The 57671-nt window shown below is 70.3% G+C and carries 51 protein-coding genes and 1 tRNA gene (1 of these 52 running past the window's edge); 27 read left to right on the forward strand and 25 right to left on the reverse strand.

What is annotated here, in order from left to right:
- Positions 1-323: 323 nt before the first annotated feature.
- Together KVT44_RS47055 and KVT44_RS47060 are read left to right on the forward strand one after the other, a co-directional pair.
- Positions 324-968, forward strand: a complete 645-nt coding sequence (locus KVT44_RS47055; protein ID WP_099922177.1) for a TetR/AcrR family transcriptional regulator — start codon at positions 324-326, stop codon at positions 966-968.
- A gap of 168 nt (positions 969-1136) precedes the next feature.
- Entirely contained in the window at positions 1137-2687 is a 1551-nt protein-coding gene (locus KVT44_RS47060) for an MFS transporter (RefSeq protein WP_217574440.1), read from the forward strand.
- 247 nt (positions 2688-2934) lie between these two features.
- Here the strand turns inward: KVT44_RS47060 and KVT44_RS47065 are convergent, their stop codons facing one another.
- Positions 2935-3444 carry a MarR family winged helix-turn-helix transcriptional regulator gene (locus KVT44_RS47065; RefSeq protein ID WP_067376571.1) on the reverse strand — a complete coding sequence of 170 codons (510 nt, stop codon included), beginning with the start codon at positions 3442-3444 and terminating at the stop codon, positions 2935-2937.
- A 128-nt stretch (positions 3445-3572) separates the two neighbouring features.
- On the opposite strand from KVT44_RS47065, the gene KVT44_RS47070 reads away from it, so the two are divergent.
- Positions 3573-4385 carry a dioxygenase gene (locus KVT44_RS47070; protein ID WP_217574442.1) on the forward strand — a complete coding sequence of 271 codons (813 nt, stop codon included), beginning with the start codon at positions 3573-3575 and terminating at the stop codon, positions 4383-4385.
- Positions 4386-4431: 46 nt separating this feature from the next.
- On the opposite strand, the gene KVT44_RS47075 is transcribed toward KVT44_RS47070, so the two are convergent.
- Positions 4432-4971 (reverse strand): GNAT family N-acetyltransferase, encoded by a 540-nt coding sequence (locus tag KVT44_RS47075; RefSeq protein ID WP_217574444.1) that lies wholly within the window; start codon positions 4969-4971, stop codon positions 4432-4434.
- A gap of 169 nt (positions 4972-5140) precedes the next feature.
- Here KVT44_RS47075 and KVT44_RS47080 point away from each other — a divergent pair, with 169 nt between their 5' ends.
- Positions 5141-6142 carry an RNA polymerase sigma factor RpoD/SigA gene (locus tag KVT44_RS47080; RefSeq protein ID WP_054233096.1) on the forward strand — a complete coding sequence of 334 codons (1002 nt, stop codon included), beginning with the start codon at positions 5141-5143 and terminating at the stop codon, positions 6140-6142.
- A gap of 580 nt (positions 6143-6722) precedes the next feature.
- Positions 6723-7298 (forward strand): TetR family transcriptional regulator, encoded by a 576-nt coding sequence (locus KVT44_RS47085; RefSeq protein WP_217574515.1) that lies wholly within the window; start codon positions 6723-6725, stop codon positions 7296-7298.
- Between the two features lie 56 nt (positions 7299-7354).
- On the opposite strand, the gene KVT44_RS47090 is transcribed toward KVT44_RS47085, so the two are convergent.
- A complete protein-coding gene (locus KVT44_RS47090) occupies positions 7355-8410 on the reverse strand; it encodes a YafY family protein (RefSeq protein WP_217574446.1) in 1056 nt (351 codons plus the stop codon).
- 62 nt (positions 8411-8472) lie between these two features.
- On the opposite strand from KVT44_RS47090, the gene KVT44_RS47095 reads away from it, so the two are divergent.
- Positions 8473-10047, forward strand: coding sequence for an MFS transporter (locus tag KVT44_RS47095; protein ID WP_217574447.1), 1575 nt, complete (start codon positions 8473-8475; stop codon positions 10045-10047).
- A gap of 145 nt (positions 10048-10192) precedes the next feature.
- Here KVT44_RS47095 and KVT44_RS59105 read toward each other — a convergent pair whose 3' ends face one another.
- A complete protein-coding gene (locus KVT44_RS59105; protein WP_254650851.1) occupies positions 10193-11038 on the reverse strand; it encodes a tetratricopeptide repeat protein in 846 nt (281 codons plus the stop codon).
- A gap of 21 nt (positions 11039-11059) precedes the next feature.
- A complete protein-coding gene (fxsT, locus tag KVT44_RS47100; protein ID WP_308314310.1) occupies positions 11060-13111 on the reverse strand; it encodes an FxSxx-COOH system tetratricopeptide repeat protein in 2052 nt (683 codons plus the stop codon).
- Positions 13112-13334: 223 nt separating this feature from the next.
- Between fxsT and KVT44_RS47105 the strand changes: the two genes are divergently transcribed.
- The 4 genes from KVT44_RS47105 (at position 13335) to KVT44_RS47120 (ending at position 17745) form a co-directional block, all read left to right on the forward strand.
- Positions 13335-14096, forward strand: coding sequence for a DeoR/GlpR family DNA-binding transcription regulator (locus KVT44_RS47105; protein WP_054233089.1), 762 nt, complete (start codon positions 13335-13337; stop codon positions 14094-14096).
- Positions 14093-15046 carry a 1-phosphofructokinase gene (gene pfkB / locus KVT44_RS47110; RefSeq protein WP_067376394.1) on the forward strand — a complete coding sequence of 318 codons (954 nt, stop codon included), beginning with the start codon at positions 14093-14095 and terminating at the stop codon, positions 15044-15046. The genes KVT44_RS47105 and pfkB overlap by 4 nt, the downstream gene beginning before the upstream one ends.
- Before the next feature lie 259 nt (positions 15047-15305).
- Positions 15306-17399, forward strand: a complete 2094-nt coding sequence (locus KVT44_RS47115; protein ID WP_217574449.1) for a fructose-specific PTS transporter subunit EIIC — start codon at positions 15306-15308, stop codon at positions 17397-17399.
- Between the two features lie 88 nt (positions 17400-17487).
- Positions 17488-17745 (forward strand): hypothetical protein, encoded by a 258-nt coding sequence (locus tag KVT44_RS47120; protein WP_190171847.1) that lies wholly within the window; start codon positions 17488-17490, stop codon positions 17743-17745.
- A gap of 71 nt (positions 17746-17816) precedes the next feature.
- Here KVT44_RS47120 and KVT44_RS47125 read toward each other — a convergent pair whose 3' ends face one another.
- From KVT44_RS47125 to KVT44_RS47140, 4 genes are all read right to left on the reverse strand, one after another.
- The gene (locus tag KVT44_RS47125) at positions 17817-18566 is read right to left on the reverse strand and encodes a DUF6227 family protein (protein WP_099922183.1); all 750 of its coding nucleotides are present in this window, start codon (positions 18564-18566) and stop codon (positions 17817-17819) included.
- 157 nt (positions 18567-18723) lie between these two features.
- Positions 18724-19944 carry an Ig-like domain-containing protein gene (locus tag KVT44_RS47130; protein WP_217574451.1) on the reverse strand — a complete coding sequence of 407 codons (1221 nt, stop codon included), beginning with the start codon at positions 19942-19944 and terminating at the stop codon, positions 18724-18726.
- 220 nt (positions 19945-20164) lie between these two features.
- Positions 20165-21196, reverse strand: a complete 1032-nt coding sequence (locus tag KVT44_RS47135) for a P1 family peptidase (RefSeq protein WP_217574453.1) — start codon at positions 21194-21196, stop codon at positions 20165-20167.
- Complete coding sequence (locus KVT44_RS47140; protein ID WP_217574455.1) at positions 21193-22437, reverse strand: low temperature requirement protein A; 1245 nt, start codon at positions 22435-22437, stop codon at positions 21193-21195. Before KVT44_RS47140 ends, KVT44_RS47135 begins: the two co-directional genes overlap by 4 nt.
- 104 nt (positions 22438-22541) lie before the next feature.
- Between KVT44_RS47140 and KVT44_RS47145 the strand changes: the two genes are divergently transcribed.
- Positions 22542-22748, forward strand: a complete 207-nt coding sequence (locus tag KVT44_RS47145; RefSeq protein WP_060901778.1) for a hypothetical protein — start codon at positions 22542-22544, stop codon at positions 22746-22748.
- A gap of 589 nt (positions 22749-23337) precedes the next feature.
- Here KVT44_RS47145 and mscL read toward each other — a convergent pair.
- From mscL to KVT44_RS47175, 6 genes are all read right to left on the reverse strand, one after another.
- Positions 23338-23808, reverse strand: coding sequence for a large conductance mechanosensitive channel protein MscL (gene mscL, locus KVT44_RS47150; protein ID WP_190171851.1), 471 nt, complete (start codon positions 23806-23808; stop codon positions 23338-23340).
- 150 nt (positions 23809-23958) lie between these two features.
- The gene (locus KVT44_RS47155) at positions 23959-24627 is read right to left on the reverse strand and encodes a hypothetical protein (protein WP_254650853.1); all 669 of its coding nucleotides are present in this window, start codon (positions 24625-24627) and stop codon (positions 23959-23961) included.
- A 206-nt stretch (positions 24628-24833) separates the two neighbouring features.
- The gene (locus KVT44_RS47160; protein ID WP_190171852.1) at positions 24834-25667 is read right to left on the reverse strand and encodes an S-methyl-5'-thioadenosine phosphorylase; all 834 of its coding nucleotides are present in this window, start codon (positions 25665-25667) and stop codon (positions 24834-24836) included.
- A 188-nt stretch (positions 25668-25855) separates the two neighbouring features.
- Positions 25856-26167, reverse strand: coding sequence for an FmdB family zinc ribbon protein (locus KVT44_RS47165; RefSeq protein ID WP_099922188.1), 312 nt, complete (start codon positions 26165-26167; stop codon positions 25856-25858).
- Positions 26168-26235: 68 nt separating this feature from the next.
- Entirely contained in the window at positions 26236-27498 is a 1263-nt protein-coding gene (locus tag KVT44_RS47170) for an MFS transporter (protein WP_217574457.1), read from the reverse strand.
- A 388-nt stretch (positions 27499-27886) separates the two neighbouring features.
- The gene (locus KVT44_RS47175) at positions 27887-29434 is read right to left on the reverse strand and encodes a potassium/proton antiporter (RefSeq protein ID WP_254650854.1); all 1548 of its coding nucleotides are present in this window, start codon (positions 29432-29434) and stop codon (positions 27887-27889) included.
- A gap of 313 nt (positions 29435-29747) precedes the next feature.
- Between KVT44_RS47175 and KVT44_RS47180 the strand changes: the two genes are divergently transcribed.
- On the forward strand, positions 29748-32513 hold the full coding sequence (locus tag KVT44_RS47180; RefSeq protein ID WP_217574461.1) for a penicillin acylase family protein: 2766 nt from the start codon (positions 29748-29750) through the stop codon (positions 32511-32513).
- A 110-nt stretch (positions 32514-32623) separates the two neighbouring features.
- Here the strand turns inward: KVT44_RS47180 and KVT44_RS47185 are convergent, their stop codons facing one another.
- The gene (locus KVT44_RS47185; RefSeq protein ID WP_217574463.1) at positions 32624-33199 is read right to left on the reverse strand and encodes a 5-formyltetrahydrofolate cyclo-ligase; all 576 of its coding nucleotides are present in this window, start codon (positions 33197-33199) and stop codon (positions 32624-32626) included.
- Positions 33200-33331: 132 nt separating this feature from the next.
- Between KVT44_RS47185 and galU the strand changes: the two genes are divergently transcribed.
- The 7 genes from galU (at position 33332) to KVT44_RS47220 (ending at position 38860) form a co-directional block, all read left to right on the forward strand.
- Positions 33332-34234, forward strand: a complete 903-nt coding sequence (gene galU, locus KVT44_RS47190) for a UTP--glucose-1-phosphate uridylyltransferase GalU (RefSeq protein WP_075027238.1) — start codon at positions 33332-33334, stop codon at positions 34232-34234.
- A gap of 4 nt (positions 34235-34238) precedes the next feature.
- Positions 34239-35561 carry a gephyrin-like molybdotransferase Glp gene (gene glp, locus KVT44_RS47195; protein ID WP_217574465.1) on the forward strand — a complete coding sequence of 441 codons (1323 nt, stop codon included), beginning with the start codon at positions 34239-34241 and terminating at the stop codon, positions 35559-35561.
- Between the two features lie 61 nt (positions 35562-35622).
- Complete coding sequence (gene moaC, locus KVT44_RS47200; protein WP_053852462.1) at positions 35623-36102, forward strand: cyclic pyranopterin monophosphate synthase MoaC; 480 nt, start codon at positions 35623-35625, stop codon at positions 36100-36102.
- On the forward strand, positions 36099-36611 hold the full coding sequence (locus tag KVT44_RS47205) for a molybdenum cofactor biosynthesis protein B (protein WP_217574467.1): 513 nt from the start codon (positions 36099-36101) through the stop codon (positions 36609-36611). The genes moaC and KVT44_RS47205 overlap by 4 nt, the downstream gene beginning before the upstream one ends.
- A complete protein-coding gene (locus tag KVT44_RS47210) occupies positions 36608-37261 on the forward strand; it encodes a GNAT family N-acetyltransferase (RefSeq protein ID WP_054233071.1) in 654 nt (217 codons plus the stop codon). The genes KVT44_RS47205 and KVT44_RS47210 overlap by 4 nt, the downstream gene beginning before the upstream one ends.
- A 177-nt stretch (positions 37262-37438) precedes the next feature.
- Positions 37439-38701: a gephyrin-like molybdotransferase receptor GlpR gene (gene glpR / locus KVT44_RS47215; RefSeq protein WP_217574469.1), complete on the forward strand. Its 1263-nt coding sequence runs from the start codon at positions 37439-37441 to the stop codon at positions 38699-38701.
- Positions 38702-38786: 85 nt separating this feature from the next.
- Positions 38787-38860 (forward strand) — tRNA-Ala (locus KVT44_RS47220).
- A gap of 66 nt (positions 38861-38926) precedes the next feature.
- On the opposite strand, the gene KVT44_RS47225 is transcribed toward KVT44_RS47220, so the two are convergent.
- Entirely contained in the window at positions 38927-39412 is a 486-nt protein-coding gene (locus KVT44_RS47225) for a GNAT family N-acetyltransferase (RefSeq protein WP_217574471.1), read from the reverse strand.
- A 58-nt stretch (positions 39413-39470) separates the two neighbouring features.
- Between KVT44_RS47225 and KVT44_RS47230 the strand changes: the two genes are divergently transcribed.
- Positions 39471-40274, forward strand: a complete 804-nt coding sequence (locus tag KVT44_RS47230) for an exodeoxyribonuclease III (protein ID WP_095854168.1) — start codon at positions 39471-39473, stop codon at positions 40272-40274.
- On the opposite strand, the gene KVT44_RS47235 is transcribed toward KVT44_RS47230, so the two are convergent.
- Positions 40262-40888: a MerR family transcriptional regulator gene (locus KVT44_RS47235; RefSeq protein WP_217574518.1), complete on the reverse strand. Its 627-nt coding sequence runs from the start codon at positions 40886-40888 to the stop codon at positions 40262-40264. The genes KVT44_RS47230 and KVT44_RS47235 overlap by 13 nt on opposite strands.
- A 161-nt stretch (positions 40889-41049) precedes the next feature.
- Here KVT44_RS47235 and KVT44_RS47240 point away from each other — a divergent pair, with 161 nt between their 5' ends.
- The 4 genes from KVT44_RS47240 to KVT44_RS47255 all read left to right on the forward strand — a co-directional run bounded on the left by KVT44_RS47240 (position 41050) and on the right by KVT44_RS47255 (position 44763).
- Complete coding sequence (locus KVT44_RS47240) at positions 41050-42609, forward strand: NAD(P)/FAD-dependent oxidoreductase (RefSeq protein WP_190171861.1); 1560 nt, start codon at positions 41050-41052, stop codon at positions 42607-42609.
- A complete protein-coding gene (locus KVT44_RS47245) occupies positions 42606-43535 on the forward strand; it encodes an alpha/beta fold hydrolase (protein ID WP_099922198.1) in 930 nt (309 codons plus the stop codon). The genes KVT44_RS47240 and KVT44_RS47245 overlap by 4 nt, the downstream gene beginning before the upstream one ends.
- Complete coding sequence (locus KVT44_RS47250) at positions 43532-44416, forward strand: SDR family oxidoreductase (protein ID WP_217574473.1); 885 nt, start codon at positions 43532-43534, stop codon at positions 44414-44416. The genes KVT44_RS47245 and KVT44_RS47250 overlap by 4 nt, the downstream gene beginning before the upstream one ends.
- Positions 44417-44502: 86 nt before the next feature.
- A complete protein-coding gene (locus KVT44_RS47255) occupies positions 44503-44763 on the forward strand; it encodes a hypothetical protein (protein ID WP_099922200.1) in 261 nt (86 codons plus the stop codon).
- 160 nt (positions 44764-44923) lie between these two features.
- Here KVT44_RS47255 and KVT44_RS47260 read toward each other — a convergent pair whose 3' ends face one another.
- The gene (locus KVT44_RS47260; protein ID WP_217574475.1) at positions 44924-48433 is read right to left on the reverse strand and encodes a S41 family peptidase; all 3510 of its coding nucleotides are present in this window, start codon (positions 48431-48433) and stop codon (positions 44924-44926) included.
- 165 nt (positions 48434-48598) lie between these two features.
- Here KVT44_RS47260 and KVT44_RS47265 point away from each other — a divergent pair, with 165 nt between their 5' ends.
- The 3 genes from KVT44_RS47265 to KVT44_RS47275 all read left to right on the forward strand — a co-directional run bounded on the left by KVT44_RS47265 (position 48599) and on the right by KVT44_RS47275 (position 52683).
- A complete protein-coding gene (locus KVT44_RS47265; RefSeq protein WP_054233064.1) occupies positions 48599-49186 on the forward strand; it encodes a TetR/AcrR family transcriptional regulator in 588 nt (195 codons plus the stop codon).
- Between the two features lie 112 nt (positions 49187-49298).
- The gene (locus KVT44_RS47270) at positions 49299-51530 is read left to right on the forward strand and encodes an MMPL family transporter (protein WP_217574476.1); all 2232 of its coding nucleotides are present in this window, start codon (positions 49299-49301) and stop codon (positions 51528-51530) included.
- Between the two features lie 142 nt (positions 51531-51672).
- A complete protein-coding gene (locus KVT44_RS47275; protein WP_217574478.1) occupies positions 51673-52683 on the forward strand; it encodes a helix-turn-helix domain-containing protein in 1011 nt (336 codons plus the stop codon).
- 208 nt (positions 52684-52891) lie between these two features.
- On the opposite strand, the gene KVT44_RS47280 is transcribed toward KVT44_RS47275, so the two are convergent.
- From KVT44_RS47280 to KVT44_RS47305, 6 genes are all read right to left on the reverse strand, one after another.
- Complete coding sequence (locus KVT44_RS47280; protein ID WP_217574480.1) at positions 52892-54064, reverse strand: serine hydrolase domain-containing protein; 1173 nt, start codon at positions 54062-54064, stop codon at positions 52892-52894.
- A gap of 67 nt (positions 54065-54131) precedes the next feature.
- Positions 54132-54593, reverse strand: coding sequence for an organic hydroperoxide resistance protein (locus KVT44_RS47285; RefSeq protein WP_099922205.1), 462 nt, complete (start codon positions 54591-54593; stop codon positions 54132-54134).
- A 124-nt stretch (positions 54594-54717) separates the two neighbouring features.
- Positions 54718-55197: a MarR family winged helix-turn-helix transcriptional regulator gene (locus KVT44_RS47290; protein WP_217574481.1), complete on the reverse strand. Its 480-nt coding sequence runs from the start codon at positions 55195-55197 to the stop codon at positions 54718-54720.
- A 10-nt stretch (positions 55198-55207) separates the two neighbouring features.
- A complete protein-coding gene (locus KVT44_RS47295; RefSeq protein WP_217574482.1) occupies positions 55208-55969 on the reverse strand; it encodes an energy-coupling factor ABC transporter ATP-binding protein in 762 nt (253 codons plus the stop codon).
- Positions 55957-56718 carry a cobalt ECF transporter T component CbiQ gene (cbiQ, locus tag KVT44_RS47300; protein WP_217574483.1) on the reverse strand — a complete coding sequence of 254 codons (762 nt, stop codon included), beginning with the start codon at positions 56716-56718 and terminating at the stop codon, positions 55957-55959. The genes KVT44_RS47295 and cbiQ overlap by 13 nt, the downstream gene beginning before the upstream one ends.
- A 1-nt stretch (position 56719) precedes the next feature.
- A protein-coding gene (locus KVT44_RS47305) for an energy-coupling factor ABC transporter permease (protein ID WP_099922209.1) crosses the window boundary here: on the reverse strand, positions 56720-57671 show its 3' portion. Its footprint extends 92 nt past the window's final position; the window shows 952 of its 1044 coding nt (coding positions 93-1044); its start codon lies beyond the right edge, outside the window; the stop codon is at positions 56720-56722.

Raw genomic sequence — 57671 nt, forward strand, 5'->3', positions numbered from 1 at the left:
CCCGTTGCCAGGCCCGCCCGCCCCGCCCCACGCCAGCCCGCCCCCCACGCCCGCCGCCGCCCCCCCCCCCGCCGCCAGACCGCCCCCCCCCCCACCCCCGCCGCCAGGCCGTCCCTCACCCCCGCCGCCAGGCCGCCCCCGACCCCCAACACCGCGCCGCCCCCACCCCCGAACACCCAGTGACGCAGGTCACATCAGATCTCTGGGAATGCGGGAAATAACCGGGGACCGTTTCCCCGTTTAGCCATGTGTCCGAGCGAAACGGGGACGGATTCCCCGGATCGCGCCACAGTCTTCCTACACCTACGTCTGAGGAGTACGCCGTGGAGACCGCCACCCCCGTGAAGCGTCGCGTGCCCCGGCCCCGCGCCGATGCCCTGCGCAACCGGGAGCGGATCGTCGCCGCCGCGCGTGAGATGTTCGTCGAGTTCGGCCCCGACGTGCCGTTCGACGAGATCGCCCGCCGCGCCGGTGTCGGCAACGCCACGGTGTACCGCAACTTCCCGGACCGCGACGCGCTCGCGCGGGAAGTCGTCTGCTCGGTCATGGACCGCACGTCGGAGTGGATCGAGTCGGCTCTCATGGAGGGCGGCGACGCCTTCCAGGCGCTGAGCGACTTCGTGCACTTCGCGGCGGACGAGCGGATCGGCGCCCTGTGCCCCATGCTCTCCGAAGCCTTCGACCAGCACCACCCGGATCTGTTCGCCGCACGCGAGCGGACCATGGAGTTGGTCGACGCGCTGATGAGGCGTGCCCGCGAGGCCGGACAGTTGCGGCCCGACGTCGAGTCAGGTGACCTCATGGTCGCCGTCAGTCAGCTCACCCGGCCGCTGCCCGGCACCGCGTGCCAGGGCATCGACCGCTTCGTGCACCGTCATCTGCAGCTGTTCCTGGACGGTCTGCGGGCACCGGCCCGCTCCGTACTGCCCGGAGTGGCGGCCACCGTGGAGGATCTGCGAACAGCCTGACCAGCAGCCCGATCAGCCCGATCAGCCCGACCGATGAGATCGGCGCGCCGCGCCAGTCCTTAGTCCGACAAGCTTCCGGAGGCTTGCGGCCGTCGACGACGACGAGCCGTCGGCTCCCGTGACCTTCCCTCACCTTTTTCACTGCGAAGTACCGGAGTGGGTATCCCCATGTCTGAAACAGGCACCTCAGCCTCGGCGAAGTCGGCGGCCGAACTCGCCGACGCACACAGCAACCGCTGGAAAGCGCTCGCGTTCATCGCGCTCGCCCAGCTGATGGTCGTCCTCGACGCGACCATCGTGAACATCGCGCTGCCCTCCGCCCAGCAGGACCTGGGGATATCGGACGGCAACCGTCAGTGGGTCATCACGGCCTACGCCCTCGCCTTCGGTGGTCTGCTGCTCTTCGGCGGCCGTATCGCCGACCTGTGGGGCCGCAAGCGCACCTTCGTCACCGGTCTGATCGGCTTCGCGGGCGCCTCCGCCATCGGCGGCGCCGCGCAGAGCGAGGCGATGCTGCTCGGCGCCCGCGCCCTGCAGGGCGCCTTCGGTGCCCTCCTGGCCCCCGCCGCGCTCTCGCTGCTCGCGGTGATGTTCACCGACGCCAAGGAGCGCGCCAAGGCGTTCGGCATCTACGGTGCGATCGCCGGTGGCGGTGGCGCCGTCGGCCTGATCCTTGGCGGCTTCCTCACCGAGTACCTGAACTGGCGCTGGACGTTCTTCGTGAACATCCCGTTCGCGATCATCGCCGCCCTGGGCGCGTACTTCGTCATCCGTGAGCCGGCCGGCGGCCGCAACCGCTCGCCGCTCGACATCCCCGGTGTCGTCCTCTCCACCCTGGGTCTGGTCTCCCTGGTCTACGGCTTCACCCGTGCCGAGTCCAACGGCTGGAGCGACTCCACCACCATCGGTCTGTTCGTCGCCTCGGCGGTGCTGCTCGCGGCCTTCGTGTTCACCGAGTCCAAGGTCAAGGCCCCGCTGCTGCCCCTGCGCGTCATCACCGAGCGCAACCGCGGCGGTGTCTACCTCTCGCTCGGCCTCGCGATCATCGCGATGTTCGGCCTGTTCCTGTTCCTGACCTACTACCTGCAGATCGTGAAGGGCTACTCGCCGGTCAAGACCGGCTTCGCCTTCCTGCCGATGATCGCGGGCATGATCACGGGCTCCACCCAGATCGGCGCCCGTCTGATGACCCGCGTCCCGCCGCGGCTGCTGATGGCACCGGGCTTCGCCCTGGCCGCCGTGGGCATGCTGCTGCTGACCCAGATGGAGGTCAACTCCTCCTACGCGGGTCTGCTGCTCCCGGCCCAGCTGCTGCTCGGCCTCGGTATGGGTACGGCGTTCATGCCCGCCATGTCCCTGGCCACGTACGGTGTCCAGCCGAAGGACGCCGGTGTCGCCTCCGCGATGGTCAACACCTCGCAGCAGGTGGGCGGCGCGATCGGTACGGCCCTGCTGAACACGATCGCCGCCTCGGCGACCACCTCGTACATCAAGGACCACATCGCCGGTGCCACCTCCAAGCCGCAGCAGCAGCTCGTCCAGCTGCAGGGCATGGTGAACGGCTACACCAACGCCATCTGGTTCGCCGTCGGCATCCTGGTGGTCGCGGCCACGATCGCCGCGACCCTCGTCAACACCGGCCGCCCGGACATGTCCGCGGCCGCCGGCGCGGGCGACGGTGTCGAGGACGAGGTCAAGGTGCCGGTGATCGCCCACTGATCACCCGTACCGCCCGTACCGTCGCTGGTACCTCCGGTGCTTCAGGTGCTTCGAGTACGGGCGCGGGGTGGGGACGCCTCGCCCGTACGATTCCCAGGGTCCGCCCCGGTTCCGAGTTCATCGGGACCGGGGCGGACCCGCGTCCGCCCCCGGGTCAACCCGCCCCCCGGGTCAACCCGCCCCCCGGGTCAACCCGCCCCCCGGTCAACCCGTCAGCCCGGTCAGCCCGGTCACCCCGTCAACCCGATCAACGCAGCCAAGGCAGGTCCGCGCCCGCGTCCTTCGGCTGCAGCCCCTCGGCGATGATCCGCATGGCCTCGCCGAGGGCTTTGTGCTGTTCGGGCGTGAGCCGGTCGAAGAAGGCCTGCCGTACGGCGTCGACATGGCCCGGCGCTGCCTTGCTCAGCACCTCGTAACCGGCGTCGGTGAGGACGGCGAACTGGCCCCGCTTGTCGGAGGGGCAGTCCTCGCGGCGCACCCACCCGTTCTTCTCCAGGCGGGCGATCGCGTGCGAGAGGCGCGAGCGGGTGATCTTCGCGTTCATGGCCAGCTCGGTCATGCGCAGCCTTCTGCGCGGCGCCTCGACGAGCTGGACGAGCAGTCCGTAATAGACGTGCGGCATGCCCGCGTCGCGCTGCAGCTGACGGTCGAGATGGTCCTCGAGGAGGGTGGCGGCGTTCATGTACGCACGCCAGGTGCGCTGTTCCTCGTCGGTGAGCCAGCGCGGCTCTTCAGCGGATGCGGATGCCGTAGTCATGTACTCCACTGTACGAGCCCCTTCTTGAATATTAAACAAATCGCGAGTAGTGTTCCGCGTGGAAGCTTGAGACTTCAAATAACTTCCCAATCGGTCTTACGATGGACCCCCCGGAGGGAGTAGCCGCCATGTCTGTCGCCACGTCTGCCGTCACCGAGGGGCGTGCCCCGCAGAAGCGCATGCCCGCCCTCTACCTCAGTCATGGCGCTCCGCCGCTCGCCGACGACCCGATCTGGCCCGGAGAGCTGGCCGCCTGGTCCGCCGAACTGCCCCGTCCCAAGGCGATCCTGATGGTCTCCGCCCACTGGGAGGAGGCCCCGCTGGCCCTCGGCGCGGTCCAGACCGTACCGCTCGTCTACGACTTCTGGGGCTTCCCCGAGCACTACTACCAGGTCCGGTACGCGGCCCCCGGCGCCCCCCAACTCGCCGAGTCCGTACGGAAGCTGCTGCGCGCCCCGGGCATTCCCGTCCAGGACATCCCGGACCGCGGCCTCGACCACGGCGCCTACGTCCCCCTGGTCGAGATGTTCCCCGACGCCGACATCCCTGTCCTGCAGATCTCCATGCCGACCCTCGATCCGGTGAAGCTGATGGAGATCGGACGCAAGCTGGCGCCGCTGCGCGACGAGGGCGTCCTGATCGTGGGCTCCGGCTTCTTCACCCACAACCTGGCCGCGCTGCGTCAGGGCGGCGTCCCCTCCTGGTCGGTCGAGTTCGACGACTGGGGCCACCGCGCCCTGGACGCCCGTGACTGGGACGCCCTGCTCGACTTCGGCCACAAGTCCCCGGCCGGCCTGCTCGCCCACCCCCGCACCGAGCACTTCGCCCCGCTCTTCGTGACGATGGGCGCGGCGGACGCCACGGGCGAGCTGGACGAGCAGCGGTCGGTGATCGACGGGTTCTGGCTGGGGCTGGCCAAGCGGTCGGTTCAGTTCGGCTGATCCAGAGGTCTTTCATCCGGAGGTCCTTCAGCCAGTGGTCCTTGGGCTAGAGGTCCTTCTCGTACCAGGCCACATCCCAGTACCGGCCGAACTTCCGGCCCACCTCCCGGTACGTACCGACGTACCGGAACCCGAAGCGTTCGTGCAGCCGCACGGACGCTTCGTTGGGTTGGGCGATGCCCGCGTAGGCGCGGTGCACGTCCTCGTCGGCGAGCGCCTCGAAGAGGGCCTTGTAGAGCAGTGTGCCGACGCCCCGGCCGCCCGCGTCCGGGGCGAGGTAGATGGTGACCTCGACGGAGGTGGCGTAGGCGGGCTTGGGGCGGAAGGGGCTGGATGTGGCGTATCCCAGAATGCGCTGTGCGTTCCCGGGAACCCCCTGTGAGTCCGTGTCCGTTGCAACCATCAGGCGGTGCGGGCCGTCTTCAGGGTGGGAGAGCAGCCAAGGGCGACGCTCTTCCGAGGTGAAGACGGCAGTGTCGAATGTGATGGGCGTCTCGCGAACGTAGTGATTGTAGATGGCCGTGAGAGCGTCGAGGTCGGCCTCGACTCCTGGCCTGACCTGCACCTCTGTACGTTCCGTTGACATCCGACCTCCCTCTGTGGCGGCACAGGGTACTGCATGATCAGAAAAATAGGGGGGCGGGTTGGGAATTCTGTCCGGATTCCAGTCGTTGTTTCCTTCGGATGCCGGGCACTCGGAAGAGTGTCCGAGCCGCCACTAGGACCCGCAAGCCCACCATCGCAAGGGAGCACGCATGGCAACCCGTGCCGTCGCCCGTCGTCAGTCCGCCACCGGCGAGACCACCGACGCGGCACGCAGTGTTCGCGCCGTAGGCGGCGAAATCGCCGACCGCGACCTGGTCGGCATGTACCTCGACGAGATCGCGCGTACGCCGCTGCTCGACGCCGCCAAGGAAGTCGAGCTGTCCCAGATCATCGAGGCGGGTGTGTTCGCTCGGCAGATCCTCGACGACGAGGTCGATGCCCCCAAGGCGGACGCGACCCGCGAGGAGCTCGAGGCGCTGGTCGCCGAGGGGGAGCGGGCCAAGGACGTCTTCATCCGCTCCAACCTGCGGCTGGTCGTCGCCGTGGCCCGGCGGTATCCCCGTAGCGGCCTGCCCCTGCTCGACCTGATCCAGGAGGGCAACGCGGGCCTGGTGCGCGCGGTCGAGAAGTTCGACTACCGCAAGGGCTTCAAGTTCTCGACGTACGCCACGTGGTGGATCCGTCAGGCCATCACCCGCTCCATCGCCGACCAGTCGCGCACGATCCGCCTCCCCGTGCACCTGGTCGAGGAGCTGGGCCGGATCCGTCGCGTGCAGCGCGAGTTCAACCGCAAGAACGGGCGCGAGCCCGAGCACGCGGAGATCGCCGCCGAGCTGGACTCGACCCCGGAGCGTGTGACGGACGTCCTGGACTGGGCCCGCGACCCGGTCTCGTTGAACATGTCGGTGGACGACGACGGTGACACCCAGTTCGGTGACCTCCTCGAGGACACCTCCGCGGTCTCGCCCGAGCAGTCCGTCCTCACCCTGTTGCGCAGCGAGGAGCTCGACGACCTGATCGGCCGCCTCGACCAGCGCACGGCCTCGATCATCAAGATGAGGTACGGCATCGACGACGGCCGGGAGCGCACGCTCACGGAGGTCGGCAAGGAGCACGGGCTCACCCGTGAGCGCATCCGCCAGATCGAGAAGCACGCGCTGCTGGAGCTGAAGAAGCTGGCCCGCGACACCGGTTTTGACGCGGCGGCTTAAGAATGTCCGCGGTTCATGCGGTTTGCGTGGTTCATGTGGTTGGTGTGACACGTATGGTTCGTACGGGTTCGACGGATCTGACGGATCCGATGGCCCGAGGTCGGCCATAAGTCGACCGGACATGGCCATGTAACGCCGCTTAACTCGCTGGGCTCTGGGCACAAGACTTCAGGGCCCAGGGTTCAGGGTCCCGGGGCGCAGCCCCAAGACCCCCCAGAACCGAGTCCCGACGCACTCCCCCCCCGCGCCGGGACTCTCCAGAGCCGAGCTTCGGCGCCTTCCCCCCCCTGGCGCCGGGGCTCGGCTCCTTTTTGTGCAGTTTTTTGTGCAGGGTTCGGCAGGATTGGTCGGGGCTCGTCCGGGGATGGGACGGGGTTCGTTCGGGGGTGGTTCGGGCCTCGCTCCGGGGGGGGCGGTGGTTTTCGGGCAGGCCGACGGGCCACCCCGTACCTGAACCCCGGGGTGACCCGGATGGCAGATTGTGCCACAGAGGCATAACCTGCCGTCCGTGACCGGTACCGACCGCGCGGCCGCCGCTCCCGGGCTCTCGCTCATGGAGCGACGCAAGGCCGCCACCCGGATGGAGATCGCGCGGGCCGCGGCCGGGCTCTTCATGAGGCACGGTCTGCGCGCCACCCGAGCCGAGGACATCGCCCGCGCCGCCGGTGTCGCGCCACGCACCTTCTACCGCTACTTCGCCAGCAAGGAAGAGTGCCTCGCCCCGCTCTTCTCCGCGGGCGTCGAGAAGTGGGCCGAGGCTGTACGTGACGCCCCGGCCGACCTGTCCGTGCCGGAGGCGCTTCGCCACGCCGTCGTCCAGACCCTCACCCCGGGCGTCGGGGTGCGACCGGAGTCCATGGACTGGGTCCGCGCTCTGCTCCGGTTGGCCGAGGGGAGCCCGGCGCTGCTGAGGGTGTGGAGCGAGGCGTGTCAGGGGGCGGAGCGGACGCTGGCGCGGGTACTGGAGGCGAGGGCTTCCATGGCGGGCGGCGGGGCGGAGTTCCGGCTCGGTGCCGCCGTGGCCGGTGCGGCGGTTCGCGTGGCGGTGGAGGCCTGGGCCGCCGGTGACGAGCCGGCCGACGGTCTCGCCGGACCGGTCGCGCTCGCGGTACGCCACCTGGAAGCGCTGCGTGACTTCCCCTGGGGCACCGCGTGACTTCCCCCGGGGGAGCCGTGTGAGCGCGCCGCGGACCGGTCAGGCCCGCGCGGGGCTCACCCGGCCCTGACGCCGCGCCCTTCCCGGCGACCGCCCCCCGACCCGTTTCCCGACCCGCCCCCCGAGCCGCCCGCCGACCCGTCTCCCGCCCCGCCCGCCGCCCGAGTCAGGCGCCCGCCCAACTCCCGTACGCACTCCACCAGTTCCGCCGGCCGTCGCACCGTGAACTCGCAGTCGACCATCGCGAGCCGTACCGCCAGCCACTCCACGGAGTCCCCGGCGGAGGAACGCAGCAGACAGTTGCGCTCGTCGATCGGCTCGGGCGCGCCGAACCACTTGGGCAGGCGGGCCGCGACGAACGCGGCGGGCGCGGCGAAGGTGACCTCGAAGTCGTACGTCTCCTGGCGTCCGTACATCGACTGCCGCAGGTACTCGGCCGCGTTCCCCGTCGGCAGTTCGCGTGGCGTGAAACGGACGCCGGTCGCGAAGGGCTCGGCGATCCGGTCGACGCGGAAGGTGCGCCAGTCGTCGCGGTCGAGGTCGTAGGCGACGAGGTACCAGCGACGGCCGGTGGAGACGAGGCGGTAGGGCTCGGCCAGGCGTCGTGAGGGGGTGTCGTCCCCCGAGCGGTAGGCGAACCGCAGCCGTTCCCGCCCGGTCACCGACGCGGCGATCACGGTCAGCGTCTCGGGCGCGATGCTCGCCCCGTCCCCGCTGGTCAGCGGGGTGGTCGCGGCCTGGAGCGTGGACACACGGTGGCGCAGCCGGGACGGCAGCACCTGCTCCAGTTTGGCGAGGGCCCGTACGGAGGCCTCGTCGACGCCCTCGACCGCGTGCCCGGCGCCGGCCCGCAGCCCCACCGCGATCGCCACCGCCTCCTCGTCGTCGAGCACGAGCGGCGGCATCGCCTTGCCCGCCACCAGCCGGTACCCGCCGTCGGCCCCCTTCGTCGCCTGCACCGGATAACCCAGCTCCCGGAGCCGGTCGATGTCGCGGCGGACGGTACGCCGGGACACGCCCAGCCGCTCGGAGAGCTCGCCGCCGGGCCATTCGCGGGGCGTCTGGAGGAGGGAGAGCAGCTGGAGGAGTCGGGCCGGGGTGTCCGTCGTCATGTTTCCCAGGGTGCCGCACATCTAGGACGTGATCTGACCTAATGGGGGCCTACCTTCAAGCCATGACCTCCACCGAGACCACTCTCAGCAGTCCGGCCGAGCCGCCGCAGGGCCCGGCAGCCGTGGCCGACCGACGGCGCTGGTTCGCGCTCGCCATCGTGATGACCGCGGCCTTCATGGACCTGGTCGACGTCACGATCGTCAACATCGCGATTCCCTCGATCAAGCGGGACGAGGGCGCGTCCTTCAGCCAGATCCAGTGGATCACCGCCGGCTACGCGCTCGCCTTCGCCGCCGGGCTCATCACCGGTGGACGGCTCGGCGACATCCACGGCCGCAAGCGGCTCTTCCTGGTCGGCATAGGCGGCTTCACGATCGCCTCCGCGCTGTGCGGCTTCGCCGCCAACCCGGAGATGCTCGTCGCCTCGCGCATCCTGCAGGGCGGGATGGCCGCGCTGATGGTGCCCCAGGTGCTGTCGATCGTGCACGCGACCTTCCCGGCGCACGAGCGGGGCAAGGTCTTCGGTCTCTTCGGAGCGATCGTCGGCCTGGGCGCGGTGTCCGGCCCTCTGCTCGGCGCGCTGCTCACCGAGTGGAACCTCTTCGGTCTCGAGTGGCGGCCGATCTTCCTCATCAACCTGCCGGTGGGCATCGCCGCGCTGATCCTGGGACGACGCTTCATCAGCGAGTCCAAGGCCCCGAAGGCCCTCAAGCTCGACCTCGTCGGCGTGGCCCTCGTGACGCTGGGCCTGCTGATGCTGCTCTACCCGCTGACGCGCGGGCGTGAGCTGGGCTGGCCGCTGTGGGGGTACGTGTCGATGGGCGGCGCCCTCCTGGTCTTCGCGGCGTTGGTGGCGTACGAGCGGCGGAAGGCGGCGCGGGACGGTTCGCCCCTGGTCGAGCTGTCGCTGTTCAAGGTGAAGAGCTTCGCCGCGGGCATCGCCGTCCAGACCGTCTTCGGGGTCGGCCTCGGCATCTTCTTCCTGGTCTGGACGCTGTACATGCAGGTTGGCCTGGGCTGGAGCCCGCTGCGGGCGGGTCTGACCGGGGTCCCGTTCTCGATCGCGGTCTCGGCCGCGGCGGGCATGTCGGTGCAGCTGCTCGTCCCGCGCTTCGGGCGCAAGGTGCTCCAGGCCGGCGCGCTGATCATGGCGGCCGGGGTGCTGCTCTACATCTGGGAGTCCGAGCGGTACGGCCTGTCCATCGCCTCCTGGCAGATGGCGCTTCCGCTGGTCGTCATGGGCGCGGGCATGGGCTTCATCGTGGCGCCGCTGACCGACGCGGTGCTGTCGGAGGTCCCGCGCGAGCACTCCGGTTCGGCGTCCGGCCTCATCAACACCGTGCAGCAGATGGGCAACGCGCTCGGACTCGGCCTGGTGTCCGTGGTCTTCTTCGGCGAGATCGGCGACCACCTGACCGCCGCCCAGGTGGGCCCGGCCTTCGTCAACGGCTTCCAGCACGCGCTGGGCTGGGTCGTGGGGGTGATGGTGGCGATCTTCCTCCTGATGTTCGCGCTGCCGAAGCGGCCGGCGCAGCATGTCGAGGGGGCGGAGGACACCGCGGTCGGCGAGCAGGAGAGCGCGAACCCGGCGGCGGGCGCCCCGGCGTCCGGCAGTGAGCCGGCGTTGATGGGCTGACGTTCTGGTGCTGATGCCCTCGTGCTGATGCCCTCGTGCTGATGTCCTGGTGCTGACGTCCTGGTTGTGTGCCCGTTCTCCGCGTGGGGGACGGGCACCTCTCGTTGCGGATCCTGGCGGATGACGTCCTCCGGCGCGGGGTCCGTCACAGCGGCATCGGATCGATGTCGCAGTCTGCTCGGTGGTCCCGATCGGCAGCCTCGCCGACCGCCGGGTGTCCGCTGCCCAGGGTGCGCAGGAGACGGTTGCGGGTGTCGCTGCGCAGTGCCTCCGCCTCCTCGACGCGTCCCACGGCCCGCAGGTCCATCGCGAGGTTCGCGGCACAGGCCAGGGTGGAGGGGTGGTCGGCGTCGAAGACCTCCCGGAATCCGCGCAGCGTTTCTGTGTCGAGGCTCAGCGCGCCGGCCGTGTCGCCGAGGGCGTAGTGGTCGCTGGCGAGATTGGTCCTGCATACGAGCGTCGAGGGGTGCGTCGCGCCCAGCGTCTCCGTGAGCTGCTCCAGCGCCGCGGCGTCGATGTATCGCGCGGCCGCCGGGTCGCCCAGCCGTCGATGGGTGATCGCGAGGTTCACGGCGGCGGACAGGGCGTGCGGATGGTGCTTGCCGTAGGTGTCCTCGTAGCGACGGCAGATCTCGGTACCCAGGCGCAGCGCCTCCTCCACGTTCCCTCGGTGCCGCAAATGAATGGGCAGCTCAAGGGTGGCAGCCATGGACTCGGGGTTGTGGTCGCCGTACCGGCGCACGAGCTCGGCGCGGATGCGCTCCGCCGTCCCTGCGGACTCCTCGTGCTCTCCTGCCTTGCGCAGCGCGACAGCGAGGAGGCGGATGCAGGACAAGGTGAACGGATTGCTGTCGGCGAACAATGTGGTGGCCTGCTGGGTGATCTCGCGGTGGTAGGTCAACGCGGTCTCGTAGTAACCGAGTTCGCGGAGGTCGACGATCATCCCGAGCCAGGTGCCCAGCGAGGCGATGTGGTCCTGGCCGAAGATCATTGCGCGTTTGCGCCAGGTCTGCTAGTCCAGTTCGTAGGCGCGGGCGAACTCGCCCACCAGGCGCAGGCTCACGCCGAGGTTGTGCGCTGCCCGCAGTGTCTCCGGGTCTTCAGGACCGAGGAGCTGCAGGTACTGCTGGTGCACGGAGTCGGAGAGTTCGAGGGCCTCAGCGAAAGCGCCGCGCACGCGGTGGTCTATGGCGACGTTGCCGAGCGCGTCGAACGTGTCCTGGTGGTGGGGGCCCAGCGACCTGAGATAGGCCTCCAACGTCGTCGCGTTGAGCTCGGCGGCCTCCTTGTAGCGGCCCATACTGAACTGGAGGAACCCCAGCCAGCGGGCGATCTGCAAGGTCTGGGTGTGTTCCTCGCCCAGCCGACGGGACCAGTTCTCGTAAGCGGAACGGGCGAGTTCCAGGCAGGACCCGTAGTCGCCGTAGCGCAGGAGGTACGTGACCTCGTTCATCACCAGTCGGCGTACCCAGGACTCGTCGGAGTCCACCGCGCCGGAGACGACCACGTGAGGGTAGAGGGTGCCGTAACGCTCCCAGCGGAGAGCGTTGCCGGGATCGTTGGGGTCGCTCGCCACCAGCAGCATGTGCGCCCCGTGCCGCATGGTGGCCCGGTCCTCCTCCGTCATCCGGAACTGCAGAGCCGCCTGCACCAGCCGGTGCATCTGCAGGGAGTGGGTGCGGTGGTCGAAGCGGGCCAGGGAGTAGCGGCCGATGTCGCGGATGGCCCGGCCGAGCCGGATCGGATCCTCCAGGGCGGCATCCAGCTCGGGGCGGATGGGACGGTGCGGCGTCTGCATGAACATGGTTCGCGGGATGGGTTCGGGCGCGTAGAAGGAGCACACCTGAAGCAGCTGGTACGCGGCCGGGCTCTTGGCCTCCAGCCGGTCCAGGGAGATGTTCCAGGCGGCTATCACCGGATGCTGGTTGCCGAGCGGCGCGGTGCCGTGCAGCAGGTCCGCGCGCTTCTCGTCGAGCAGCCGAAGGTACTCGTCCACGGGCATGCCCGTCTCCGCGTGCCAGGCGGCGGCCTGCTCGATGGCGAGCGGCAGGTCACCGAGTGTCTCCGCGAGCCGGTCGGCCTCCGCGTCGCTGATCTCCGGGCCGCGTATGCGCAGCAGCTGTTTGCTCTCCTCCCGCATGAAGACGTCGACCTCCAGCGGCCGGGCGACGGAGGCCCATTGGGGATTGCGCGAGGTGACGAGGATGTTGCCCGGTCCTCCGGCCGGGAAGAACTGCCGTACGGATTCCGGGCTTTCGGCGTTGTCGAAGACCAGGATCCAGTGGGCGTAGGGCACGCCGATGCGCAGCGCCTCCAGGACCGAGGCGACGGTCGACGAGGCGTCGGACCCGGTCGGCAGGCCCAGGCGCGGTGCCAGTTCCATCAAGGACAGGGAGATCTGCGCGGTGCGTTCCGCGGAGATCCACCAGACCACGTCGTACTCCGCCATACGGCGGTAGAGGTACTCGACGGCCAGCAGGCTCTTGCCGACGCCGCCCATGCCGTGCAGCGTGTGGGGCAGCACGGCGGTCGCCTTCTCCCGCCGCAGCCGCTGGTGCAGCCTGTCGAGGAGTTCCTCGCGGCCCGTGAAGTTCGGATTCCTGGGTGGGATGGTTCCCCAGACCGTGGGGGTGCCGGCGACGGGGCGTGAGGCGAACAAGTGAGCCGGGCGGTCGGTGGGTAAGGGGGGTCGCGGTGGCAGACCCTGCGCCCGGGACGGTGCCGGGGAGGACGCGGACCGGACGGCGCGTTCCCGCACCAGCTCACTGACGGCGTCGGCCGTCCGGCTGGGGCCCTCCAGCAGTGACACCGAGTCGGCCAGCGCGGACAGTCCGTGGTTGTCCGCGTTCTCCTCGCGGACGCAGAACCGCACCAGTTCGAGCAGCTGCAGCTGCGTGGTCGCCTGTTCCCGCAGGACCACCGGCCGCCCCAGCCGGTCGCCGATCAGCTCGGCCAGCATCGCGCGGGCGCCGCGGTCGCCCAGGACCGGGGAATCGCACAGCGCCTGGACCACGGCCTGCTGCCAGTCATGGTCCGGGCGGGCGCGGAGACCGTCCCTGTCCACAACACCCCCCGAGAAGTTGTGTCCCAGAGTCCAGGATACGGACGCGATGAGACGGCGGCAGGGCTTCTGCGAGGCGGAACGAGCGTGGCGGAGGGCTCACCTCGATGCCCGTTTGTGTCCACCTGACACCCGAACCTGTTTACTTTCCGGAAATCCGGGCGTAGCCTTCGAGCGAAACCACAAGTTCGGGCATCGGCCGCACAGCAATCGGAGGCGAACGGACATGTACGCACCGGAGCGGCAGCAGGAGATCCTCCGGCTTGCCCGTGACGGCGGTCGAGTGGACGTGCTCTCGCTGGCCGAGGAGTTCCAGGTCACCGCGGAGACCATCCGCCGCGATCTGAAGACCCTCGACCGTGCGGGACTCCTGCGGCGGGTGCACGGCGGTGCCATACCGGCCGGGCGGCTGGACTTCGAGCCCGACCTCGCCGAGCGCGAGTCCACCGCGGCCGACGAGAAGGACCGCATCGCACAGGCCGCCGTCGCCGAGCTGCCGGACCAGGGCACGATGATCCTCGACGCGGGCAGCACGGTCGCCCGGCTCGCCGGGGACCTTCCGCTGGAGGCGACGCTCACCGTCGTCACGCACAGCCTGCCGATCGCGGCCCGCCTCGCGGACCACCCCGGCATCCAGCTCCACCTGGTCGGAGGACGCGTCCGGCACCGTACGCGCGCCGCCGTGGACGCCTGGGCGCTGCGCGCGTACGCCGAGATCCGCGCCGACGTCCTGTTCGTCGCGGCCAACGGATTCTCCGCCGAGCACGGACTGACCACCCCCGACCTCGCCGAGGCCGCCGTGAAGCGCGCGGCCATCCGCGCCGCGCGCCGCGTGGTGCTGCTCGCCGACTCCTCCAAGCACGGCCAGGAGCACTTCGCCCGCTTCGGCGACCTGAGCGACGTGGACCTGCTGATCACCGACAGCGGGCTGAGCCCCGAAGACGCCACCGACATCGAGCGCGGTGGCACGGAAGTAGTGCGCGCATGATCCTCACCGTCACCCCCAACCCCTCGCTCGACCGTACGTACGAGGTCCCGTCGCTCGACCGCGGCGAGGTCATCCGGGCCACCGGTGAACGCATGGACCCGGGCGGCAAGGGCGTGAACGTCTCGCGCGCGGTCGCGGCGGCGGGGCAGCGCACGATCGCCGTACTGCCGCTGGGCGGTGCGCCCGGCGCGCTCGTCGCCGAGCTGCTCCACGCGCAGGGCATCGAGGTCGCGCCGGTCCCGGTCACCGGAGCCACCCGCTCGAACATCTCGGTCGCCGAACCGGACGGCACGCTCACGAAGATCAACGCCCCCGGCCCCGAACTCACCGCCGCCGAGGCGGAGCTGCTCCTGGAGACGGTGCGTCAGCAGTATCGTTCCGGCGACACCGACTGGATCACCTGCTGCGGCAGCCTGCCGCGCGGACTCGGTCCTTCCTGGTACGCCGACCTCGTCGCCCGCGCCCACGCGGCTGGCGCCCGGATCGCGCTGGACACCTCCGGCCCCGCGCTGCTAGCGGCGCTGCGCGAGCGGCCCGACGTGGTGAAGCCCAACGCCGAGGAGCTCGCCGAAGCCGTCGGGCGCCCCCTCGTCACCGTCGGTGACGCGGTCAAGGCCGCCGAGGAACTGCGTGAGATGGGCGCCGACGCCGTGCTCGCGAGCCTCGGCGCGGACGGGCAGCTGCTCGTGGACGGCGCGGGCGCCTGGTTCGGCAGCGCACGGGTGGATGCCGTACGCAGCAACGTGGGCGCCGGTGACTCCTCCCTCGCCGGATTCCTGATCGCCGGTGGCCGCGGCCCGGAGGCCCTCGCCTCCGCCGTCGCCCATGGCGCGGCGGCCGTACAGCTGCCGGGCAGTGTGATGCCGGGCCCGGCCGACCTCGACCCCTCCGCCGTGACCGTCACGTCGGAGGTCCCCGCGGACCGCGTACTGACGGAGCCCGTGTCATGACGAACCAAGCTGTCCTGACGAACCTGGCCGTTCTGACGAACCCAGCTGTTCTGACGAACCCGGCCGTTCCGACGAACCCGGCTGTTCCGACGACCGGTACCGCCGCGGTCGCACCCCCTGAACAGGCCCTGATGAGGCGGGGTTTCCCCGGCCCCGCCTCCGCCACACCCGCAGACCCCGCCCTCCTTGAGTGCGGCACCCCCGTCCCCACCCCCGCCCACGACTTCCCCCGGGCGATACGCGTGCGAAGGAGCCCGCGATGAGCGAGATGATCACCGCGGACCTGGTCGATCTCGACCTGTCCGCCGAGACCAAAGAGGCGGCGGCACGCGCCCTCGCCGAGCGCATGGTGACCCTGGGGCGGGTGACCGACCTCGAAGGCTTCCTCGCCGACGTGGCCGCCCGCGAGGCCCAGATGCCCACCGGCCTCGACGGCGGGATCGGCATCCCGCACTGCCGCAGCGAACACGTCACCGAGCCGACGCTCGGCTTCGGGCGCAGCGAGGCCGGGATCGACTTCGGCGCGCCGGACGGCCCCGCCGACCTGATCTTCCTGATCGCCGCCCCGGCGGGCGCCGACGACGCGCATCTGACGATCCTGTCGTCGCTGGCCCGTCAGCTCATGAACGCCGAGTTCACGTCCGCGCTGCGGGCCGTGGACGACGCGGCGGCCGCGGCCGCGCTCATCCGCGGGGACGAGTCCCCGGCGGCCGCGGCCTCGACCGCGCCCGAGGGCAGCGAGTCCACTGACGGCTCCAAGGACTCCGTGGCGGTGTCGGCGGCGGCCTCCGCCGACACCGCCACGGGCACCACGACCGACACCACCGCGGACACCGGAGCCTCCGGTGAGCGTCCGTTCCGGATCGTCGCCGTCACCTCCTGCCCCACCGGCATCGCGCACACCTACATGGCGGCCGAGTCGCTGGAGAACGCGGGCCGCGAGGCGGGCGTCGAGATCGTCGTCGAGACGCAGGGCTCGGCCGGCTTCACCCGGCTCGACCCGGCGGTCATCGCGGCCGCGGACGGTGTGATCTTCGCGCACGACGTGCCCGTACGGGACAAGGACCGGTTCGCCGGCAAGCCCACCGTCGACGTCGGCGTGAAGGCGGGCATCAACAAGCCCGCCGAGCTGATCACCGAGGTGCGTGGCAAGGCCGAGCGAGGCGAGGTCAGCGCGGGCTCCGCCCCCGGTACGCCGGTGGAGCGCTCCGGCGACTCCGCCGAGGGATACGGCACCAAGCTCCGCAAGTGGCTGATGTCCGGCGTCAGTTACATGGTCCCGTTCGTCGCCGCGGGCGGTCTGCTGATCGCCCTCGGCTTCGCGATCGGCGGCTACAAGATCAACAAGGCGCCGTCGGTCATGGACCACTTCATGTGGCTGCAGGCGGACAGCTGGGGCGCGCTGTTCTTCCAGATCGGCGTCGTCTCCTTCGGCTTCCTCGTCCCGGTCCTGGCCGGCTACATCGCCTACGGCATGGCCGACCGCCCGGGTCTCGTGCCCGGCTTCGTCGGCGGCGCGATCTCCCTCACCATCAACGCGGGCTTCCTCGGCGGTCTGGCCGCCGGTCTCATCGCCGGTGGTGTGGTGATCGGGATCCAGAAGGTGAAGATCCCGGCGTCGTTGCGCGGCATCATGCCGGTGGTGGTGATCCCGCTGATCTCCGCGGCGATCGTCGGATTCCTGATGTTCGTGGTCATCGGCAAGCCCATCGCCTCCGCGCAGAAGGGCATGACCGACTGGCTCAACGGCCTCACCGGCACCAACGCCGTCCTGCTCGGCGCGCTGCTCGGCCTGATGATGTGCTTCGACCTCGGCGGCCCGGTCAACAAGGTCGCGTACACGTTCGCCACCGCCGGTATCGCGGTCGCGAGCCCCAGTGACTCGGCGATGAAGATCATGGCGGCCGTGATGGCGGCGGGCATGGTTCCGCCGCTGGCCATGGCACTCGCCACGACCGTGCGCGGCAAGCTCTTCACCCAGACCGAGCGGGAGAACGGCAAGGCGGCCTGGGTCCTGGGCGCCTCCTTCATCTCGGAAGGCGCGATCCCGTTCGCGGCGGCCGACCCGCTGCGCGTGATCCCCTCCGCCATGGTGGGCGGCGCGGTCACCGGCTCCCTGTCGATGGCCTTCGACGCCACGCTGCGGGCCCCGCACGGCGGCATCTTCGTGGTCCCGCTGATCGGCAACCCGTTCCTCTACCTGATCGCCATCGCGGCCGGTGTCTGTGTCACCACCGCCCTGGTGGTCGTCCTGAAGGGCATGCGCAAGCAGGCCCCCGAGGGGACCGGTGCGGGGGTCGCCGACACCGCGATAGCGGCGAAGGTCGACTCCAAGGAGCCGGTCGCGGCCTGAACGGCCAACTGCTCGCCCTTTTAGGGCATCTGCGAGATACGTCACGGTCCGGGGCCAAAGTCCCGGACCGTGGTGTCTACTGGAGGGCATGCCTGAGCATGTGTCGATCCTCCAGCTGATGGGCGTGGCCGTCCTCGCCCTCGCGACCGTCATCTGGGTCGTCGGCCTGTCCCGCCTGCTGCGCCGCGCACGCACCGAGGCCGCCGTGCGCCACCACGGGCAGGTGCTCCGCGCCATACCGCATCAGCGCCGGTCCGGCCCCGCCGCGGAGACCGTGGAACTCACCCCCGAGGAACGCGCCGCGTTCGCCGGCCTGGTACGCCAGTTCAGCGACAGCCGCCCCTGACGAACGGGGGTTCCCCTCAGGAACGAGGGCTCCCCCTGACGAAGGGGGTGTTCGGCTCGATACGCCAGGCTCTAGGCGAGCCGCGCCGCCCGGCGTTCCATGGCGGCCCTAGCCGCGTGTTCCGTCGGATAGACCTCGCACATGTGCCGACCGTCCGGCGTCGCCGTGTGCTCGACCTCCCACAGGGAGATCTCCTGGCCGTCGCGGAGCAGGAACGCGTGCTCGTAGAGCGAGAAGCACAGCCCGACCTGGCCCGCCCGGCAGGGGCGCCCGAAGGCCTGGGTGATCTGGTGCGCGAACGCGGTGCGCAGCAGCAGCGTCGTGATGTCGGCCCCCGGCCGGTCCGCGTTCTCCGCCCGCCGCAGCAACCGCCGCGCGTGATCCGCCGAGTCGTCCGTCAGGTAGACGTGCCGCGGCTCGGGGACCGGTGACGCATGGACCATCACGGGCAGTTCGAAGTCCGGCGCGTCCGGCGGCAGCGGCAGCCGGGCCGTGGCGGCGCGCAGCTCCTCCTCGTCGACATACACCTCGTGCTGCGGCTCACTCCCGAGCGCCGTGTTGTGCACGAGCTCCCACAGCGTGACCGCCGAGCCGTCGGCGAGCAGCCAGGTGTGCCGGTACGTCTCGCGGTGCAGCCCCGCGCTGTGGTGTGCGGAGTGCAGCGAACTGTCGTGCGCCAGCGCGCAGTCGAGCCGCCTTATCGTCTCGTCGGGCAGCTCGAAGGAGTTCAGGGCACGGCCGAGGAGTCGCTCGAGGTGCTCCTCCGGAGACTCGGGCGACTCGGGTGGTTCGTACGCTGCTGTCTCGTACGGAACGCTCAAGGCTTCTCCCGGCGTTGCTGCATGTCACCTTGTGGGTGCATACCGTAGCCCCTCGGTCGGACATCAATCCTGCGAACCGAGAAAACGTACGGACAGAAAACGAGCGGGCCGCGCGGCAAGTTCCCGCGCGGCCCGCCGTGACGTCAACGGCCCCAGGTCAGACCGTACTTCCCGCGGTCCACGCACTCCAGGACATGTTCCAGCCGTTCAGTCCGTTGTCCGGCGAGACGGTCTTGTCGGGCGAGTTCTTCACCACTACGACGTCCCCGACGAGAGAGTTGTCGTAGAACCACTTCGCGCTGGTGTCGCCCTGCGCGCCCTGTACATCGGCGAGACCGACACATCCGTGGCTGGTGCCCTGCTGCCCGAAGGGCGGGTTGCCGCGGTTGTACCAGTAGTTGCCGTGGATGAACGTCCCCGAAGACGTCAGTCGCATCGCGTGCGGCACGTCCGGGATGTCGTACTCGCCGCCGTAGCCCACCGTCGAGCCGTTCATCCGCGTCTGGACGAACTTCTCGAAGATCACCATCTGACCGTTGTACGTGGTGTGCTCCGGGCTGCCCGCCGAGATCGGCACCGTCTTGAGCGTCTTGCCGTCACGCACGACCGTCATGGTCTGCGTGTTGACGTCGACCGTGGAGACCTGGGAGCGGCCGACGGTGAAGGTGACCGTCTTCTTCTGCACCCCGAAGACACCGTTCGCGCCCTCGACGCCGTCCAGGTCTATCTTCATCGTGACCTTGGAACCGGCCTTCCAGTACGTCTCGGGCCGGAAGTCGAGCCGCTGCGAGCCGAACCAGTGCCCGGCCACCTGCTGCCCGCTGCTGGAAGTGACCGTGATGTGCGACTGCACGGCCTTCTGGTTGCTGATCACCTTGTTGAAGTTGAACGACACCGGCATTCCGACGCCGACCGTGGTGCCGTTGTCGGGCGTGTACGTGCCGATGAAGCTGTTGCTCGAGGAGACCGTCGTGAAGATGGAGTTGGCGGCGGCCGTGCGTCCGCTCGCGTCCTTCGCGGTCGCCGAGATCTGGTACTTCGTCCCGCGCTCCAACTGCGCCGTCGGCTTCCAGCCGGTCCCGTCCGCGGTGATCGCCCCCGGCACCGCCGTCCCGGACCCCGACACCGTCATCTTCACGTCGGTCAGCTTGCCGTCGCTGACCTTCACGCCGGTCGCGTTGATGGACGCGTCCGTCGAACCGTCCTTGGCCGAGATGACGATCTTCGCGGTGGACGTCTTGGCCGAGGTACCGCCGTCCTTGCCGCCCTTGGCGTCGGCGCTGGCGTTGCCGCCGCAGCCGGTCAGGGTGAGGGCGCCGACCATCAGGGCGGCACAGGCCCCCAGTGCGCGCCGCGCTGTCATGTTCGGCGTTGTCACGGGCTACTCCGGTTTCTCGTGATGTGCGTGATCCGCTCCAGTGCGTGGAGAAAGAGCGAGCGGTGCCGCGAGGGGTTCCCGCCGTCCCCGGCCCAACACCGTCGCGTGACAGAACCGGGACAATCACCCACCGGGCCCACGACGAACTCCCCCTCCACCTGACGCGACTTGGCGTCAGCGAGGGCAGCGGAACACCCGGAACCACGGAACGGGACCCGTCCTAGGCGCTCCCGTACAGCTCCCCGTACGACGGCCACACCCCGCCCGGTCCGTCCACCGGGTCGGCCGCTCGTACCGCGCGGACGATCGCCCGGGTCACCAGATCCGCGCCCGCCGCGAGGATCTCGTTGAGGGCCAGGGGGTTGTCGGGAGTGAGGGGGCGGGCGCCCGTGGCCAGGGCGAAGACCGTGTCGCCGTCGTTCAGGAGGTGGACCGGGCGGACGGCGCGCGCGATGCCGTCATGGGCCGTGCCGGCGAGCTTGTGGGCCTGGGCGCGGGTGAGGTCGGCGTCGGTGGCGACGACGGCGAGCGTGGTGTTCAGCGGGGGAGGGGCGTTCTTCGCGGCGGCTTCGGCGAGCCGTTGCCGCGCCGCCTCGTGGACCTCGGCGGAGGGATAGGCCGTACGACCGTCTCGCAGCAACTCGCCGTACAACACCCCCGTCTCCGGATCCACCGCCGAACCCGCCGCGTTGGCCACCACCAGCGCGGCCACCGTGATCCCCGAGTCGAGCACGGCGCTCGCCGTCCCGATCCCGCCCTTGATCCGCCCGACCGTCGCCCCCGTCCCGGCGCCCACGCACCCCTCCGGCACCGGCGCACCCGGCCCGCTCGCGTCGGCAGCCTCGACCGCGGCCCGGCCCGTGGCCGCGTCCGGCCTCGCCCGGAAGTCGCCGCCGCGGCCCAGGTCGAAGACACAGGCGGCGGGCACGACCGGCACGACGTGCGCCGGATCGAGGCCCACCCGCACTCCGCGGCCCCGCTCCTCCAGCCAGGCCATCACCCCGGACGCGGAGTCCAGCCCGTACGCGCTGCCTCCGGTCAGTACGACCGCCTCCACCTTCTGCACCAGGTTGCGCGGGTCGAGCGCGTCGGTCTCCTTGGTGCCGGGCCCGCCGCCGCGTACGTCCACGGCCGCGATGGCGCCGCCCGCAGGGGCGAGCACGACCGTGGTGCCGGTGAGCCAACCGTCGCCGGTACGCGTCGCGTGTCCCACGCGCAGCCCCGCGACATCCGTCAGAGCGTCAACTGTCATGTCTCCAGTGTTTCCCGCCCCGCGGTCCCCGCTCCCTTCGTTGTGACCATCCGTGCCGTCAGGGCGACCCCGACCGCCACCGACAGCGCCGCCACGACGCCGGCCGCGAGCACCGCCCAGCTGTGCAGGAAGGTGCACAGGATCACCAGCAACGCCGTCGTCGGCAGGATGAGTTGCTCTGTGATGCCCATCTTGAAATGGCGCGCGTGCAACAGCCACACCGTGAGGAAGTACAGCGCCGTCGGCAGTGTCACCGCGGCGGACGCGGCGAGCGTCGAGATCTGTGTCTTGCCGACCGCCTGCTCGACCGCGACCTCCAGGCCCGCGCCGATCGCGGCCGCCGACGCGAAGATCAGATAGTGGCCGTATCCCCACAGGAACGCGTGGGCCTTGGACCTCAGGTGCCCGTGGATGGGTACCACGAAGTAGATCCACCAGGCGGAGAAGACGATCAGCAGTCCACCGGCGGCGATCGGCAACAGCTCGCCCAGTGCGTCGTGCTCGTCCACCGCCGACTTCACGGCCATCGTCGACGCGGCGATCGTCTCGCCCAGCACGATGATCGTGAACAGGCCGAACCGCTCGGAGACGTGGTGCGGATGCCAGGAGGTGACGAAGTCCTTCTCCGCGTACGCGGGGACGCACATCTCGGCGATCGCCATCACCAGGAACACCCAGGGGCGCCCGGGCTCCGGCAGGACCAGCAGCCCCAGCCAGCCGACCTGGCACAGCAGCACACCGCCCGCGTACCGCAGCGCCATGGTTCTCTCGGGGCCCTCCGTGCCGCGGGCCACCCGCAGCCACTGGGCGATCATCGCGAACCGCATGATCGCGTAGCCGAGCCAGACGGCCAGGTACACATGGTTCTCGAACGCCCGCGACACCCCGGCGGCGAGGACCAGGACACCGGCGATCTGGACCAGCGTCACGACCCGGTAGAGCGCGTCGTCGTTGTCGTACGCCGAGGAGAACCAGGTGAAGTTCATCCACGCCCACCAGATCGCGAAGAAGATCATCGCGTAGTTGAGGATGCCCTCGCCCGCGTGTCCCGCCGCCACGGCGTGCACCAGCTCGCCGCCCGCCTGGGCGATCGCCACGACGAAGCACAGGTCGAAGAAGAGCTCCAGCGGCGACGCGACGCGGTGTGCCTCGTCCCTCCTCCGGGCGGTCATTCTGCGCAGGGGCCCGAGTCGGGCCGTCCTGGGCGTCGGGGTGGGTTCGGAAGCGGCGCTGGACGTCATACGGCCAAGCACAGCAGAAAAGAGTCCAGGTCGCTCGGGTTGACGGCCGCAGGACGCGGCCGTACCGGGGTGGGCCGGGGACCCCTCGGCGTACTCTGGGACGCATGAGTACCGGCCCCGCCCCCGCCTCCGAACCGCGTGACGCGTCCGCACCGCGCGATCCGAAGTCCGCGCTGATCTTCGACGACCCGCTGAGCCAGCAGTCCTCGGACGACACGGACCGGGGATGGGGCGAGCAGTCCGGCGGTGACGGTGACAGCGTGGCGGACCTGAAGCGGTTCCTCGACGAGAAGCCGCCGCACCACCTCTGAGCCGCCGTACCTAGGCGCCGCCTGACACCGACCCCGGCATGGCGAGCGCCGGTCCCGAGGCCGCCGCGGCCGGACCAGCGGCCGCGGATCCCGGCCTGGAGAGAACGAAGGACGACTCCGAGCGTCCCTAGGCGGCCCTCGATCGTGCAGAGACGGCCCCCGAGAGTCTCAAGCCTGGCCCGGATCGTGCGGGGGCGACTTCCGAGCTTCCCGGGCGGGCGCCCGACTGTCCGGAGCCGACCTCCGAGCTTCCGGAGCCTGGCGCCGACGGTCCGGGATCGGGCTTCGAGCCTCGGGAGCAGGCCGCCGGGCTTTCGTAGCCCTACGGCGGCTGCCCGGCGCCGGCCCGGGCGTTTCCGGGACCCGAGCCCGATGGTCCGCAGCCGGCGCGTGCGGTTGCCTGGCCCGACTCCGATGGTCCGCTGCCGATCCTCAAGATTCCGGAGCCCGAACTCGACTGTCCACGGCTGGGCCGCGAGTTTCCGGAGCCTGACTGTCGTCCGCAGTCGGCCTCGGAGCTTCCCGAGCCTGACCCCCATTGCCTGGCGTCGGCCCCCGGGCTTCCGTAGGCCGACCCCGGTCCTCTCCGTCAGTTCTGGCTGTTGCCCGAACCGCGCTGGGCCAGCAGGGCGTCGCGGATTTCCTTGAGCACCTCCAGCTCGGACACCTCGATGACCTCCTGGGCGCCCTCCTTCGCCTTCTGCTTGGCCGCCTGCCGGGCCAGGAACTTCGACATCGGCAGGACCATCAGGAAGTAGACGACGGCCGCGGTGATCACGAAGCTGAGCGTGGCGCCCAGCACGGAGCCCCACATGATCCGTATGCCCGTCGCCGTGTCCCCGGTGCCGTTGCAGGGGTCTTTGAGGCAGGAACTGTAACTGTCGAGGTTCTGCGTACCGATCGCACCCACCAGCGGGTTGATGATGCCCTTCACCACCGAGTTGACGATGTTGGTGAAGGCCGCTCCGATGACCACCGCGACGGCCAGGTCGATGACGTTGCCCCGCATCAGAAAGGCCTTGAAGCCCTCCCAGACACCGGGTTGCTTCTTCTCGCTCACCAAGAGGCCCCTCTGCACAAGTTGTGGAACAAACAGCTCCGCAACCTACGGCAGGGCCCGCGGGACCTGTCCAATTCGATAGCACGATCGAACGAGTTGACACCGATTCGATATCCAGGAGGGCCGTCAGTACGGCATTGCGCACGGTGCTCAACACAGTGTCACCGCCAGCCGGGCCGTCGTGCCCGCGCCCGCCAGTCGCGCCGCCGTGGCCCGGGGTACGGAGAGGACCACCAGCGCCCCGGTCTCGGTGGCGGCGAAGTCCGGGACCGCGGCCACCCGCGCCCCGGCCGCGACCACGCGGCCCTCGCCGCCACCGTCCGCCGCGATCACGTCGACCCGGTCGCCCGGCCTGAGCAGCCGCACCGTGGCCGCGTCGGCGATCCGCACCGGCGCCGCCACCGTCTCCACCGCGCCCCGCTCCCGCACGGACCCGGTAGCGGAAGGGGCAGAGGGAGAAGAGGACATGGGGGAGGAAGCCGACGTGGACGGGCGAGTCGCCGTCGGGTGGCCTCGTGCCCGCCCGGCGTCACCGGGGCCCGCCGCCACGAGGGCCGCCGCCGTGACGGCGAGCCCCGCGGCCACGGCCCGCCGCTTGTGACGGGTGAGGCGCCGCAGCCCGTACCGCCCGCCGCGCACGTGCACGGGGGCGAACTGCGGCACCTCGCGGATCGGAGGCGCGTCCACACCGGGCGGACGTACAGGATCCGTGTCCAGCGCCCGTACAGGATCCGTGTCCAGCGCCCGTACAGGATCCGTGTCCAGCGCCCGTACGAGATCCGTGTCCGGCGGGCGTACAAGAGGAGCGTGCTGTGCCATGGGACCACCACCTGCGACGAGAGATCGGCTTGCGATCCCACGATGAGGCCTCGCGGCGGAGCCCGTCGGCGCCGGTGGACTACCGACGAGTTGTGGACAACTCCCTCACCCGAACGGGAAGTTCCACGGCGTGGAAACGCCCGTCAGCGCCGGTCAGTGCCCATCGGCGCCCTTCGGCGCCCACCGAGCGCCCGGCGAGGCCATCGTCACGGCAGCTCGAAACCCGGATCCATGCCACCCAGCGCCTTCGTGCACAGACAGTCCCGCGTCCCGTTCTCCGGCAGGGCCGCCACCGCGTCGTACAGCACGTCCCGCAGCCGGTCCACGTTCGACGCGAACACCTTCAGCACGTCGTCGTGGGAGACGCCCTCGCCGGCCTCCGCACCCGCGTCGAGGTCGGTGACCAAGGTCAACGAGGTGTAGCAGAGCTCGAGTTCACGGGCGAGCGCGGCCTCGGGGTGGCCGGTCATGCCCACCACGGACCAGCCCTGCGCCTGGTGCCACAGCGACTCGGCGCGGGTGGAGAACCGGGGTCCCTCGATCACCACGAGCGTGCCGCCGTCCACCGGCTCCCAGTCACGCCCGCGCGCCGCTTCGAGGGCGGCCTTGCGGCCGACGGGGCAGTAGGGGTCGGCCAGCGACACGTGCACGACGTTGGGCACGGTGCCGTCCGGCAGCGGCAGCCCGTCGAAGAACGTCTGCGTCCGCGTCTTCGTACGGTCGACCAGCTGGTCCGGCACGAGCAGCGTTCCCGGCCCGTACTGGGGGCGCAGTCCGCCCACCGCGCACGGTCCGAGGATCTGACGGGCGCCCACGGAGCGCAGCGCCCAGAGGTTGGCCCGGTAGTTGATGCGGTGCGGCGGCAGATGGTGGCCGCGGCCGTGGCGGGGGAGGAAGGCGACCCGTCGCCCGGCGATCTCGCCGAGGAAGAGGGAGTCGCTCGGCGGCCCGTAGGGGGTCTCGACTTGTATCTCGGTCACATCGTCGAGGAAGGAGTAGAAGCCCGAGCCACCGATGACACCGATCTCTGCGTTCGCCATGACGAGCACAGTATCGGGCTTCGAAGGTCTGCCTCCGGAAACGTCGAGGACCCTGTCTTCCGAAACGTCGAGGACCCTGTCTTCCGAAAACGGCGAAGACTCTGTCTTCCGAAAACTCCGGGGAACCTGCCCTCGAAAACGCCAAGGACCCCATCGTCGTACGACGACAGGGTCCCTGCGAGAAAGTCCTACGCGGCCGAGCTGCTGCTCGACGAGCCGCTGCCCGACGACTTCGAGTCCGACGAGGACGACGAGGTCGTCGACGACGAGGACGACGTCGAAGAGGGCGCCGGCTTGGAGGCCGGCGAGCTGCTCGACGAGGAGCCACGGCTGTCGTTGCGGTAGAAGCCGGAGCCCTTGAAGACAATGCCGACGGCCGAGAACACCTTCTTCAGGCGTCCACCGCAGTTGGGGCACTCGGTCAGGGCATCGTCGGTGAACTTCTGCACCGCCTCGAGGCCCTCGCCACACTCGGTGCACTGGTACTGGTAGGTCGGCACTTGTCTTCCTCCTGGCACTCTCACTCAATGAGTGCTAACGACGATCCATAGTGACGTATTCCGCGAGATCAGTCCACTGTCACCGGCACTCGGTGACCGACGCCACGTGCGACGGTGCGTCCGGTGGGCCGCGTGGCCAGCCGTGAGCGCAGGGCCAACAGGGTCACCAGCGCCAGTACCGTACCGGCCATCGGCACCAGGAATCCGGCACCGTTCCACAGGCGGTCCTCCAGCTGTCCGGCTACCGTGACGGCCGCCGCCTGGCCGAGCGCGACGGCGCCGGTCAGCCAGGTGAAGGCCTCGGTGCGGGCGCCCGCCGGGACCAGGCCCTCGACCAGCGTGTAGCCGGTGATCAGGGACGGAGCGATGCACATGCCGACCAGGAGGCCGATCGCAGCGAGCACGACCACGGAGTGCGCGGCCCACAGTCCGGACGCGACGAGCGCCAGGGCGGCGTAGCCGATGACGAGCCGCCGCTGCGGGGCGACCTTCCAGGCGATGGCTCCGCAGACGACGCCGGAGAGCATGTTGCCCGCGGCGAAGACGCCGTACAGGACGCCGTTCAGACCGGGCTCGCCGATCGACTCGCTGAACGCGGCGAGCGAGACCTGCATACCGCCGAAGACGGAGCCGATGCCCAGGAAGGTCACGATCAGCACGCGCACTCCGGGGACCCGCAGCGCGGAGCCGTGCTCCACGCGCGTGTGCCCGGCGGCGGCGACAGCGGGCTGGGTGCTCTTCTGCGCGGCGAAGAGGAGACCGCCGATCAGGGTCAGCCCGGCCTCGGTCAGCAGGCCCGCGGCCGGGTGCACGGCGGTGCACAGCGCCGTGGCGAGCAGCGGGCCGAACACGAAGGTCAGCTCGTCCGTGACGGACTCGAAGGCCGCCGCGGTGGTCATCAGGGGCGAGTCCTGGAGTTTCACGCCCCAGCGGGCGCGCACCATGGGCCCGACCTGGGGCACCGAGGCGCCGGTCGGCACGGCGGCGAGGAAAAGGGCCCACAAAGGGGCGTCCATCAGCGCCAGCGCCGTCAGGGAGAGGCCTGCCAGGGCGTGCACCAGGACGCCGGGCAGCAGGACGGCCCGCTGGCCGTGGCGGTCGGCGAGACGGCCGGTGAAGGGCGCGAACAGCGCCATGGAGACGCCGGTGACGGCGGCGACGGCGCCGGCGGCCCCGTACGAGCCGGTGGTGTGCTGGACGAGGAGTACGAGGGAGAGCGTCAGCATCGCGAAGGGCTGACGTGCGGCGAAGCCGGGAAGCAGGAACGTCCAGGCGCCGCGGGTGCGCAGCAGCTGTCCGTATCCGGGGCGGGAGGTGACCGTGGATGCCACGGCCCGTGCCTTTCTGCCGCCTGGTAGCGCGGCCCCTTTTGTCGGGCGGTTCGCCTCCGGGGTGCTGTAGCCGGTGTCGAGAGGCCGACCGTGCTCAGCCCTTCGGGCCTCCGCGCGCTCGACCTCTCGACACCGTCGCACCCCTTTGGCTCACTCGCCCTGCGGGGGGCGCCGAGAGCTGTCCTCTTGCGCGGAACTGCGGTAGATGCCGCGCCGCCCACTGCGAGGGCGTCACGACCGCCATACGGTCGCGCCAGCTCTGCTTCAGGCAGAGTTGGTTCGATCAAGGTGTGCCTTCATCCTACAGGGGCGAGTGCTGCGGTGCCTGTGAAAGTGAGCACCATGGCGGTGTTCGCCTGCGAATGCACATCGCCCCTGAATGTCCCGTTTACTGTCCGGAATGTCGGGAGTGTGGTCCGGTGCCGTTGCCCGCGAGGCCCAGCCAGCCCGCCAGCTTGCCGCCCTGGCCCACCGCGCGCAGCCGTCGCTCGGCCGCGTCCCGGACCGGGTCGGTGGCCACCACGAGTAGTTCGTCGCCGCGTCGCAGGACGGTCGTGGGCAGCGGCACGAAGGAGGTCCCGTCGCGCACGACGAGGGTGACGGCGGCCCCCGAGGGCATGCGCAGCTCGGCCACCTCCACGCCGTGCATGCGGGAGCCCTTCGGGATCGCGACGGACAGCAGGTGGCCGCGCAGTCGCTCCAGGGGTGCCGATTCGATCCCGAGGTCGGCGGCGCCCTCGGACTCGCCCAGCCGCAGCTTGCGGGCCAGCCAGGGCAGCGTGGGGCCCTGGATGAGGGTGTAGGCGACGACCAGGACGAAGACGATGTTGAAGATCCGGCGGCTCTCCGCGATGCCGCTCACCATCGGGATGGTCGCCAGGATGATGGGCACGGCGCCGCGCAGGCCCGCCCAGGACAGCAGCGTCTGCTCCTGCCACGGGATCCGGAAGGGCAGCAGACCGACCACGACGCTCAGGGGGCGCGCCACCATCGTGAGCACCAGGCCGATGACGAGGGCCGGCACGATGTCGTCGCCCATCTCGTGCGGGGTCACCAGCAGGCCGAGCAGGACGAACATGCCGATCTGGGCGATCCAGCCGAGCCCTTCGGCGAAGCCTCGGGTGGCGGGCCAGTGCGGCAGTTTGGCGTTGCCGAGCATCATCGCCGCGAGGTAGACGGCGAGGAAGCCGCTGCCGTGCGCGAGCGCGCCGGCGGCGTAGGCGGTGACCGCGATCGCCATCACGGCGATCGGGTAGAGGCCGGAGGCGGGCAGCGCCACGTGCCGCAGCCCCCAGGAGCCGAGCCAGCCCACCGCGAGGCCGATGGCCGCGCCGATGGCCAGCTCCAGGGTTATCTCGCCCAGCAGCACGTACCAGTGCTCCACGGGGCCCGCCGTGCAGAACGCGACGACGAGGATGACCACCGGGGCGTCGTTGAAGCCGGACTCGGCCTCCAGGATGCCCGTCACGCGCGCGGGGAGGGGTACTTTCCGCAGCACCGAGAAGACGGCCGCCGCGTCCGTCGAGGACACCACCGCGCCGATGATGAGCGCCTGCCGCCATTCCAGGCCGATCAGGTAGTGGGCGGCCGTGGCCGTCACTCCGACGCTCACCGCGATGCCGACCAGTGCCAGCGAGGTGGCCGCCGGCAGGGCCGGCTTGATTTCCTTCCACTTCGTGCCGAGGCCGCCCTCGGCCAGGATCACGACCAGGGCCGCGTACCCGATGACCTGCGTCAGTTCGGCGTTGTTGAAGTGGACGTTGCCGACCCCGTCCTGGCCCATGGCGATGCCTATGCCGAGGTAGACGAGCAGGCTGGGGAGCCCGCTGCGCGAAGAGATACGAACCGCTGCCACCGCGACGAGCAGAACGAGCGAGCAGACGAGCAGGAGCTGGTTGAGGTGGTGGACAGTCAGCGGCTGTTCCCTTCTCGCCAATCCGGGCACTGGATTCGAACGTGTGGATGTGAACACGTCGATTCGATGTGATCGCGTCGAGGTCAACGCGTGGAATCGACGTGATCGCGTGGATCCCAGTACGTCGATCCGAGCACCCGAAGTCGGTACATGAGTCCAAGTACTTCGTTACCTTACCTAACTCTTGACGCTTTCTTGACACTCCAGAGGCCGAGATCGAACGCTCGTCCGTCCTGTACCCGACTCCGCGTCAAGGCGCGTCGGGCCCTGCGCCTATGGTTGCTCCAGCACTCCAGGACCGCCTGCCGCTCGCGTTAGGACAGCAAGGACAGCGATGCCCCCGAACACCACCGCCTCTTCCGGCCAGAAGCCGGGCAAGTCCGGCAGGAAGAAGGGGCGCAAGGCCCGACTGTTCCTGATCGTCCTGGTTCTGGCCCTCTTCGGAGGCGTTGCCTATGGCGGCTACTGGGGGGTCAGTACCGTCCGTGCCTCCTTCCCGCAGACCAAGGGCTCACTCACGCTCGACGGGCTGTCGGGCCCCGTGGACGTCAAGCGGGACGGCAACGGGATCCCGCAGATCTACGCCTCGTCCGACGAGGACCTGTTCATGGCGCAGGGTTACGTCCAGGCGCAGGACCGGTTCTACGAGATGGACGTACGCCGTCACATGACCTCGGGCCGGCTGTCAGAGATGTTCGGCTCGGGCCAGGTCAAGAACGACGAGTTCCTGCGCACGATGGGCTGGGACCGGGTCGCCAAGGAGGAGTACGACAAGAAGTTGTCGGCCTCCACGAAGAAGTACCTCCAGGCGTACGCCAAGGGAGTCAATGCCTACCTGAAGGGCAAGGACGGCAAGGACATCTCCCTGGAGTACGCGGCCCTTGGTTTCACCAACGACTACAAGCCCCAGGAGTGGACCCCGGTCGACTCGGTCGCGTGGCTGAAGGCGATGGCCTGGGACCTGCGCGGCAACATGCAGGAAGAGATCGACCGCTCCCTGATGACCAGCCGCCTGGGCCCGAAGCAGATCGCCGACCTGTACCCGGAGTACCCGTACAGCCGGAACAAGACGATCACCCAGGAGGGCCAGTACGACAGCGTCACGGGGTCGTACGTCCAGGGCAGCAGCACGACGGCGGGCAGCGGGACGCAGTCCACGTCGGGCACCGGCCTCGCGGGGAACGCCACCGCGCCCAATGGCCTGCAGAGCCAGCTCTCCAAGCTCTACAACGTGCTCGACAACGTGCCCACCGCCGTCGGTGTGAACGGCAACGGCATCGGCTCGAATTCCTGGGTCGTCGCGGGCAAGTACACGATCACCGGTAAGCCACTGCTGGCCAACGACCCGCACCTGTCGGCCTCGCTGCCCTCGGTCTGGTACCAGATGGGCCTGCACTGCACGAGCGTCTCCAGCAAGTGCCAGTACGACGTCTCGGGCTACACCTTCGCGGGCATGCCCGGCGTGGTCATCGGCCACAACCAGGACATCGCCTGGGGCATGACCAACTCCGGGGTCGACGTCACCGACCTCTACCTGGAGAAGATCACCGGCGAGGGCTACGAGTACGACGGCAAGGTGCTGCCCTTCACGACCCGCAAGGAAACGATCAAGGTCGCGGGCGGCGCGAGCAAGACGATCGTCGTCCGGGAGACCAAGGACGGGATGCCGCTGCTCTCCGACCGCGACGACGAACTGGTCAAGGTCGGCAAGAAGGCGACCGTCGACAGCGGTGCGCCCGACCGCGGCGACGGCTACGCCATCGCGCTGCGCTGGACCGCCCTGGACCCGGGCAACTCCATGGACGCCGTCTTCCAGCTCGACAAGGCGTCGAACTGGTCCGAGTTCCGCACGGCGTCCGCGTCCTTCGACGTGCCCTCGCAGAACCTGATCTACGCCGACACCGAGAACCACATTGGCTACCAGCTGCCCGGCAAGATCCCGACCCGGTCGAAGGGCGACGACGGCTCGCTCCCGTCGCCCGGCTGGGACTCCAAGTACAAGTGGACCGGCTACATCAAGCAGTCCGAGCTGCCCTACGAGTACGACCCGAAGCGCGGCTACATCGTGACCGCCAACCAGGCGGTCGTCGACAAGGACAAGTACCCCTACACGCTCACCACGGACTGGGGTTACGGGACGCGCAGCCAGCGGATCTCCGATCTCATCGAGGCGAAGGTCAAGGGCGGCGGCAAGATCTCGACCGACGACATGCGCCAGATGCAGCTCGACGACAGCAGTGAGATCGCCAAGCTGATCGTGCCCAAGCTGCTCAAGATCGATGTCGCCGACAAGAACGTCCGCGACGCACAGAAACTCCTGGAGGGCTGGGACTACACCCAGGACGCCGACTCCGCGGCGGCCGCGTACTTCAACGCGACCTGGCGCAACATCCTCAAGCTCGCCTTCGGCAACAAGCTGCCCAAGGAGCTGCGGGTCAAGGGCCAGTGCCTGAACGTCGCCCCGGTCGACACCACCGGCCCCGCGGACGAGAACCAGACGGTGCGCGAGTGCGGCCAGCGCGAGGCGGACCAGGCGCAGCCGGACGGCGGCGACCGCTGGTTCGAGGTGGTCCGCAAGATCATCGACGACCCGAACAACGACTGGTGGAAGGCGCCCAAGACGCGCCTCGACAAGGCGGCGGACAACCGGGACGAGCTCTTCGCGCGGGCCATGAAGGACGCCCGCTGGGAGCTGACCGCCAAGCTCGGCAAGGACATGGACACCTGGAGCTGGGGTCGGCTGCACCGTCTGTTCCTGAAGAACCAGACCCTGGGCACCGAAGGTCCCGGCGTCCTGCAGTACATGCTCAACCGCGGCCCCTGGAAGCTCAGCGGCGGCGAGGCGACGGTCAACGCGACCGGCTGGAACGCCGCGGGCGGCTACGGAGTGGTCTGGGTGCCGTCCATGCGGATGGTGGTCAACCTCGACGACTTCGACAAGTCGAAGTGGATCAACCTCTCCGGCGCCTCCGGGCACGCCTACAGCGCCCACTACACCGACCAGACGGACAAGTGGGCCAAGGGCGAACTGCTGCCGTGGTCCTTCTCGGACAAGGCGGTCGACAAGAGCACGAGCGACACCCTGGTGCTCAAGCCGTGAGCCATTGACGGCGACCACGAGTCACTGAATGCGACCGTGAGTCACTGACGGCGACAGGTGAAAGGGCCCTCCACACACGCGTGGAGGGCCCTTTCGCCTGCCCGGACCCGTCAGCCGAAGCGGCGCACTCCCGAAGGCGTCACCACCGCGTGTACGGGACGGTCGTGAGGTTCCGCCGGGACGTGCTCGACGACCTCCGCGTCGTACAGCAGCACCACCAGCGCGGGATCGGCCCCCGCGTGCTCCAGGCGGGCCAGTACGCGGTCGTACGAGCCGCCGCCGCGCCCCAGGCGCATTCCACGCCGGTCCACGGCCAGGCCGGGCAGCAGGACGGCGTCGGCGTCCTGGACGGCCTCGGGGCCGAGCCGCTCGCCCGCCGGCTCCAAGAGAGCCATCCTGCCGCCGTGTTGGACACGCTCCAGCGAGCCCTCTCCGGTGTACGCGCCCCAGTCCAGGTCGTTGTCCGCCAGCAGGACCGGCAGCAGCACGCGCACCCCGCGCGCGTGGAGCGCGTCCAGGAGCGCGAGGGTGCCCGGCTCGCTCCCCACGGAGACGTACGCCGCCACCGTGCGCGCGTGCGCCAGCTCCGGCAGCTCCAGCGCCCGCAGGGCCAGGGCCCCGGCGGATTCCCGCAGGTCGTAGGGTGTCAACCTGCTTCTCACCGCGAGGAATCCTCGCCGCAACATTCGCTTGTCAGGCTCTGCCGCACGTCCCACGTGGCTCACAGCTCACTCCGTACCGTTCCTTATGCGCTCATATGAGAGCTATTTAACGGGACCAACAGATTGCGCTCATAGCCACCGGATATGGTTACGCGCATGACTGAGTCGCACCCCAGGATCAGCAAGGCTGTCATCCCCGCAGCAGGCCTCGGAACCCGGTTCCTGCCGGCCACCAAAGCCACTCCCAAAGAGATGCTGCCGGTCGTCGACAAGCCGGCGATCCAGTACGTGGTCGAAGAGGCCGTGTCGGCGGGTCTCGATGACGTCCTGATGATCACGGGCCGTAACAAGCGCCCCCTCGAGGACCACTTCGACCGCAATTATGAGCTGGAGTCCGCCCTTCAGAAGAAGGGCGACGCCGACCGGCTCGCCAAGGTCCAGGAGTCCAGCGACCTGGCCACCATGCACTACGTGCGCCAGGGCGACCCCAAGGGCCTCGGCCACGCCGTCCTGTGTGCGGCGCCGCACGTCGGCCACGAGCCCTTCGCGGTGCTCCTCGGCGACGACCTGATCGACCCCCGCGACCCCCTCCTCGCCCGCATGGTCGAGGTACAGGAGCAGCACGGCGGCAGCGTCATCGCGCTCATGGAGGTCGAGCCGGAGCAGATCCACCTCTACGGGTGCGCGGCCGTCGAGACCACCGCCGAGGGCGACCTCGTCAAGGTGACGGGCCTGGTCGAGAAGCCGGACCCGGCGGACGCGCCCAGCAACTACGCGATCATCGGGCGCTATGTCCTCGACCCGCACATCTTCGACATACTCCGCAAGACCGAGCCGGGCCGCGGCGGCGAGATCCAGCTCACCGACGCCCTCCAGCAACTCGCGCAGGACGAGAAGGTCGGCGGCCCCGTGCACGGCGTCGTCTTCAAGGGCCGCCGCTATGACACCGGCGACCGCGGCGACTACCTGCGTGCCATTGTCAGGCTCGCGTGCGAACGTGAGGACCTGGGCCCGGACTTCCGGACCTGGCTTCGCAGTTACGTAGCCGAGGAGATGTAGGAACTTGAGCAGCGCCGCGACCCGTGTCACCGGCCAGGACCACCTCTGGTCGGTGACCGAGCACCTGGAGGACATCCTCGCGACCGTTCGCCCTCTCGAACCCATCGAGCTGCAACTCCTCGACGCCCAGGGCTGTGTCCTGGTCGAGGACGTCACGGTGCCGGTCTCCCTGCCGCCGTTCGACAACAGCTCGATGGACGGGTACGCGGTCCGGGTCGCCGATGTCGCGGGCGCGAGCGAGGAGTATCCGGCGGTCCTCACGGTCGTCGGCGACGTCGCGGCCGGCCAGGGCGAGCAGCTCCATGTGGGCCCCGGTGAGGCCGCCCGCATCATGACCGGCGCCCCGCTGCCGCCCGGCGCCGAGGCCGTCGTCCCGGTGGAGTGGACCGACGGCGGCCTGGGGGAGGGTCCCGTCTCCGGGATGCGCGCCCACAGCGCGGCCCCCGAGGGCGCCTTCGGCCAGGTGCACGTCCACCGCCCGGCCGAGGCACGCGCGCATGTGCGCGCGAAGGGCAGCGACGTGAAGGCGGGGGACCGCGCCCTCGAAGCAGGCACGATCCTCGGCCCGCCGCAGATCGGCCTGCTCGCCGCGATCGGCCGCGGCACCGTACGCGTGCGCCCGCGCCCGCGTGTGGTCGTCCTGTCCACCGGCAGCGAACTCGTCCAGCCCGACGAGCCGTTGGGCCCCGGCCAGATCTACGACTCCAACAGCTTCGCCCTGTGCGCCGCCGCCCGTGATGCCGGGGCCATCGCCTACCGGGTGGGAGCGGTCGCCGACGACGCCGAGACGCTCCGCGCCACCATCGAGGACCAGCTCATCCGCGCGGACCTGCTGGTCACCACGGGCGGCGTGAGCGTCGGCGCGTACGACGTCGTCAAGGAGGCCCTGTCCTCGGTGGGCGACGAGGACGAGGAGGGCAGCGGCATCGACTTCCGCAAGCTCGCCATGCAGCCCGGCAAGCCCCAGGGCTTCGGCACGATCGGCCCCGAGCACACCCCGCTGCTCGCGCTCCCCGGCAACCCCGTCTCGTCGTACGTCTCCTTCGAGTTGTTCGTCCGCCCCGCGATCCGCACCCTGTCGGGCCTGGACGACATCCACCGCCCCACCACCAGGGCGACCCTGGAGACGGGCAAGGCGCTGACCTCGCCGGACGGCCGCCGGCAGTTCCTGCGCGGGAGGTACGCCGACGGCAAGGTGACCCCGGTCGGCGGCGCCGGATCCCACCTGGTCGCGGCCCTCGCCCAGGCTGACGCGCTGATCGTCGTCCCCGAGGACGTCACCTCGGTCGAGCCCGGCACCGAGGTCGAAGTGGTCCTGCTCGGCTGAGTGCCCCGAGTGGCGGTACCGTGTCGCGCACAAGAGGCCCGACCGGGAGCGCCGCGCAGACATGAGTACGCAGGATCGACTGACCCACATCGACGAGGCGGGCGCCGCCCGCATGGTCGACGTCTCCGGGAAGGACGTGACCGCGCGCACCGCCCGCGCCAGCGGCCGTGTCCTGGTCTCGCCCCGTGTGATCGAACTGCTGCGCGGTGAGGGCGTCCCCAAGGGCGACGCCCTGGCCACCGCGCGCATCGCGGGCATCATGGGCGCCAAGCGCACCCCGGATCTGATCCCGCTCTGTCACCCGTTGTCGGTCTCGGGTGTCAAGCTTGATCTGTCGGTCGCGGACGACGCCGTCGAGATCCTCGCCACCGTGAAGACCACCGACCGTACGGGCGTCGAGATGGAGGCCCTCACCGCGGTCAGCGTGGCGGCCCTCACCGTGATCGACATGGTCAAGGCGGTCGACAAGGGGGCGGTCATCACGGACGTACGGGTGGAAGAGAAGACGGGCGGAAAGTCGGGCGACTGGAGCCGGGCATGACGGCACCGTCGTACCGCGCGCTCGTGGTCACGGCCTCGAACAGAGCCGCCGCGGGGGTCTACGAGGACAAGGGCGGCCCCTTGATCGCCGAGGGGCTCACGGCGTACGGCTTCGCGGTCGACGGCCCCCGGGTGGTGCCGGACGGCGACCCCGTGGAGGCGGCACTGCGCGCGGGCGTCGACGCCGGGTACGACGTGATCGTGACGACGGGCGGTACGGGGATCTCGCCCACCGACCGGACGCCCGAGGCGACCCGGCGCGTACTCGATCACGAGGTGCCGGGCATTCCCGAGGCCATCAGGGCGTTCGGGAGAGAGAAGGTGCCCACGGCGGCACTGTCCCGAGGGCTCGCCGGAGTCGCGGGACGGACGTTGATCGTCAACCTGCCGGGTTCCACCGGCGGGGTGAAGGACGGCCTGGCCGTTCTGGAGCCCCTTCTGACCCACGCCGTCGACCAGATCCGTGGCGGCGACCACCCCAGACCCAGCGGCAGTGGGGGTGCGAGCTGAACAGCCCATCCTGGCCCGTCGAGCTGGTGGACGGCGATGTCGTCCTTCGGCCGATAAAGGTGCGCGACCAGCGGGCCTGGCGCGAGGTGAACCGGCGCAACCGGGACTGGCTGCGGCCCTGGGAGGCGACGATTCCGCCACCCACGCCCAGCGGTCCGATAGCGCACCGGCCGACCTACCGTCAGATGGTCCGGCATCTGCGCGCCGAGGCCAACGCGGGCCGGATGCTGCCCTTCGTCATCGAGTACCAGGGCCGTCTGGTCGGGCAGCTGACCGTCGCCGGCATCACCTGGGGATCGATGTGCTCCGGGCACATCGGCTACTGGGTGGACCAGTCGGTGGCGGGGCGCGGAGTGATGCCGACGGCCGTGGCGATGGTGACCGACCACTGCTTCCGCACGGTCGGACTGCACCGCATCGAAGTCTGCATTCGCCCGGAGAACGGGCCGAGCCGCCGCGTGGTGGAGAAACTCGGATTCCGCGAGGAAGGGCTCAGGCCGCGCTATCTGCACATCGACGGTGCCTGGCGGGACCATCTCGTCTTCGCACTCACCGCGGAAGAGGTGCCGGAGGGGTTGCTGGGGCGTTGGCGGCGGGCACGATCGATGCAGGCCCGTTCCGAGAACCAGAGCAAGCCCGGCACTCAGTAAATGAAATGTATGTTCGAAATTGATCGGTGCGTGATCGGCTCGGGGCATTAAATTCGCGCTCCCTGCGGCCTGCTGATCGCATCGGTCACAAAAAAAGCTCGAAATATCAGCCGGATCGTGCGACACACCGGCCGAATTGGCAGATGGCCTCATGCAAACCCCTCTACCGTGTGAGGCGTGAGCAGCAGCGGCCTCATCTACGCAGTCATCGTCGGGGCCTGGGCCGCCTACTTGGTGCCGATGTGGCTCCGTAGGCAGGACGAGCTGAACGAAGCCCGTCCGACGGAACGCTTCAGCACCGCCATCCGGCTGCTGTCCGGACGGGCGGGAATGGAGCGCCGGTACGCCAAGGACCTGCGGGCGCGCTCCGCCGAAGAGGGGGAGCCCAGCGCCGAGCCGGACGCCGTCACCGACTCGGTGGACGTCCGGGCCTTCGCCATGCCTCCGGTCCGGCAGCAGACCAAGGCCCAACTCCCGCCGCCCGCCCAGCCCGAACCGCAGCAGGCGCCACGGGCCGCCGCCCGGCCGGGTGCCCCACAGGGCTCCTCGGCGGCCGGCCGGGCGGTGCCGCAGCAGTCGGCCCAACCCGAGCCGAACTCGGGATCGGGCCCGGGCTCGGGACCGGGCTCGGATTCGGCCAACTCCGGGGCCTCCAGGGTTCCGGCCGCGCGGCGGGCCTCCGCGGCGGAGGCCGCGGCGCGCGCCCGGCGCTCGAAGGTGCTCGCGCGCCGACGGCGTACGACCGTGATGCTCTTCCTCGCCTTCACGCTCGGCGCGATCGTGGCGGCCGTCGGGGGGCTCGCGTTCCTGTGGGCGCCCGGCGTGCCCGCCGTGATGCTGAGCTCGTACATCGTGTACCTGCGCGCCCAGGAGCGACGGCGCTTCACGTACACCATGGACCGGCGCCGGGCCGAGGCCGCGGCGCAGCGACTCAGGGAGCGGCAGCCGCGCCGGCGGCCCGCCCTCGACCCCGGCGCCGACGAGCCCGACGACAGCCCCGAGCCGGAGACCGACCCCGGTCTGTCCGCGCTCGCGGCCGACCGCCGCGCGCTCGTCGAGCAGACCGACCACGCCGAGTGGGTCGACCAGCAGCGTGAGCGTCAGCGGGGCCCCGGCCGGGGCGACAGCTGGGACCCGGTGCCGGTTCCGCTGCCTACGTACGTGACCGCGCCGGTCGCGCCCCGGGCCACGTCCAGTGTCGATCTGGGGGCGCCGGACGCGTGGAGCTCGGCGCGCTCCAGCGCCGCCGAGCCGAGCGAGCCGGAGGCGGAGCCCGCCGCCGAGGAGGGCCACGAAGCCGCCGAGACGGCCGGGGCCGCCGACGACGGTCGCAGTGACGCCCGGCGCGCCGCGTCCGCCCGGCGGGCTCGTGAGCGCGGTCGCACTCCGCTGTTCGACCAGTACGAGGACGGCGAACGGCCGCGCGCCGCCAACGAATGACCAGGCGCTCGGGAGCCCCGGCTGACCTGCCAGGAACGGATTTCCAAGCACCCCGACGGGGATGCTAGAGTTTCACTCGTTGCAAGGGCCTGTGGCGCAGTCCGGTAGCGCACCTCGTTCGCATCGAGGGGGCCAGGGGTTCAAATCCCCTCAGGTCCACTGCAATTCAGAACCCCGTCGGATTCGTCCGGCGGGGTTCTTGCCTGTTCGGCCGCACTCTCTCGTTCACTGAATGGTCAGTGGCTTGGCGTAGCAGAGGCTCAGTTCGTCGAAGCGGTAGTAGCCGAACTTGGCACAGGGCTCGTAGCCGCTGGAGAGGTAGAGGGCGACCGCCTCGGGCTGCTTGGCGCCGGTCTCCAGGACCATGCGGGTGCGGCCGGCCGCGCGGGCGTCGTCCTCCAGGGCGGCCAGGATGCGGCGGGCGAGGCCGAGACCGCGGGCCTCCGGGGTCACGTACATGCGCTTGAGCTCGGCGTCGCCGTCCGCGTACCCCTCGTCGTTCCTGTCCTGGCCGCGCCAGCCGCCGGACGCGATCGGGCGGTCCCGCTCGTCGTAGGCGAGGAGGTACAGGCCGAGCGGCGGCTTGAACATCGACGCGTCGAGCGGTGTGACATCGCCCTCATCGCCGTAGCGCTCGGCGTATTCGGCCTGCACCTGGTCGTTGAGCTTGACGGCGTCGGGGTGGTCGTAGGGGACCGGGCGGATACTCATGCGGGGTATCGTACAACTATGCGCCCTCTGGGTGGAATGGATTAAGTATCGTGCCCGGGTGCTGACTGTTACCTCGGTGAATGTGAACGGGCTCCGCGCCGCCGCGAAGAAGGGCTTCGTGGAGTGGCTCGCGGAGACCTCCGCGGACGTGCTGTGCCTTCAGGAGGTGCGGGCCGAGCCCGGGCAGCTGCCCGAGGAGGTGAGGGCGCCGGAGGGGTGGCACGTCGTGCACGCCCCCGCGGCGGCCAAGGGGCGCGCGGGCGTCTCCCTGTACACCCGGCGCGAGCCCGACCGGGTGCGGATCGGGTTCGGGTCCGAGGAGTTCGACTCCAGTGGACGCTACGTCGAGGCAGACCTCCCCGGTGTCACCGTCGCCAGCCTCTACCTGCCCTCCGGTGAGGTCGGAACCGAACGGCAGGACGAGAAGGTCCGGTTCATGGACGAGTTCCTCGCCCACCTGAAGGAGCTGCGCGAGCGCGCCGCCGCCGACGGGCGCGAGGTCGTCGTCTGCGGCGACTGGAACATCGCCCACCAGGAGGCCGACCTCAAGAACTGGCGTGCCAACAAGAAGAACTCCGGCTTCCTGCCCGAGGAGCGCGAGTGGCTGGGGCGGGTCCTGGACGCGGACGACGGCGGGTACGTCGACGTCGTACGGGCGCTGCACCCGGACGTCGAGGGACCGTACTCGTGGTGGTCGTACCGGGGACGGGCCTTCGACAACGACAGCGGATGGCGCATCGACTACCACGTGTCGACGCCGGGGCTCGCGGGCAAGGCCGTGAAGGGGTTCGTGGAGCGGGCGGCGACGCACGCGGAGCGCTGGTCCGACCATGCGCCGGTGACGGTCGTCTACGAGTTGTAGTCCCGCAGTCGCCGGTCCAAGGCCATCGACACCTCCGCCTCCACCACGCTCTTCGCCAGGGGGCGCAGGCGTTTGAGGTCCTCGGTGGTGCGGTTCTCCGTGAGGACGATGCCGGCGAAGAGGTCGGCGAGGGCGTCGGCGTGGTCGCGGACGCGGCGGGCGGCGGTGAGGACGTCGGCCAGGGGGATGCCCTCGCGGACCAGGGCCGCCGAGACGTCGAGCAGGCGGCGGCTGATGTGGACGATCTCGCCGCCGTCGGTGCCGAGATAGCCGAGGTCGAGGGCCGTGGCGAGGTTCTCCGGGGTGGCCTGGCCGGCGAAGACGTCGGCGAGTTCCTCGGGGGAGAGGCGGACGGGGGTCTCCTCGGTGGGCTCGCCCAGGCCGAGGAGTTCACCGACGTCACGGCCGTGGTCGAAGGCCTCGGCCAGCTCCGCGATGCCGTTGAGGGTGTGGCCGCGTTCGAGCAGCGCCGAGATCGTGCGCAGGCGGGCCAGGTGCGTGTGGTCGTACCAGGCGATACGGCCCTCGCGACGGGGCGGCGGTATCAGCTTGCGCTCCCGGTAGAAGCGCAGGGTGCGCACGGTGATGCCGGCCTCCTTGGCCAGCTCCTCCATCCGGTACTCACGCTTCTCCGCCACGTGCGAAACCCTACGTCGTACCGTCGGTAACTTTCGTGGCCACAACCCTACCCATCAGTACGGAGCTGCTCTACGCTCCCATTGCGCCAGTGTTCACTGGCAGAGTCGGGCGGCTAGGGAGGCGTGGGATGGTCGGGATGACCGAGCACGAGCATGTGCGCGTCGCGGTGATCGGGTCCGGGTTCGGCGGTCTGGGTGCCGCGGTGCGGCTGCGCCGCGAAGGGATCACCGACTTCGTCGTCCTGGAACGGGCCGGAAGCGTCGGGGGTACGTGGCGCGACAACAGTTACCCGGGGTGCGCCTGTGATGTGCCCTCGCACCTGTACTCGTTCTCGTTCGCGCCCCACCCCGACTGGCCGCGCACCTTTTCGGGACAGGAGCACATCCGGGCCTATCTGGAGCACGTCACCGACGTCTTCGGGCTGCGCCCGCATCTGCGCTTCGACTCCGAGGTGAAGATGATGACGTGGGACCAGGAGAAGCTCCGGTGGGGGATCGAGACCAGCCGTGGCTTCCTCACCGCCGATGTCGTCGTGTCCGCGACCGGACCGCTCTCCGATCCCAAGATCCCCGACATACCGGGGATCGACTCCTTCCCCGGCAAGGTCTTCCACTCGGCCCGCTGGGACCACGACTACGACCTGCGCGGCAAGCGCGTCGCCATGATCGGCACGGGCGCCTCCGCCATCCAGATCGTGCCCGCCATCCAGCCCGACGTGTCCCGGCTGACCCTCTTCCAGCGCACACCGCCGTGGGTGATGCCCCGGGTCGACCGGGCCATCACCGGCGCCGAACGGTGGCTGCACAAGCAGTTGCCCTTCACCACCCAGGCCCGGCGCGGACTGCTGTGGGGCATCAGGGAGCTGCAGGTCCAGGCGTTCACGAAGCGTCCCGACGAGCTCGGCCTCGTCGAGCGGCTGGCCGGGCGGAACATGGCGCGGGCCGTCCGGGATCCGGCGCTGCGGGCCAAGTTGACCCCCGACTACCGGATCGGGTGCAAGCGGATCCTGCTCTCCAACACCTACTATCCGGCGCTCACCCGGGCCAACGTCGACGTCGTGGCCTCCGGGCTCGCCAAGATCGACGGCTCCACGCTCGTCGCCGCCGACGGCAGCACGGCCGAGGTCGACGCGATCATCTTCGGTACGGGCTTCCACGTCACCGACATGCCGATCGCGGACCGGGTCGTCGGAACGGAGGGCAGGACGCTCGCGGAGGTGTGGCGCGACGGCATGAAGTCGCTGCGCGGGGCCACCGCGGCCGGGTTCCCCAACTGGATGACGATCATCGGTCCGAACACCGGGCTCGGGAACTCCAGCATGATCCTGATGATCGAGTCCCAGCTGAACTACATGGCCGACTACGTGCGGCAGCTGGACGTCCTGGGCGGACGCGCGGCTCTCGACGCCCGCCCCGCCGCCGTGGAGGGCTGGAACGACAAGGTCCAGAAGCGGATGCTGCGCACGGTGTGGAACACCGGCGGCTGCACCAGCTGGTACCTCGACGCGAACGGCCGCAACACCACCATCTGGCCCGGCACGACGACCGAGTTCCGTAGCGCCACCCGGCGGGTGGACCTGGGAGAGTACGAGGTGCTGCGCGCCCCCGGGCCGAACACACCCGGGCCGCGCACACCCGAGTCGCGCACCAAGAACTCCGGCACAAAGGGCACCAAGAAGGTGGAGGCGGGAGCGTGAGTCGACTGACGCATGTGGAGCACGGGGCGTACGCGCCGCCCGCGCCCGCGCGCGAACTGACCGCCGTCTCCGCCGACGGCGCCCGGTTGCACGTGGAGGTGCACGGACCCGAGGACAACCCGGCCGCGCCCGTCGTCGTCCTCGCACACGGCTGGACCTGTTCGACCGCCTTCTGGGCGGCGCAGATACGGGACCTCGCCGTCGACCACCGGGTGATCGCGTACGACCAGCGCGGGCACGGCCGCAGTCCCGCGAGCGAGACGTGCACCGCGGACGCGCTCGCCGACGACCTGGAAGCCGTGCTCGCGGCCACGCTCGCGCCCGGCGAGAAGGCCGTGCTCGTCGGGCACTCCATGGGCGGGATGACGCTGATGGCGGCCTCGGCGCGGCCGCGTTTCCAGGAGCATGCGGTGGCGGCCCTGCTGTGCAGCACGGGCAGTTCGCGGCTGGTGGCCGAGGCGCGGGTGGTGCCGATGCCGGCCGGGTGGCTGCGGACCCAGGTGACCAAGAGGATCCTCGGGTCGGCCGCGCCGCTCGGGCCCGTCACACCGCTCGCCCGGCGGATCCTCAAGTACGCGACCATGGGCGCCGGTTCGTCGCCGGGCATGGTGGAGGCGTGCGCACGGATCGTGCACGCCTGTCCGCGCACGGTACGGCACGCCTGGTCGAAGGTGCTCGACCTGCTCGATCTCGACCACGGCGTACGGGCGTTGACGGTGCCGACGGCCGTGGTGGTGGGTACGGCGGACCGGCTGACGCCCGTGGTGCACGCGCGCGCCCTGGTCGCGACCCTGCCGAACTGTGTCGGCGTCACCGAACTGACCGGGCTCGGGCACATGACACCGGTGGAGGCGCCGGAACTGGTCACCGCCCGCATACGCGAACTCGTCTCCACCTACGCAGAGATCAAGGAGGGCAGCGCATGACCAAGGTGAGCCTGGAAGGGCAGGTCGCGGTCGTCACGGGGGCCGCGCGGGGCGTCGGCGAACTCCTCGCCCGCAAGCTCTCCGCGCGCGGTGCCAAGGTCGCGCTGGTCGGCCTGGAGCCGGACGCGCTCAAGCAGGTCTCGGACCGGCTGCACGGCGAAAGCGGCTTCTGGCACGCCGATGTCACCGACCACGAGACGATGGCCCAGGTCGCGACCGAGGTGAAGGAACGGTTCGGGAAGGTCGACATCGTCGTCGCCAACGCCGGTGTGGCGAACGGCGGTCCCTTCGTCGAGTCCGATCCCGTCGCCTGGCGGCGGGTCATCGAGGTCAATCTCATCGGATCGGCGGTCACCGCCCGGGCGTTCCTGCCCGTGCTCATGGAGAGCCGGGGGTATCTGCTGCAGATCGCCTCGCTCGCGGCCATCACCCCGGCGCCGATGATGACGGCGTACTGCGCGTCCAAGTCGGGCGTGGAGGCGTACGCGCACAGCCTGCGTGCCGAGGTCGGCCACAAGGGCGTACGGGTCGGGGTCGGTTACCTGTCCTGGACCGACACCGACATGGTGCGCGGGGCCGATCAGGACGAGGTGATGCGGGAGTTGAGGCAGCGGCTGCCGTGGCCGTCCAACAAGACGTATCCGCTGGGGCCGGCCGTCGACCGCATCGTCGCGGGGATCGAGCGGCGGTCCGGTCATGTCTACGCACAGTGGTGGCTGCGCGGGATGCAGGGCGTCCGGGGCTATCTCCCCGGGATCATCGGGGCGGTCGGGCAGCGGGAGATGCGGCGGTTCGAGCCGCGGCTCAAAGGCGTGAGTACGGGGCTCGTGGGTGCCGGCGGGGCGGCCGACGAGCAGCGCCAGCAGGGGATATCACCGTGAGTGACTGATCGAAATGCGTGCGTAGTCCGTGCGTGTAAGTCTGGTCGAGCCCGATCCCCCTCACCCACAAATGGGAGTGAAACCTCATGGGCAAGAAGGACCAGATGCAGAACAAGGCCGAGCAGATGAAGCAGCAGGGCAAGAAGAAGATGGGCCAGGACATCGGCCACGAGAAGGCCCGTCCCGGCGAGCACTCCCCGCAGCCGGGTGCCCGCACCTCGCAGCCGGGTGCCCGCTCCCCGCAGTCGGGTGAGCGCTCCCCGCAGAGGGGCGACCGGACGATCCCGGAGGCCGAGCGCATGCAGCGTGAGGCGAAGGAGCGGTTCGACCAGGACTACGACGTCTGACGGTTCGCTGCGCTGGCTTAGGCCGAGTTGTGGGGCGCCCCTGTTGGTTGGGGGCGCCCCACGCTTTTGGTTGGCGTTGGGGGGTGCGTTGTCGGGTGCGGGTTCTATGTGGCTGGGCGCGCAGTTCCCCGCGCCCCTGACGGGGCGCCTCCCCGAACCCCTATTGAGATCTCGGGGGGAGTGTTGGTCTTGATCTGTCGGGGGCGTTTGTGTAGTCGGGTGGGGAGGCCGCGTGGTGGGTGGTCAGGAGGTCGAGGGCCAGTTGGATGGCGGTGTCCATTTCGGTGTGGTGGCCCTCCGCCCAGTCCAGGGGGGTGCGCAGGACCGCCAGGTCCGGGGGGACGCCCTGGTTCTCGACGGACCAGCCGTACGCGTCGAACCAGGCCGCGTTCATCGGCACCGTGATCACCGTGCCGTCGCCGAGGCGGTGGCGGCCGGTCATGCCGACGACTCCGCCCCAGGTGCGCTGGCCGACGACGGGGCCGAGCTTCAGCAGCTTGAACGCGGCGGTGATCATGTCGCCGTCGGAGGCGGTCGCCTCGTCGGCGAGGGCGACGATCGGGCCGCGCGGGGCGTTCGAGGCGTACGACACCGGCTGGGCGTTGCGTGTCAGGTCCCAGCCGAGGATCGTGCGGGTGAGCTTCTCCACGACGAGTTCGCTGATGTGGCCGCCCGCGTTGCCGCGCACGTCGACGATCAGTGCGGGGCGCGAGACCTCGAGGCGCAGGTCGCGGTTGAACTGGGCCCAGCCCGAGCCGCCCATGTCGGGGATGTGGAGGTAGCCGCACCGGCCCCCGCTCAACTCCCGGACGACCTCGCGGCGTTTGGCCACCCAGTCCTGGTAGCGCAGGGGGCGCTCGTCGATCAGTGGGACGACGGCCACCCGGCGTGAGGGCCCCTCGCCCGCCGCCGGGATGAACGTGAGCTCCACCGTCGTACCGCCCGCGCCCGCGAGGAGGGGATAGGGGCCGGTGACCGGGTCGACCGGGCGGCCGTCGACGTGGGTGAGGACCGCGCCCTCGCGGATGCCGGTGCCGGCGAGCGGTGAGCGTGCCTTGGAGTCGGAGGAGTCGCCGGGGAGGATCCGCTTCAGCGTCCAGCTGCCGTTGCGGCGGACGAAGTTGGCGCCGAGCAGGCCCTGCCAGCGCTGGTAGTGGGCCGGGCCCTCGTTGCGGCGGGCGGCGGCGACGTACGCGTGGGAGGTGCCGAGTTCGCCGAGGACCTCGCGCAGGAGGTCGGCGAAGTCGTCGGGGGAGGCGACCCGTTCGACCAGCGGGCGGTACTGGGCGAGCACACCGTCCCAGTCGATGCCGCACATGTGGGGTTCCCAGAAGTAGGCGCGGGTGAGGCGGCCGGCCTCCGCGTAGGCCTGGCGCCACTCGGCGGGCGGGTCCACCTCGTGGATGATGCGCCGCAGATCGATCCAGACCGTCGAGTCGGAGTCACCGACCTCGGACGAGGGGACCGCTCGCAGGTCGCCCTCGTCCACGACGACCAGCCGGGAGCCGTCGCCGCTGACCGCGAACCAGTCCAGGTGCTGGACGAGTTCGGACTTCTTCGCCTTGCTGATGTTGAAGAACTCCAGCGTCGGGCGGCCGGAGGTGTCGTCGGGGTTGACGAAGGTCTCGCCGAGGGCGCCCGAGATCGGCCAGCGCAGCCAGACCAGGCCGCCGCCCGCGACCGGGTACAGCGCCGAGTACTTGGAGGCGGTGACCGGGAAGGGGGTCACCCGGCTCTCCAGGCCTTCCAGTTCGACGCTCACCGCGCCGTCCGCGCTCTCGTCCTCGATCGGGTCCAGGCCGCCGGCGACCGGCCGCCCGTCGGGGTTGAGCGCGAAGGGGGAGGGGGTGGCGGAGGACAGGGGGACGAGGTAGGGGCGGCAGCCGAGCGGGAAGGAGAGGTCGCCGGTGTGGACGTCGTACACCGGGTCGAAGCCACGCCAGGAGAGGAAGGCGAGGTAGCGGCCGTCACGGGTGAACACGGGGTTCTCGTCCTCGAAGCGGCCGTTGGTGACGTCGACGATGAGCCGGTCCTTTATGCGCGCGATCTTGATCTGGCGCAGGGAGCGGCCGATCCCCGGGTGCGACCAGGTCAGCCAGGCCCCGTCCGGGGAGAAGGCGAGGTCCCGGACCGGCCCGTTGATCGAGGTGATCAGCTCAGTGACCTCCCCTCCCTCGGACTCGGTCGGCGAGGTGTCGCCGGGCTCCGTCCGGGAGGCTTCCTCGGACCCCGCCTGCGACGTGCCCTCGGACTCCGGCTCCGAGGTGGTGCTGTCGGGCTCTGCCAGGGAGGCTTCCTCGGGCTCCGTCCGGGACGTGGACGTGGCCCCGGACTCCTCCGTCGCGTCGAGGATCAGCAGGCGTCCGTCGTTCGAGGCGATCGCGAGGCGTTCGCCCTGCGGGTCGGAGACCATCTCCAGTACGCGCCCCAGTTCGCCGGAGGCGAGGCGGCGCGGCTCGCGCTGGCCGGAGGCCCGGGGGAGGAAGGCGATCTCGACGGCGTCCTCGCCGTCCGCGTCGGTGACGTAGGCGATCCGGCCGCCGGAGCCGAGCATCTCGGGGAGCCGGACGCGTACGCCGGGGGTGTCCGCGATGGTGCGCGCGGGGCCGTCGCGGTGAGTGAGCCAGTGCAGGCTGCCGCGTACGACGACGGCGCTGGCCCGGCCCGTCTCGTCGACCGAGATGCCGTCCACGTGCTGCGCCGCGGGCACCTGGTACGTACGGCGTCCCGCGCGCGGACCGCCGAGGCGGACGTCGAGGCGGCGCGGGACCGAGTCCGGGGACAGGTTGTCGACGATCCACAGGTCCCCGGCGCACTGGTAGACGACCCGGGTGCCGTCGCTGGAGGCGTGCCGGGCGTAGAAGGCGTCGTGGTCGGTGTGGCGGCGCAGGTCCCCGCCGTCGTACGCGCACGAGTACAGGTTCCCGATGCCCTCGTGGTCGGAGAGGAAGGCGATACGGCCGTCGACGAACATGGGGGAGTCGAGGTGGCCGTCGAGATCGGCGAGCAGTCGCCGTCCGTGCAGCCAGAGCCGGCCGGTGGCGCCGCCCCGGTAGCGCTTCCAGGCGGCGGGTTCGTGCGGCGGGGTGCCGGTGAGCAGGAGCGTCTTGTGTTCGCCGTCGAGGTCGGCGACCTGGATCGCGGAGACCGGGCCCCAGGGGAGCGCGCCGCCGGGGTCGCCGTCGGTGGGGACCTTGTAGGCCCAGGTGAAGTACGAGAAGGGCTGGCCGTGGGAGGCGACGGCGAGGATGTCGCTGCGCCCGTCCTTGTCGGGCGGCGACCAGCCGCAGACCTGGGTGTCCGCGCTGCCCCAGTAGGTGAGCCGGCGGGAGGGGCCGCCGTCCACCGGCACCAGATGGATCTCCGGCACGAGGCTGCGCCAGCTCGTGTACGCGATGAGCCGGCCGTCGGGGGAGAAGCGGGGGTGGCCGACCTTGGTCCGGTCGACGGTGAGCCGCCAGGCGCGGCCCGGCCCGTCGAGGGGGGCCATCCACAGGTCGTCCTCGGCGGCGAAGCAGAGGCGGTCGCCGCTGAGATGGGGGAAGCGGAGGTAGCCGGCGTTGCCGTCCGTCTGCGGAGGGTGGGAGGTCTGCGGGTGGTCTGTGGCTGGTCGCGCAGTTCCCCGCGCCCCTGACGGGGCGCTGTGCGCCTTCTCGTACGCATCGCTCACCTACCCATGCTTTTCCTCCTGGAGGCGCCCGGCAACTTGTGAGTAGGTGTCCTTTCGGGTGTGCGTGACCCAGCACACGTACGAAACGGTTTCGTTTCTTTGAATCTCGGGGTATCTTCATAGGTGTACGAAACCGTGTCGTCCGGAGCAGAGAAGGTGAGTGGGATGGCTGAAGCCGCAACGGTGCGTCGCAGTCGGATCACCCCCGAGCGTGAGGCCGAGCTGTACGCGGCCGTGCTCGAACTGCTCCGAGAGGTCGGCTACGACGCCCTGACCATGGACGCCGTCGCCGCCCGCACCCGGTCCAGCAAGGCCACCCTCTACCGCCAGTGGGGCGGCAAGGCCGAGCTCGTCGTGAAGGCGCTGCGGCACGAGAAGCCGATCACCAGTGACATCGACACCGGGTCCCTGCGGGGCGACTTCCACGCCATGGTGAGGCGTGAGGACGACTGCCACATGGAGCAGAACTCCGCGCTGATGCGGGGTCTGGCCACGGCACTGCACGGGAACCCCGATCTCCTGCGCGCCTTCCGCGAGTGGATCATCGAGCCGGAGACCGAGATGCTCCGCGAGATCCTGCGGCGTGCCGTCGACCGGGGTGAGATCCGGGCGGACAACCCCGCCCAGGACTACGTGCTGCACATGATGATCGGCGCCTTCGCGGTGCGCGGCATCGTCGACGAGCTGCCACCCACCCAGGACTTCCTCACCTCGTACATGGACGCCGTGATCCTCCCCGCTCTCGGCGCCTGAGCCTGCCCGACCTTCAGTAACGCCTACGTGCACCTGACGCGACCGCTCACGTCGTCGGGCTGATCTCCCCTGCCCAGCTGCCAGCAAACGACCTGACCGGGAGTACGCCCTCGTGGCCACATTCCTTTACAAACTCGGCCGATTCGCCTTCAGGCGACGCCATTTCGTCGCCCTCATCTGGGTGGCCCTGCTGACGCTGGCGGGTGTCGGCGCCGCCTCCGCGCCCACCGCGGGAGCGTCCTCATTCTCGATCCCCGGCACCGAGGCGCAGAAAGCTTTCGACCTGCTCGAACAGCGCTTCCCCGGGATGAGCGCCGACGGCGCGACCGCCCGTGTGGTCTTCAAGGCGCCCGCCGGCCAGAAGATGGGCGACAAGGCCAACAAGGCGACCGTCGAGAAGACCGTCAAGGCGCTCGGCGACGGCTCCGAGGTCACCTCCGTGTCCGACCCCTTCAAGTCCCACGCGGTGAGCAAGGACGGGTCGGTCGCCTACACCTCGGTGAAGTACAAGGTGTCCGGCATGGAGTTGAAGGACTCCTCGAAGACCGCCCTGGAGGAGGCCGCGCAGCAGGCGCGGGACGCCGGGCTGAGCGTCGAGGTCGGCGGTGACGCGCTCCAGGCGACGCCCGAGACCGGGTCGACCGAGGTCATCGGTATCGCGGTCGCCGCGGTCGTGCTCGTCATTACCTTCGGTTCGCTGATCGCGGCCGGGCTGCCGCTGCTGACCGCGCTGATCGGCGTCGGTATCGGCGTGTCGACGATCACGGCGCTGGCGAACGCGCTGGACCTGGGCACCACCACCTCCACCCTGGCGATGATGATCGGCCTCGCGGTCGGCATCGACTACGCCCTCTTCATCGTCTCCCGCTACCGTGCCGAACTGGCCGAGGGCCGGGAGCGCGAGGAGGCGGCCGGACGGGCCGTCGGCACGGCGGGTTCGGCGGTCGTCTTCGCCGGTCTGACGGTCGTGATCGCGCTGGTCGGTCTGTCGGTCGTCAACATCCCGATGCTGACGAAGATGGGTGTCGCGGCGGCGGGCACGGTCGCCATCGCGGTACTGATCGCGCTGTCGCTGATTCCGGCCCTGCTGGGCTACGCGGGCCGCAAGGTCCAGCCCGCGGGCAAGAAGAGCAAGCTCCTCGGCGGCGGGCGTGCCGCGAAGAAGGAGGGCAAGCCCAACATGGGTACCCGCTGGGCGAGCTTCGTCGTGCGCCGGCCGCTCGCCGTGCTGGTGCTCGGCGTGATCGGCCTGGGCGCCGCCGCGCTCCCGGCGGCCTCGCTCGAACTGGGTCTGCCCGACGACGGTTCGCAGCCGACGTCGACCACGCAGCGCCGGGCGTACGACGCGCTGTCCGACGGCTTCGGTCCCGGCTTCAACGGCCCCCTGATGCTCGTCGTGGACGGCAAGTCCAGCGACGACCCCAAGGCCGCGGCCACCAAGGTCACCGACACGGTCAAGGACATGAAGGACGTCGTGTCGGTCAGCCCGGCGGCGTTCAACAAGGCCGGGGACACCGCGACGATCACGGTCATCCCCGACTCCAAGCCGTCCTCCGTCAAGACCGAGGACCTGGTGCACGCCATCCGTGACGCGGGCGGCAGCATCACGACGGAGACCGACGCGAAGGTGCTGGTCACCGGTACCACCGCGATGAACATCGACTTCTCGCAGAAGCTGAACGACGCGCTGATCCCGTATCTCGCGCTGGTCGTCGGCCTCGCCTTCCTCCTCCTGATCGTGGTCTTCCGCTCGATCCTGGTCCCGCTGAAGGCGGCGCTCGGCTTCCTGCTGAGCGTGATGGCGGCGCTCGGCGCGGTCGTCGCCGTCTTCCAGTGGGGCTGGCTGTCCGGCCTCCTGGGTGTCGAGGAAACCGGCCCGATCATGTCGATGATGCCGATCTTCATGGTGGGTGTCGTCTTCGGTCTCGCGATGGACTACGAGGTGTTCCTCGTGACCCGGATGCGTGAGGCGTACGTCCACGGGGAGAAGCCCCACCAGGCGATCGTGACCGGGTTCAGGCACGGTGCACGGGTCGTCACGGCGGCCGCGGTCATCATGATCGCCGTCTTCTCCGGCTTCATCGGCTCCAGCGAGTCGATGATCAAGATGATCGGCTTCGGCCTCGCGATCGCGGTCTTCTTCGACGCGTTCGTGGTCCGCATGGCGCTCGTCCCGGCGGTGCTGGCCCTGCTCGGGAAGAAGGCCTGGTGGCTGCCGAAGTGGCTGGACCGGGCGCTTCCCAACGTGGACGTCGAGGGCGAGGGCCTGCGCACGGCGGCGGAGAAGGGCCAGGGCCCCGGCGACGGGGGCCGGGACGAGGACCGGGAGCTGGTACGGGTCTGAGGCCCGACTGACTGACTGGCCGTCCGGCCGGCCGACTGATGTGCTGAGGGGCACCCCGCGTTGTGGCGGGGTGCCCCTCACTCCTGCTCCTGGCTGTGGAATCATCCGGTCCCAGGCTCTCTCACCAGGAGGTCCGCTGATCGTGTTGCACGAGTCGGTCTTCAAAACCGCGGACCTGCCGGTCGGTGACCGGTTCGAGGCGTGGACGCAGCGCATGGGCCGTACGCACGCGCCCATGCAGCTGGCCAGCGACCGTGCGGCGGACTACCGCGCGCACCAGCGCATGATCGGGCTGGGGGAGGTCATGGTCTGGCCGGCGACCTTCGACCATCTGGTCTTCCGTCGGACGCCGAAGTTGATCCGCCAGTCCGATCCCGAGGTGTACCACCTCTCCCTCCTGCTGCGGGGAGAGGGAGCGGCGGCCTGGGGCAGACAGCAGGCCGCGTACCGGGTCAACGACATCCACACGAACTGTTCCTCGCGGTCGTACGAGATACACACCGGCGCCGACCCGGTCAGCCTTGTGGGAGTCGAGATCCCGCGGTCGCTGGTGGCGCTGCCCGCGAACCGGGCAGACCTGGTGATCGGCAGCCGGATCTCGGGCCGCGAGGGGGTCGGCGCGCTCCTGGCGCAGTTCCTCGTCCAGCTGGCCTCGGACACCGGCTCCTACCAGCCGTCGGACGGACCCCGGCTGGGAACGGTCCTCGCCGATCTGGTCACGGCCGTCTTCGCGGGCGCCCTGGACGCCGAGGCCCTGCTGCCGCCGGAGACCCGCGGCCGGACGCTGACCCTGCGTATCAAGGCGTTCATCCGCCGGAATCTGGGTGACCAGGAGCTGACCCCCGTCCGGATCGCCGCCGCGCACCACATCTCGCGCAGCCATCTGTACCGCCTCTTCCAGGCCGAGGGCCTCACTGTGGCCTCCTACATCCGCGATCAGCGGCTGGAGAACGCCCGCCGCGACCTCGCCGACCCGGCTCTGCGTGCGATGCCGGTCCATGCCGTCGCCGCCCGCTGGGGCTTCCCCCGCGCCGCCGAGTTCACCCGGGCCTTCCGCGCCGCCCATGGCGTCCCGCCGAGTGAAATCCGGAGGCAGGCGGTGGCCGAGGAGCGTGCGGTACGTCCGGAAGGCCGTGGACCCTGCGCCAAGTAGGTGGCGACTGTGCGCCAACGACAGGCGGGCGGTCGGCCGCGCATTCTGGTGATCGCCGCGCGGCGAGGGACGGGCGGACCGGAAGGGGCGGGCCAGGATCGCGGGGGTGTCCTGGCACGGCCCCGGCCGGATCGACTACGACGCGGCCCCGGCCCGGTCGGACATGTCCCCGGCCCGGTCGGCTACGACACGTCCTCGGCCCGGTCGGCTACGACGACAGCGCCGACCGTACCGCCCGTACCAGCGCCTGCGCCCGGGGATCCGCCGTCACCGTCTTGCGGAAGCCGTTCGTGATGTAGCCGAAGGCGATGCCCGACTCGGGGTCCGCGAAGCCCAGTGGGCCGCCGCGGCCGGGGTGGCCGAACGAGGCCGGGCCCAGCAGCGGGGAGGCGGTGCCGTGGAGCATGTAGCCGAGGCCGAAACGCGTGGTGATGACCAGGGTGCGGTCAGGTCCCGCGGACGCCTCGGCGCGGGCCAGGTCGACCGTGGCCGGGGCGAGCAGCCGGGTGCCGTCCAGCTCGCCGATCAGCGCGGCGTAGAAACGGGCGAGACCGTCGGCCGTGGCGATGCCGTTCGAGGCGGGGAGGGCCGCCGCGCGATAGGCGGGGTCGTTGTCGTCGGGCGGCGGGGTGATCGCGGCGAAGGCGCGGACGGTCGTCGAGTCCGGGTCCTTGTAGGCCTCGGCCACCGACCGCTTCGGGCGGGTGCGCAGGGCGCTCGACGGCTCGGGCGAATCGACTCGGCCCGCGCGGCCCACCCGGTGGGCCTCGGCCCGCGGCAGCCCGACCCAGAGGTCCAGGCCGAGCGGGGCGGCGATCTCCGTCGCGATGAACTCGCCCACGCCCCGGCCGCCGTTGACGCGGCGGACCAGTTCGGAGAGCATCCAGCCGAAGGTGTGGGGGTGGTAGCCGTGATCCGTGCCCGGCTCCCAGAGGGGGGTCTGCGCCGCGATCGACTCGGCCGTACGGTCCGGGTCCGCCGCCTCGGCCGGGGTCAGCGGTGCGTCGACCACGGGCACGCCCGCCTGGTGCGACAGCACATGCCGGACCAGGAGGTGTTCCTTGCCCCGAGCCTTGAACTCGGGCCAGTACTTCCCGACCGGTGCGTCCAGGTCCAGCTCGCCGCGCTCGTGCAGCATCAGGAGTACGGCGGCCCCGACGCCCTTCGTCGCCGAGTGCATGACGTGGGCCGTGTCGTGTTCCCAGGGCGCCGAATCCGCCGTACCGTCCACGTCCCGCGTGCCGCCCCACAGGTCGACGACCTTGCGCCCGTGCCGGTACACGGAGACCGCCGCACCCCGTTCCCCGAGCGTCTCGAAGTTGCGTGCGAACGCTTCCCTGACCGGCTCGAAGCCCTCGGCCACTTCGCCGTTCACGTTCACGTCCGTACTCCCTGTCGCCCGGCCACCCTCAACAGTGGATGCAACACACACGCGGAAGGCTCGATTCCTAGCCGAGCAGGATCGTGACCTCGATGTTGTTCCGCGTCGCGTTCGAGTACGGGCAGACCTCGTGCGCCGCGTCCACGAGCTTGGTCGCGACGTCCTGGTCGAGGACGGGCAGCGAGACGCTCAGGGCGACCGCGAGGCCGTAGCCGCGCTGCTTGTTGGGTCCGATGCCGACCTTCGCGGCGACGGTGGAGCCGGTCAGGTCCAGTCCGGCGCGACGGCCCACCAGCACCAGCGCGTTGTGGAAGCAGGCGCTGTACCCGGCCGCGAAGAGCTGCTCGGGGTTGGTGCCGTTGCCGTCACCGCCGAGCGCGGGTGGCATCGCGACCTTCAGCTCGATCTGGCCGTCCTGGCTGGTGACATAGCCGTCCCGGCCGCCGTGCGCGGTGGCCTCGGCGACGTACATGATCTTCGTCGGACGAGAGTCGACAGCGGTGTCGCCGACAGCGGTGCCATCGATCATGGCGGGACCTCCCCCAGGACGGAAAACACAGAAGCGTGCAAGTACATCGTGCACAAGGTACCGGCCGGTACGGAAGCGTGATTACCAGGGGGTAGAAACCGCCGGTAACCCCCGCCCGGGCAGGTCAGCGCCCGCGCCCCGCCGCACCCTCCGCGCGCTCGGCCAGCCCCCACAGCTCCTGCCGCATCCTGGCCACCTCGTCCTCGGTGAGGCCGGTCGACGCCAGCAGCGCCCGCGGTATGCCCGCCGCGCGGTCCCGCAGTGCCTCACCGCGCCCGGTGACCGCCACCAGCACCGAGCGCTCGTCGCGCGGCGAGCGTTCGCGGCGGACCAGACCGGCCGACTCCAGGCGCTTGAGCAGCGGGGACACCGTGCCGTAGTCCAGCCGCAGCGCGCCCGCCAGCTCCTTGACCGTGGTCTCGCCGCGCTCCCAGAGGAACAGCAGGACGAGGTACTGCGGGTAGGTGAGGCCGAGCTCCTCCAGCAGCGGGCGGTACGCGGCGGTCACCGCGCGCTGGGCCGCGTACAGCGCGAAGCACAGCTGGTCGTCGAGGAACAGCGACCCGGCCGATCCGAAGTCTTCTTGGTCCCCTTGTTTCGTCACGCGCCCATTGTCACGGAGTACGCACAGCTGTCGAGCGCGGGTCGAAACCGAAGGGCAGCTCCAGGCGGTGGGTGCGCATCAGCTCGTCGTCGGAGAGCAGCTCGCCGGTCTTCCCGTCCGCCGCGATCGCGCCGTCGCTCAGGATCAGCGCCCGGGGGCACAGTTCGAGGGCGTACGGCAGGTCGTGCGTGACCATGAGGACGGTCACGTCCAACGACCGCAGGATGTCGGCGAGTTCGCGGCGTGAGGCCGGGTCCAGGTTGGAGGACGGCTCGTCGAGGACGAGGATCTCCGGCTCCATGGCGAGGACGGTCGCGACGGCCACCCGGCGTCGCTGCCCGAACGACAGATGGTGCGGGGGACGGTCGGCGAAGTCCGCCATGCCGACCCGCTCCAGGGCCGTACGGACGCGTTCCTCCAGCTCGGCGCCCTTCAGGCCCGCCGCGGCCGGCCCGAAGGCCACGTCCTCGCGCACGGTCGGCATGAAGAGCTGGTCGTCCGGGTCCTGGAAGACGATGCCGACCTTGCGCCGGATCTCCGCCATGTGCCGCTTGCCGACCGGGAGTCCGGCCACCGTCACGGTTCCGGCGCCGCCGGTCAGGATGCCGTTGAGATGGAGGACGAGCGTGGTCTTGCCGGCGCCGTTCGGGCCGAGCAGCGCGACACGCTCGCCACGCCCGACGGTGAAGTCGACGCCGAAGAGGGCCTGGTGGCCGTCGGGGTAGGCGAAGGCCAGTCCGGCCACTTCCAGAGAGGGGGTCACAGGGTCCATCCCAGCAGGCAGACGACAAGGGCGGCGAACGGGAGGGCGAGGGCGTACGACCACTGCGCCCGGGACGCGGTCACCTCGTCGATGACCGGCATCGAACCGGTGTACCCCCGGCTCACCATGGCGAGATGGACGCGCTCCCCGCGCTCGTAGGAGCGGATGAACAGCGCGCCCGCCGACTTCGCGAGGACGCCCCAGTGCCGTACACCCCGGGCCTCGAAGCCCCGCGACTCCCGCGCGATCCGCATCCGCCGCATCTCGTCCGTGATGACATCGCCGTAGCGGATCATGAAGGAGGCGATCTGCACGAGGAGCGGGGGCAGCTTCAACCGCTGGAGCCCCAGCAGCAGTTCGCGCAGTTCGGTCGTCGAGGCGAGGAGCACGGAGGCGGCGACGCCCAGGGTGCCCTTGGCGAGGACGTTCCAGGCGCCCCACAGACCGTTCACGCTGAGCGACAGACCGAGGACGTCCACCCGCTCGCCCTGCGCAACGAACGGCATGAGCACGGCGAAGGCGACGAACGGGATCTCGATCAGCAGCCGCTTGAGCAGGAAGGCGGCCGGCACGTGGGCCTTGTACGCCACCGTCGCCAGGAGCGCCGCGTACAGCGCGAAGGCCCACATCGCCTCGCGCGGGGTGGAGACGACCACGACGACGAAGGCGAACGTCGCGGCGAGTTTGGTGTGCGGAGGCAGGGCGTGCACGGGGGAGTGCCCGTGCCGGTAGAGCCGGTGGGCGTGACCCGCGCCCACCTCAGGCCACCTGCGAGGGGGAGACGTCGGCGGTGCGGCGCCTGCGCACCGCCCAGAAGATCCCCGTGCCCGCGACGACGGTGACACCGACGCCGATCACGCCCGCGAGGCCGCCGGAGATCCGGGCGTCGGAGATGTCCTTGACGCCGTACCCGGCGAGCGGGGAGTCCTCGGTGTGGTGCTTCTTGGTGTTCTGGTCGATGCCCTGGTCCTTGGCGACCTTCTCCAGGCCGTCGGGGCTCGCGGAGGCGTAGAAGCTGACGAAGCCCGCGAGGACGAGGGAGGTGACGAGGCCGACCGCCCACACCTTGCGGCGGGAGGTCCGGGCGGCCACGGGGACGGCGGCGGGCGCGGGTGCGTCGACCAGCTCGCCGCCGACGCGCAGCTTCAGCCGCTGCTGCAGACCGCGCGCCCCGTACACGAGGTCCGGTCGTACGGCGATGACCGCGCCGACCGTGAGAGCGGTGATGGTGGCCTCGCCGATGCCGATGAGGACGTGCACGCCGATCATCGCGGTGGCGACCTTGGTGATCGGGACGTCGGTGGTGCCGCCGAGGGCGTAGATGAGGGTGAAGGCGACGGCGGCGGCCGGGACGGAGAGGAGCGCGGAGACGAAGGCCGCCACGGTGATGGAGCGCTTCTTGCGCGGCAGGACCTTCACCAGGCCCCGGAAGACGGCGTACGAGACGACCGTCGTGACGATCGCCATGTCGGTGATGTTCACGCCGAGTGCGGTCAGGCCGCCGTCGGCGAAGAGGATGCCCTGCATCAGCAGGACCACGGAGACACAGAGGACCCCGGTGAAGGGGCCGACGAGTATCGCCGCGAGGGCGCCGCCGAGCAGATGTCCGCTGGTCCCGGCGGCGACCGGGAAGTTCAGCATCTGTACGGCGAAGATGAAGGCGGCGACCAGGCCGGCGAGCGGCGCGGTCTTCTCGTCGAGTTCGCGGCGG

Origin of the sequence: Streptomyces sp. GbtcB7 (assembly GCF_019091445.1) — a bacterium.
Classification (GTDB): Bacteria; Actinomycetota; Actinomycetes; order Streptomycetales; family Streptomycetaceae; genus Streptomyces; species Streptomyces mirabilis.

Bases quoted from the DNA above. Each gene is read 5' to 3' on its own strand.
- KVT44_RS47060 (WP_217574440.1), top strand. From the start codon at position 1,137: ATGTCTGAAACAGGCACCTCAGCCTCGGCGAAGTCGGCGGCCGAACTC.
- KVT44_RS47065 (WP_067376571.1), bottom strand. From the start codon at position 3,444: ATGACTACGGCATCCGCATCCGCTGAAGAGCCGCGCTGGCTCACCGAC.
- KVT44_RS47070 (WP_217574442.1), top strand. From the start codon at position 3,573: ATGTCTGTCGCCACGTCTGCCGTCACCGAGGGGCGTGCCCCGCAGAAG.
- KVT44_RS47075 (WP_217574444.1), bottom strand. From the start codon at position 4,971: ATGTCAACGGAACGTACAGAGGTGCAGGTCAGGCCAGGAGTCGAGGCC.
- KVT44_RS47080 (WP_054233096.1), top strand. From the start codon at position 5,141: ATGGCAACCCGTGCCGTCGCCCGTCGTCAGTCCGCCACCGGCGAGACC.
- KVT44_RS47085 (WP_217574515.1), top strand. From the start codon at position 6,723: ATGGAGATCGCGCGGGCCGCGGCCGGGCTCTTCATGAGGCACGGTCTG.
- KVT44_RS47090 (WP_217574446.1), bottom strand. From the start codon at position 8,410: ATGACGACGGACACCCCGGCCCGACTCCTCCAGCTGCTCTCCCTCCTC.
- KVT44_RS47095 (WP_217574447.1), top strand. From the start codon at position 8,473: ATGACCTCCACCGAGACCACTCTCAGCAGTCCGGCCGAGCCGCCGCAG.
- KVT44_RS59105 (WP_254650851.1), bottom strand. From the start codon at position 11,038: ATGATCTTCGGCCAGGACCACATCGCCTCGCTGGGCACCTGGCTCGGG.
- KVT44_RS47105 (WP_054233089.1), top strand. From the start codon at position 13,335: ATGTACGCACCGGAGCGGCAGCAGGAGATCCTCCGGCTTGCCCGTGAC.
- pfkB (WP_067376394.1), top strand. From the start codon at position 14,093: ATGATCCTCACCGTCACCCCCAACCCCTCGCTCGACCGTACGTACGAG.
- KVT44_RS47115 (WP_217574449.1), top strand. From the start codon at position 15,306: ATGAGCGAGATGATCACCGCGGACCTGGTCGATCTCGACCTGTCCGCC.
- KVT44_RS47120 (WP_190171847.1), top strand. From the start codon at position 17,488: ATGCCTGAGCATGTGTCGATCCTCCAGCTGATGGGCGTGGCCGTCCTC.
- KVT44_RS47135 (WP_217574453.1), bottom strand. From the start codon at position 21,196: ATGACAGTTGACGCTCTGACGGATGTCGCGGGGCTGCGCGTGGGACAC.
- KVT44_RS47140 (WP_217574455.1), bottom strand. From the start codon at position 22,437: ATGACGTCCAGCGCCGCTTCCGAACCCACCCCGACGCCCAGGACGGCC.
- KVT44_RS47145 (WP_060901778.1), top strand. From the start codon at position 22,542: ATGAGTACCGGCCCCGCCCCCGCCTCCGAACCGCGTGACGCGTCCGCA.
- KVT44_RS47155 (WP_254650853.1), bottom strand. From the start codon at position 24,627: ATGGCACAGCACGCTCCTCTTGTACGCCCGCCGGACACGGATCTCGTA.
- KVT44_RS47160 (WP_190171852.1), bottom strand. From the start codon at position 25,667: ATGGCGAACGCAGAGATCGGTGTCATCGGTGGCTCGGGCTTCTACTCC.
- KVT44_RS47180 (WP_217574461.1), top strand. From the start codon at position 29,748: ATGCCCCCGAACACCACCGCCTCTTCCGGCCAGAAGCCGGGCAAGTCC.
- KVT44_RS47185 (WP_217574463.1), bottom strand. From the start codon at position 33,199: ATGTTGCGGCGAGGATTCCTCGCGGTGAGAAGCAGGTTGACACCCTAC.
- galU (WP_075027238.1), top strand. From the start codon at position 33,332: ATGACTGAGTCGCACCCCAGGATCAGCAAGGCTGTCATCCCCGCAGCA.
- moaC (WP_053852462.1), top strand. From the start codon at position 35,623: ATGAGTACGCAGGATCGACTGACCCACATCGACGAGGCGGGCGCCGCC.
- KVT44_RS47205 (WP_217574467.1), top strand. From the start codon at position 36,099: ATGACGGCACCGTCGTACCGCGCGCTCGTGGTCACGGCCTCGAACAGA.
- KVT44_RS47225 (WP_217574471.1), bottom strand. From the start codon at position 39,412: ATGAGTATCCGCCCGGTCCCCTACGACCACCCCGACGCCGTCAAGCTC.
- KVT44_RS47235 (WP_217574518.1), bottom strand. From the start codon at position 40,888: ATGGAGGAGCTGGCCAAGGAGGCCGGCATCACCGTGCGCACCCTGCGC.
- KVT44_RS47240 (WP_190171861.1), top strand. From the start codon at position 41,050: ATGACCGAGCACGAGCATGTGCGCGTCGCGGTGATCGGGTCCGGGTTC.
- KVT44_RS47250 (WP_217574473.1), top strand. From the start codon at position 43,532: ATGACCAAGGTGAGCCTGGAAGGGCAGGTCGCGGTCGTCACGGGGGCC.
- KVT44_RS47255 (WP_099922200.1), top strand. From the start codon at position 44,503: ATGGGCAAGAAGGACCAGATGCAGAACAAGGCCGAGCAGATGAAGCAG.
- KVT44_RS47265 (WP_054233064.1), top strand. From the start codon at position 48,599: ATGGCTGAAGCCGCAACGGTGCGTCGCAGTCGGATCACCCCCGAGCGT.
- KVT44_RS47285 (WP_099922205.1), bottom strand. From the start codon at position 54,593: ATGATCGATGGCACCGCTGTCGGCGACACCGCTGTCGACTCTCGTCCG.
- KVT44_RS47295 (WP_217574482.1), bottom strand. From the start codon at position 55,969: ATGGACCCTGTGACCCCCTCTCTGGAAGTGGCCGGACTGGCCTTCGCC.